Below are 53,432 nucleotides of genomic sequence, written 5' to 3'. Positions count from 1 at the left end.
CCAGTAGGTCCAGAAGGTCCTGGGGGTCCACCAGAAGGTCCTGTCGCTCCGGTTATTCCGGTAGGTCCAGTAGGTCCAGTAGGTCCAGAAGGTCCACCAGAAGGTCCTGTTGCTCCAGTTATTCCGGTAGGTCCCGTAGGCCCTGGAGGTCCACCAGAAGGCCCAGTTGCTCCGGTTATTCCGGTAGGTCCAGTAGGTCCTGGAGGTCCACCAGAAGGCCCAGTTGCTCCGGTTATTCCGGTAGGTCCAGTAGGCCCAGTTATTCCAGTAGGCCCTATTTGAGGTAAAGGAAAGGGTATGTGACAACAATGCTTTTTAAATTTACTCATTTTTACACCTCCCTTATAAATTAACTATCAATTTATATTTATACTTTAACAACTTATGAGTAAACAGACACACTGGTGTAAGGAAAAAACCTATGAAAATTACATAATAGGTTTTAAGAGCAAGCCTCTATTTCACATTGCATACCAAAAAGAGCACCATATATAAGTGCTCTTCTGACCAAGAATCTTAATGTAAAAGAGTACATGGTATCATATGTAATTTTTTCATTGGGTAAAGTATTTGAACAAAAATGCTATTTGGCACAACAAAGCAGCTAGCTGAAGTAGCTAACTGCTCTGTCGTACAATTTTAGAAGTACAACTATTATAAACAAATATCAAAATAATATGCATGAAAGAAAACTAAACAAAAATTTCATTTTGTAGAAATAAAAAAGGCGATTGTCGCCAAATCGCCTTTTGATAAAACAGAGCACTTTCAAACATAAGGTATTCGGTGTTTAATGATATGTGCAAATAAAAGAGCAGCTAGCAAAAGCTAACTGCTCTCCGAAAAAAACGTTTAGAAGGAAGTTCAGAATACAAGTGTATTTATAGTATGGACAAAGCTTATGGAATTATTCAAGGAGGAATGGATATGAGGAAGGTTAAAGAGTTTACAGGAAAAGTCGGTGCGGAATTTATGAGTTTTCTTCTTGAAGACGATACATTGCACAGTGCCTATTATTCGCATGTTGAGGTTGTTATGGATAATGGCAAGAAAAAGATGTTGTGCATTAAGGATGACGCTGGATTAAAAGGCATAGCTGAAGGTCAAACAAGGGCAGAGGCTATTAAGAAAGTGAAAAATTTCCTAAAGAGACAGGAAGAAAAACAAAAAGCAGTTAGCAAAAGCTAACTGCCTGGCCCCAATATTAAAAAATGATGCTAAGTGTAAGGTTGATTCGTGACGAATGGAGCCTATGTCTATTATTAACGAAACACTAAATTTTATTCAAGGAGGAACGGATATGAAATACTTTGAGTTTAATAAGCATGAATATTATGCGTTAATTGCAGTGGATGGAGATGCAGATAAAGCAATTGAAGTATATGTAGAAAATGTTGCAGGTGATAGTGTAGAACAAGTTAAAGAAGAAGGAATTCCTTCAGAAATCGCTAGAGAACAAGCTCTTGAGATATTTATAAACACACTAAATGCAATATGTTCAATTGAGAAAAAACATAAATGGGAAGAAGAATTTAATGAATATAAAGATGCTCCGATTATAATTGACGGTTCATTAATGTAAAAGAGCAGCTAGCAAAAGCTAACTGCTCACCCAAGAAAAACAGAGGAAAGATAACCATGTGTCTATAGTATTTACGGAATATTGAGTTTTATTTAGGGAGTGGAGAGGAATGAGTAATTTTAGTTTGATACTATTTGATCTTGATCTGCAACATCAGCATCGAATGTGTTTGTTGCACTAACGCCGTTAAACGTATTAGCAATAAATGAAACATTGGATGCACCTGAACCGTTATAAGATTTTGTGTTTTCCTTTGGAGAAACGTTATAAAAATCACCTAAGTTGAAAGAACCGTTACTGGTTTGTACGACAAGGTTTCCAAGAATAGCTGGCATAGTTTTCACCTACTTTTTAGGAAGTATTTAAATTAGTATATGGTGTATGTGTCTAGAGGTTCATTTAAGTTTGAAAATTTAAAGATATAGTTGATGCCAATTTAATAAAATAATTCTTTGAAAGGAAGGAGGATCTAATACTATGAAACCCGTAAAAGCGAAATGTGAAGTATGTGAGCACGTGTTTCGTGTCCAGATGCTCACAGCACGAATATCAAACCGCGTGGACAAGCACTATTTCATTTGTCCAAGTTGTAAAACGGAATTTGTAAGTTATTATTCGAACCGTGAAATGAGACAGCTGCAGAAAGAAATTTCGAAATTATACAACGGTTTCCGTAAATGTTATACAAAGGACCAGGCAAAAGTGATTCAGGCAAAAATCGATAAAAAAGATTTAGAGTTTAAGTGGCTACGAGATAAATTACGAACGGAAATTGAAAATAATTTACCAAATTAAAGGGGGATGAAGTTATATGGATATACCTAAACAATTGATGATTGGTAGTGTACCGTACGATGTGGAAGTCGTAAAAGGATGGCTTGAAGAAAGAGAAAACGGAGAAGTAAGAATTGCTGAAGTAACGTATCACGAACAACAAATCAAGATTTCGGACAATGTAGCGAAACATGATCGGCAAATGAAAAACGTACTTCATGAAGCCATCCACGCAATGCTTTATGAATATGGACTTGATCGTTTAAATAAAGAAGCAAACGTAAACGCATTAACTACAGTCTTTTTTGACTTTATTAAAAATAATATTCGTGGAGGTGTCTCCAGCTTTGTAGGCGCTAGTAATTACATCGAGATTAAGCCGGTACTGAAAACAAATGTAGAATTTTATGACTCTAATGCGGAGCCCGCCGATCTAATATAAAAAAAAGAAACAGATGAACTTTCATTTATCAATACCGCAGCAGAACTTGTGGAAGTGGGTGTATCAGCATTAGGCGCTGCAATGGCAAATGCGGAAGTTCGTAAGGCTGTGGATCTAGGTGTTACACATGAACAGATTCAAGAATCAGTTATTAAGATGACCACGGATAAGCAGACTCGTAAACTGCCAATCGTAGAAGTCAATCGTAGCTCGTTTCCTATGGAAGAGATAGCAAAAATCACGAAAAAAGAAGAAACGGATCCGATTCATTGGAAAACAGGTATTAAATATGACGATGAGGGTTCACCGAGATATCGTACACGTTACGAGTGCTGCATGTGCGGGAATCGCGGAAATCAATACGAATATGAAGGAAATAAATTCACGAAATGTCATAAATGTAATGCGAAACTCAAGATAGTACAGGCAACGAAAAATGGATTCCCTGAACGCGATGCATTCGGTAATTTTTACGTAGCTAATGATGAATACAGCATTATTTTGGATGGTGAGTAAAGATGAAGAATATATCTACAAAAAACTTAAGTGAAGAGCTAGAAACACGTGAAGGTGTCACAACAGTGCAAGTAAGTCCCCATGAAAAGATTGAAGTAGCTGGTATTACGGTTGAGGGTCCGGCTGTGATTCTTATTAATAAAGACTAGGAGTGACTGGGTGGAACTTATATACGAATATCCGATTTGGACAACGTGGTTTATCTGCGTAATATTCTTTGGTTTAGCTAGCGTTATAGAAACTATTAAGAAGTAAGGAAAAGGAGATGGAAGATATGAGAGCGGTAATTAAAACGGTTGACGGTTCTGTACACACTGTAGAGGAAGCCGATTTTATTTTTGAAGGATACAAAAAGCTAGAAGGGGAGTTATTTGCGGAAGGAAATGCGATAGATACTTACGATGATAACGGTCGTATTACGGGAATTGTGAATATGCAGCATGTTTCTGCGATCAAGTTCGAATATGAGAAAGATAAGGGAGCTGAAGGGAAATGAAATCAACAGGTATTATTCGTAACATTGATTCATTAGGACGAATTGTGGTTCCAATGGAATTACGCCGTACATTAGGTATCCAGGTAAAGGATCCGATGGAGATTTTCGTAGATGGTGAATCTATTATTCTACAAAAATATAACCCTAATAACTCTTGCCAAATTACAGGAGAGGTTTCAGAAGAAAATATTGAACTAGCTGGCGGGAAACTCGTACTGAGTCCAGAGGGGATTGACCAAGTGTTAGCGGAAATTGAAGCATATTTGAAGGGGCGATAAGATGAGCGAACCTAATAAACAATATACAAATATCGAGCTGGAAATGATTTTGGATAACTTTGTAAAGGCGTTACCGATGCAAATGCGTATGCAGCGTGAGATGTCTAAAGTATATAAGGCGCGTTTTGATGCACTTGTTTCGGAAGGTTTTACGGAGCAACAAGCACTGGAAATCGTAAAATCACGTGGTATAGAGTGAAAGGTTCGGAAGCCATCTTACGAGCGATGCACCAGGCAGGAGGAGAAATCCCAGCTACGCAGTTGGATACGTGGCTGGGACAACTCTCTCAGTTAGGTCTACTGGAGCAAGTCACAAAAGATGATAAGCATGTTTACTATTACCGACTTACGGATACCGCAAGACAGTTTTTAGCAAAGAAGGGTGTGGAGTAAAGGTGAAAATACATGTATGGACCTTAGTAATGAATTTGTTTGAAATAGGAAAAAAATACAAGATTATCATTTTAGATGAGGATAATGGACAGGTTGTATATAAATGCACAGTCAAGGCAAAGGACGGCGGTAATTTACTAATTGATGTTTATGAGACAGATGGGGAAGAAGATTACGGAGAAACGTGGATAAAATGGCGCTGGATGCTTGAGGTGGAACAGCTGGATGGGAATGTAAGAACACTGGAGGTTCCTAAATAATGAAAAAAGAAACACCGATTAAAACGTTAAAAGTTAACGGGGAGAAAATTATGTGTGACTGCCCTGTATTACACGAACCGTCAGCAGCTACGTTTATACCGAGAAAAGGCATTTTCCAAAAACAGGACCACACTTGGTACATCGATTTCATCACATATGCTCGTAAGGATTTCTTTGATTCTTTAGAAAATCGTGAGTCTGTCTTAATAGAAATTACAGAGGAAAACGGCAATACACGTCAGGGACGTGCCGTATTTACATGTATTGATTCTACTTTGGATGAGCCAATTGTATATCGAATGGAAGGTATGACGGAATTAGAACCTGTAAAAACTCAACCGATTCCAGAGGTACCTGAGTTCCATATGAAAGATCTTCACGGTAAACAAGTCACGCTTTACTACAGTTCTGATACTTCTACTACAGGTGATTATATGGTTGAGACACTTATGGCGTTAGAGAATGCAGGTAGTAATAAAGTGGGAATATATGTTCTTAGTAGCAATGTAAAGGAGAAACACAAGTGAATTATATAGATCGTATCACGGAATTAGCCCCACAAGTACCGGCGGACGTTTTAGAAGATGTGATGAACCGGATTAAGGATTGGATCGTAAGTGGCGGGAAAGAAGATGACCCGTATATTGAACAACAACTGAGATTCGTGGAACGTGTGGCCGCAAGGAGTAAGGAACATGACGTCTGAAGAAATCCGTAACTTACAAATCGATGGAATAGATGTTCCGTTTTACGATGGATATGTGACGGTACAAGAAGGAGTTGTTACGGGTAAGCTCACATGGAGTCTCCATGTTGTGGATTATGGGGTAAGTGAATTTGTGGCCACGAACCAGTTACGTGACGTGAATATCGAGACAGAGCAGAGCAATGTATATGCTGGAGAAGGACTGATTACGAAAGTGACTGAGGAACAGTTTCGCTTAGCTGGAAAGTCGGTGCTACGTGGGTATGAGACAACAGCGGCGTGGCACGTGTTTCGAGATTCGGAGAGTCACAGCTGTTAACACGAGAATAAAAATATATAAAAGAAAAGTTTTTAGGAGGGGGTCTAATACACTACAGTACTTAAAAAAGAAAAACAAAATAAAAAAGAACCCCCCCTTAAAAAAATATACCTTATATATATAATATAAATATAAAACTAATAATTATATATTATATATAGTATTGTTTATTAATAGTTATATAGTATGTAATACTATTAATGGTTTAAGGTTTTCGTTTTAGGGGTTTGATTTTCTGAGTCAGGAGGTTCGGAGATGACCAGAATTGATGGCTATGTTTCGAAGAAGACAATACAACTATGGCTGGAGAATTACGAATCACTAGCTGTAGGTGATCGGTTCCCTGATGCACCGCCTAGCTTTACTGGACCTGGTGCACTGGATGGGAAAGGTGATGGACGGTTGAATAAGATTGTGCTGGATCAGGCGATTAAACAATTACCGAAGAACATGAAATATATAGTGCTTGCTCGGTATGTGTACAAGATTCCTAGAAGGAATACGTTACGGACTATGAATATTACTGCGAAAGTATATTACACACGCTGTAGACAAGCCGTGGATTTATTACACATGAGTATTAACGGTGACATGGTTGGCATAAGAAGTTTAATAAAAAAGTTGTACGAGGCTTGACAAGATGTGGTCATAGTAGGTACAATTTATGTTAGGATGGTGAAGTTGTGTCCTACTCCAGTACTAAATAATACGCATAGCCATGAGGCCCGTCATTGGGGTATCATGGCTATTTTTATGTCCGTTGGATTGGACTGGTTGTGGGATATATAGTAGGTAGAAACTAAGGTGACTACTGTAGTAGTTATCTAACTGTCGGCAACACGAAAGGTGAAACCGATGGGTGTTTTTATCAGCCGAGCTCGCTGAGAGAGAAGGGTCTTTGAAACTCAGGGGGTCATAATCATTCATATCGGTTTCATAACTTAAAAGGTTTTGACAACGTTTTGACGATGTGATAGTATCAATGTATCAAACGGTGTCATAACTTAGATTCATTAGTTAGCGCCGAAATGGAGCTGATACGAATGAAATACGGATACGCAAGGGTAAGTACAGTTCATCAGGACTTAGAAGCACAGATTCAAATGCTAGAGAAGGAAAGTTGCGATACAATTTATTCAGAGAAGTTCACCGGTACTAAAGCTGATCGGCCTAAGTTTAAGGAATTGCTATTGAAGCTGGAGTCAGGTGATACGTTGGTAGTTACTAAGCTGGATCGCTTCGCACGTTCAACTGTCGATGCGATACATACTGTACGAGAACTATTTGAAAAAGGTGTAAAGGTTCACGTGCTAAACATGGGGCTGATAGAGGATACACCGACAGGACGTTTAGTATTCAATGTCATGAGTGCGTTCGCTGAATTTGAACGTGACATGATTGTTGAACGAACGCAAGAAGGTAAAGCTATCGCTAAACAACGTGCAGACTTCAGAGAAGGTAGACCGAATAAATATAGTAAAAAGCAAATTGAACACGCATTAGGCTTACTAGATAAGCATTCATATACGCAAGTAGAAGAAATGACTGGAATTAGTAAAAGTACACTAATACGAGCAAAAAAGAAAAAAGAGTCGGAAAAATAATTTCGGCTTTTTCTTTTTGTTCGAGAAAATATTCAATCCCCCCGGGGGAGGTCAAATCTGGTAAGGGGCTGGCAGGCGTTCGTAACGTTCCGCCAGATTTTTTAAACTCGGGGGGCTACACAAAATATACGAATTTCAAGGCAATCGATACTAAATCGGTTGCCTTTTTCTATTTCACGAAGAAAGGGGAGCGAAATGATGGCGAAGTTAGACGAGTTAAAACAGAAACTTACAGCTAAACAAATTCAAGCGGCGTACCTGCTTGTAGAAAACGAGTTGATGGAATCGAACAACGAGGAAAAAAGGACTCAGGACGAAATGGCCAACGAGTTAGGCATAAATCGGACAACGCTTTGGGAGTGGCGAACTAAGAACCAGGACTTCATCGCATTCAAGAGTGAAGTGGCCGATAGTTTTCTAGCAGAGAAGCGCGAGCAGGTGTACAGCAAGTTAATGCAGTTAATTTTAGGACCACAACCGAGTGTAAAAGCTATGCAATTGTATATGCAGCGATTCGGTTTACTGACTGATAAGAAAGTAATCGAGGGTGATCTAGGAAATGCGACCCGTACAAATGCGGAAATTGAAGAGCAGCTTCAGAAATTAAAAAAATTGACAGGCGAGTAAAAGGAGGGCGGGCTACATGGCGTATATAGACGGTAAATGGTTAGCCCGTCAAGAACGTCAGGAACGTATCAATCTTGTAGCAGAAAGAGCGAAGAAATTACAAGAGTTGTACGAAACTGGTGAGGCTACAGAATATTACATGGATACACTACTTGCTGACATCGATGAGTTAGAAAAGTTAAAAAGGGTGCATCGTGGAGAACATGACATGCTGTACTTCATGTATGAGTATTTCTCTGAAGAAGGAAATCCAGGGAATCCAGATAACTTAATCCCTGCCGGAGTAACGATGGATGATGCTGCAGAGTTTCACCAAACGTTATGTGAGCTATTAGATGACATCACAACGGGTAGGGAGAAAAAGAAAAAAGTAGCATGGAGTGTAGGACGTGGTCACGCGAAAACTGCTTATCTGAGTAACGGTTATTTGTGTCATCAAGTCGTGTATCGATTAAAGCAGTACATTGTTTTGATATCCGAGACCTCCGATGTAGCCGGTGACTTTATATCCTGGGCACGTGATCAGTTAAAGTATAACGAAAAATTACGCGAGGATTTCGGAATCTTACTTCATGAGCAAAAAAGCCGAAATGAAGTAGATAACGACAAAGAATTTGTGACTTTAACAAACACGAAAGTCGAAGCAAAAGGTATAGGGACACAGGTACGTGGTTTACGTCACGGTTCAAAAAGGGTTCAGCTCTACATTTTGGATGATTTGGAGAGTAAAGAAAATACCGCGACGGTTGACTTGATTGCCAAAAACAAACGCTGGTTCAAGGAAGAATTGCTTCCAGGTTTAAGTCGTCAAGAAGGTGCCTGTATCTATATGGGTACCATCGTTTGTTACGACAGTTTATTGCATCACGTGATTAAAAACCGTCGTGATTTCGTATCGAGATCATTTCCGGCAATCCTGAAATGGTCAGAGCGAGAAGATTTATGGCAAAAATGGCGTGAGATTCGTCAGGTAGATGAAGAGGGCGCTTCTGATAAAGCTCGTGAATTTTACGAACAAAACAAAGAAGAAATGCTTCGGGGAACAAAAACGTTATGGCCATCACATTTCCCTTACATTGATTTGATGGAAATTAGGGAAGATGACGGAACAAAAGCGTTTAACCAGGAGTATTTATGTAACCCGACTGACGAGGAAAGACAGATATTTAAACCAAAATATTTCACGTACTGTACTGAAGATGATTTAAAAGATAAAAAACTTCTGTATTACGGTGCGGTTGATTTCGCGATGGGTAAAGAAAAAGGTGACTATAGTGTAGTAGTCACACTTGCGAAAAACGTTGAAACAGGAACTTGTTACGTTATCGATATTTTTATGGAGCGTGTGCATCCAAATACGTTGTTAGAAAAGGCTGTAGAATACACGCTAGAATATCAATACGAAGCAATTGCGGTAGAGGCACAACAAGCACAGGAGTGGTTTGCTGAGAAAGTTGGGGAAGCGTTGCAGAAGAAAGGGTATCCGTCATCGACTCGCTTAAAACAAATTAAGCAACGTACGCGAAAGGCATTACGTATTGAGTCATTATTACCAGATATACAGAGCGGTAAATTACGTTTTATGAAACATTTACGTGCTTTATTGGAGCAATTTGAAATGTATCCGATGCATCCGCATGATGATGGTCCGGATGCAGTTCAAATGGCTTTTTCTATTGCATATAAACGTGCAAGACGTAAAGCGGGAACTACAGGAAATTCAAGATATTGAGAAAGGAGGGGCTTGAATGAGAGTACAGGGTGATCGTAATTTTATGAATCCGGTGGAAATTGTAATGCCAGTTCGTACCGCGCTTGGTGATTCTGAGTGGGCACGAATGATGGCCGAGGTTCGTTTGTATGAGCGTTATGAAGGAGACTTAAACGTATGGTCTGATTATAAAAAACCAGACAATCTCGACTACGAACCTACGAAAATACAACTTGATTATCCTCAAAAAATTGTAAACATGATTGCAGCGTGGCAATTTGAAAAAGAACCGAAAGTCACAGTTCCTCCGGATGTGATAGACGATCCAGCTCTTATGATTCAATCAGGATATGAGCCTAGTGAAGAGCAACAACGCGAAAACAGTAGGGCGAAGGCAAAGGAACGGTTATTAACATGGGTTTGGGATGACAACCGAATGCATGAGAAGTTATTAGCAGCAGCGAAAGACCGTGCTATTTCAAAAACTGGTGTGTATGCCCGTCTTCACTACGATAAACGTCGTGGTGAATTTAAGGTTATTTGGCATCCATCGACGGAAGTTATTGCGAAGTATAGCGACTGGGATATAGATCAGCTGGAAGAAATTCATTTTATCGCATGGCTTGACGAGGAACAAACGAAAATGTGGAAGTTATCGTATTACTTAGTTTGGCGTAAAGAAACTGGTGAGTACGACTGTGAAATTGAAGAGGCGATATACAACGGTGACTTAGAAAAACAAGAGGATAGGGTTGAGCGTTCATCAATGGGTATTGATTTTATTCCTGTAGTACCAGTACCGACTGAAAAACTAAGTAAACGTACTACGGGTTATAGTGAACTTGAAAAAACAATAAAGTTGTCTGAGGAAATTGATAAAAAAATGTCTGATTACTCGGATGCATTACGTTTTGAAATGTTTGCTATTACCTTGCTGACGAACGTAGATGAGGATCCGAAGAATCCACTTCAAGTAGCACCAGGTGCGAAATGGGATTTAGGTGACGGCGCTGAAGATGCAGGTGAACCAAGCGCTAAAAAGCTGGAAAGTGGATTCCGATTTAAAGAAACCATTGAAGCGTATCTGGACCGATTGCAAAAACGCCTACATGAAAAAGCAGAAGTACCAATGGTGAATACGGCTGATATGAATACAGGTGGTATAAATGACATGGCCGTGCAGCTTTTATTCAGTAATATCATTTCAAAAACACAACGCTCATGGGTTATATGGCAATCACGCCTCCAAACCTTAAATGAGTATATTTTGCGTTATATGAAAGCAAGAAAGGATGATCCAAAATTCAAATACGATAAAGCGATGTTAGCAAAAGTAGATAACTTTTATGCTAGCAAGATTATTTTCGGTTTACCGTTACCACAAGACCAAAAAGCACTTATCGAACAGTTGGGGGATGAAATTTCTAACGAAATCGAATCAATTAAAGGTGCGATTACGAGAAGTGGTAAAGAAAATGCGGAACAGAAATTCATGGAGATTATGCAAGAACGAATGTTGAAACGACAGTCTCAGGATCCGTATAACGAAAAGTAATACTTGCCTTACGAAATGGCGCTATAAACTTTCGGAAATTATAGCCGACAGGCTCAAAATGGAGGATTTGCAAATGGAATACGCAAAACAAGCTACAGCATTAAAATTTTTTGTAGAACAAGTACAAAAAACACCTAATTTCCCACTTCGATTAGACTTACAGTTTTTCTCTGATGGTGGTAATCCTGAGGATAATCCTGAAAACAACCCTGGTGATCCTATTAATCTACCTAAATCACAAGAAGAATTAGATGAACTTGTAAAGAAACGCTTAGAACGTGAACGTAAAAAGTCAGCTGAAAAATACGGCGACTACGATGACGTTAAAGCAAAATTAGCAGAATACGAAAAAGCTGAAGAAGAGCGTAAAAAGAAAGAAATGACGGAAATCGAACGTTTGCAGGCTGAAAAAGAAGAAGCAGACAAAAAGGCACTAGAAGCTTCCGAAGCAGCACAAAAAGCGCAGGAAAAAGCAAATGCTCGTATTTTGAACACTGAAATTAAGAGTATTGCACGTGCTTTAGATGCGAATGATCCAGGTGACGTATTGGCGCTTTTAGATAAGTCGACTATTCAACTGGATGAGAGTGGTAATTATCAAGGAGTTGAAGAGGCTGTTACTGCGTTAAAAGAAAGTAAACCTTGGATGTTCAAGAAAGTTGTGGGGGCAGATGCAGCTGGTGGCGCGAATCCAGGAACAAATCTGAGAGCGAATGAAATTCTTGCTTTAGAAAAAGAGTTGGAAGAAGCGAAAACAAAAGCGTTAAAAGATTCAAAGTATGCGGGCGAGGTAACACGTATTTATAACAAGTTGTTAGAAGCAAAATCGAAGAAATAACGGATCGTTGATTAAAAGTCAGCGGTTTTTTAATTTAAAAAATTTGAGGGGGCTACAAATATGCCAGTACCAACTACGTACGAATTTCAACAACAAGTAAGACAAATGCAAGCGAATGTGGATTTAATTCTCACGAAAGCACCTGTTCTTTTCGGGTTAATTGGTGTAGGGGACACTTTAACACAAACTAAATTTGAATGGCAGAACGACTATTTAAACTCTGATACAGGTATTGTAAAAACTGCCGCAGCTGTTGGGGATACGGACCTAGTTTTAGAAAAAGGCGAGGCTCGTAAATTCACTGAAAATGCTCTAGTACAAAACGGCTTAGAAGTGCTACGTGTAGTAAGTGTCGATGAAAACGCCGATAAAATCACTGTGCAACGTGGTTACGATAGTACGAAAGCGGAGGCAATTACAGCTGGTGGTGAATTAAAAGTCATCGCAAGACCGAGACCAGAAGGTGAAGATGCTTTCCGTAAGAATGAGATCAATGACCGTTTAGTGTCATATAACTTCTCACAAATCTTTTCAAGATACGCATCTGTTTCACGTACACAACAACAAGTGAACACATACGGCGTATCAAACGAATTAGATTATCAAGTAAATCTGCGTTTACAAGAGATGATTCGTGAAGCGAACACGTCTTTAATTTATGGCCGTAGAAATAGCGGTTCTCCGACACAACCGCGTACTACAGGTGGTTTATTTGCATTTACAGGTATTGAAGGTTCTCATAAGCAAGATTTTAAAGGGAACGAAATCGCGGCTAAACCACTGAATGACGCTGTAGAGCAAGTGTTTACGCGAGGCGGTTCAGCAAACACAATTTTATGTGGACCAAATATCGCGCGACAAATTACAAAGCTTGGTGGGGATACAATTCGTACTACACGCCAAGATACCGCAGCAGGTTACCAAATCTTATCATTTGTTTCCGACTTACCTGGTGGAGCGATTTCTAGTGTTGTAGTTGATTTAAATATGCCTAAAGATCGTGCGTTACTTCTTGATACAGAAAAAGTAAAGGCACGTTACTTAACTCCAATTTATGATCAAGATGCTACACCAAATGGTGCTGACTACTTCTCTCGTGTCATTCGTGGGGAATTTGGATTTGAAGTTAAGAATGCGAAAGAGTCTATCGCTGTTCTTGAAAATATCTCTAAAACAATGGCTTAAAAGGTAGCGTGTATGCTACCTTTTTTGTATTTTGAAAGGAGTTTTATGCATGTCTATTTCTGAAAATCAAGCACAACGTTTAAACAGATCGATGCCGATTGCGAAAGACACATCACTTGGCAATATTATTAAAGGTCTTGAAGAAAAAGTAGCTCTAATACCCAAAAAGGTTGATAAACAACCAGATAGTACAGCGACTGACGTAGCGGGTGTAGTGAAAGACTTAAATGCACTTATTGCAAAATTAAAAGCTGCAGGAATCATGATACCTTAACAAAATACAGTGACGGAGGTGACGCCAAATGAAGGTGTCGGAAAGGCTGGAGAGTCGGTTAGCAAAAGTTCCAAAAGTAACTCCGGAAGACATTGGAAATTGGCTAGCTGAAGCCGAAGCTGAGTCAGAGTTAACTGAAAAAGTAAATGCAAATGCTATTTTTTATCTTGCGCTATCATTTGCCTATGAATCGATTGCAGCAGACGCAGCACGTTATTTTTCGTATACGGATGGTGAGGAGTCAGTTGATAAATCGATGGTCTTTGCTAACTATAAGAAATTATCAGCAGATGCGCTTAAAAAATATAGAAAATATAGACGTGGAAAAGGTACTCACCAAACATTTGCCAAACGGGCAGATGGGAGATGATTACATGAGCGATTCTCAACAAGAGATGGATGCGGCGCTCGATACCATTTCCGAAGAATTTAAAGAGGAGCATGAAAAACAAGTTTCTGATACTGTAAAGGCCATTATCCTAATACGTTTGTTTTTAGTTGATTTATTGAATGACTATCAAAAGGATGGAATCGTGAAGCGTAGTAGATTAAATGCGTTATTACGAGACCTTACTTTATACGAAAAAGAATTCCGTAAACAAGCAGAGCGGTCATTCCATACATTGATTGAAAACACGTCGAAATGGACCACATCAAAATTATCAGAAGCAGGTTTGGACGTGAAATCTATAACTGCAGTAAATAAGCAAATTATTCAAGGGGTTATAAAAAGACCTGGTGAAGATGGCTTAGTTCTGTCTGATCGTGTATGGAATTTATCTGGAGATATGAGAGATCGATTAAGTAGTGTCATTCGTCCATCTGTATTAAGGGGCGAGAGCATTACAATGATTTCTCAAAAGATAAAGGAAGTACACGACAATGAGAGATGGAAGGTTGAGCGCGTAGCAATTTCTGAGAGTACTAACACATACCGAGCAGCTACTATACAGAATGGGTTAGAAAGTGAAATTGTGGCAGGTTATCAAATTATTGATAATGGTCACCGTCACAGATATCATTCAAAGCACATGTGTTACAAGCTAGCCAGACGCGATGCGTATGGTTTAGGAGCTGGGAAGTATCCGAAAAATATTCCGGAAAGTCTTATGAATCAATTAATAAGCCCACATCCACAATGTTCGTCACGGCTGAACTACTTAATAAGCGAGGAGGTGTAGCAATTGCTTACTGAAGATGATATTAAAGAGATTCGCGAAAATCGTGAAATGATTGAGCAGGGACGTAGAGAACCGGTGATTTTATACATTAAAGGGGTTTCTGAAAAGGATCAAATTACAGGAGAAGAAATCCAAGGTGACCCCCGAAAAGAAACTGTTCAATTAGTTTGGAAGAAATTCACGTCAGTGGAAAAGACGAAGTTCGCTGATCTTGATGTTAAAAAAGGAGAGGCGCTTGTTACATTTCCTCTTAATGTGGACTTAGAGAACATTGAAAAAATTGAACGTAAAGGTGTTTTTTACGTTATCGAACTTATCGATGAACGAGGGCTTGGTGGCGTAAACCGTCGTGAGGTCATTGTAAAGAGGGTGATTTGATGAGAATCAGAGTTGTTGTTAAAGGAAAATCAAATGTGTTAAAAGCACATAATCCCAATAGATACAAAACACCAATTGAGCAAACGGTAGAAAAACATACACGCTTACAAGCTAATCAAGCCTCTAATCGAGCACCGATATTACACGGTCCTTTATCTGAAAGTATTCCTGCAAGTGTAAAGATGGTAGTCGGTGCGAGAATTATTGGTACGTATGGATCTCCTCTTATTTACGCGGCGGTACAAGAATTTACGCACAAAACAAAAAAAGGTTTTATGCGTAAAACAGCTTTTGAAGGTGAGCAACCATTTGTTGAGGATATAAACAAAACTGTTCAACGTGTAGCGAAGGGGCATTAATTATGTTGAATGATGTAATGTATTCATTAAAAAAATTGCTGGATGTTTTTGCGCCTACTACATGGATATACGATGGTGTTTCTGTATCAGGAAAAGACAAACCCTTCATTACCATTGAGGATTTGTCTGGAACAATTAGCAGGTATTCAAAGGAGAATTTCTCACGTAATCATCTGATACAAGTAGGTGTGTATGCAGATAAAATTTTTGATAAGAACGATTTGCAAGATAGAATAATTAACCGATTCGAAAAGGGTTCAATTGACTTGTACGATACAAGTAAAAAGAATCCAGAACGAATCGGTTTTTTTAATGCAAAAGTAAAGGATTTTGAACCACTGTCTCAAAAAGACGTTGAGATTTTAACAGCGAAACATTTGAGTTTTATTACTATAACAATCAGAAATTAGAGGGGGACTAAAAATGGCAGAAGTGAAAAAAAGTAATGCACCTGAGTTTAAAGGTGCCGAAACGCTTTACTTGATTGACATTCCGCAACCTGATGGGAAAACTACAAAAACAGTTCGATTTTTTAACCAAACGTCAGGTTCACGGTCAATTGAGGCTGGAGAAATCGAGTTGAAAACGAAAGATAAGAGTGGATCTGATTACGGTGACGTAACACAATCCGCTAGTATTGAAGGGATTTGTACTGAAGGTGACGAGGGACTTGATTATGTAGAAGAAGCAATTCTTAATAAAGTTTTAGTAAGAATTCATGAAGTTAACCTACGTAGTGCAACCGCTTCTGAGTTTAAAGTTAAATCAGGAACATACATGTTGAATAGTTTGGAACTTTCTCATGAAAATGAGGAGTACTCAAAGTATTCTATCGGCTTAAAATTAAATGGAAAGATTTCTAAAGGGACGCTTAATAAAGTACCTAATGGCGCGCCAACTGGTGACGTAGCTACACCAGGAACTGAATAAGGATGTTTTGAGGAGGATGAGAGATGGAATCTATAACAGAAATAATTGCTGATTTTGAAAAAAGAATTAACGATCTACAAAGAGATAATGAAGGTTTAATTCAAACGTTAAATTGTGTTTCAGCAAGTGTAGAAGGATTAAGTCGAAAGGTTAATATGTTAGAAAAGGGATTAGCAACGAAAGCGGATATAACTCATGTTCAATCAATCGATAAACAATCTGAAATAATTAAGAAGATTAACGATAGTAAATCGGTAGGAATGGATTGTAAAGTTAGGGTTTCATTAGATGGAAGAGTTGTAGCGAAATCTATTGTCGAACATACGGCTGATTCAATTCAAGGTCGTGTAATTAAAGGGAGTGAGCTAAATGAAACTAGATAAACAAGAACAAGCGGTTGCAATTGGTACTTTCATTTCGATGTTGGGACAAGATCTTGTGAATGAACGCATCGATAAACAAAAATTAGAAAGGGTACTTCCTATCTTTAATGAAATGCAAGATAATACAACACCAAAGCAAAAGAGAGAAGCCATGATTAGCTTATTGGATAAGACTATTAACGAATTTACGGAAAATAAATAACAGGAATTTGGATGAGCGTTCATATAGACGCTTTTTTATTTTGAAAAAAATAATTGGAGGTAATTATTATGGCTGAAAAATCATATACGCGTTTCGTAATTAATGGTAAAGAACAAGAACTGAAATTTTGTTTACAAGCACTGAGGTTATTAGATGAAAACGGTGGACCGATGCAATTCGTTTCTCAAACTATGCAAGGCGGAATTACTAATTTCACAGATGTGGTCTATTATGCACTGATTCATACAAATGAGGGAATCACGTATGAAGCTGTACAGAAAGAGATTGAAAATATGTTTAATGCAGAAAAACTAGACCTTGATGAAATTCTAAAGTACAACAAAGCAGTTGTGCTAAATAGTTTTTTCTTCCAGAAGACAGTGAAGAAACTTCTAGGGACAATGACAGCGGAACAACAGAAATCGTTCGAGAACCTGTACGCATAAATATTGATGAATTGCAAGGTGAGTGTTTTCGTTTTTTTTATATGACCACCTTGCAATCTTGGCGTATTAGTCTCAAGGAATATCACCTTATGTTGAACGGATATAAGGAACAACTACTTGATAAGTACGAGTTTGCAAGTGTACAAGCTTTGTTTAATCGAAATGCTCAAAGTGACAAAATCAAGTCATTAGCAGATATATATACACGTCCAGAAAGTGTTCGTGATATTGAAAAACAAGCAAATGAACGGAAGGAAGTAGTTGAAAAAATTCAAAGGAACGAATCGTTCTTTGATCAAATAGAATCGATGATTAGAAGTCAAATACAAGAAGAGGAAGGGTAGGTGAGGTGAATGAGCCAGAACAAGGTAGAAACTCAGGTGATTGCGGATATATCCAATTTAATAAGTAGCCTTGGACAAGCTACACAAGCATGGAATACATTTTTTCAGCAGATTAGTAGACCACCTCCTATCCCACCGACTCCACAACCGCCGTCACCTCCACCATTACCGCCAGCGCCACCAGCACCACCGCCTCCTGATTATTCAGGGTGGCGTGCTAGATTTCAAGAAGTAGGTAATCAAGCAATTGAAATGGGTCGACGTGTACAGCAAACAGGGCAAACAATGCAAAATGCATTTGGTCCGGCAGCTGCAGCGTCGGCTTTTGCTTTAGGGAGTATGATTCAAAAGTCACGAGAATTTGAATCACAAACTCGTAAAGCGGCAGTTTTAACTGCAGGCGACTATGGTCAAGTAAAGAAAGCGATTCTTGATATGGCAAAGAATTCTGTGTATTCAACAGGGCAGGTAGCAGCGGCTTTTGCTGAAATGGGTGCGAAAGGTTTCGATTCGGCTCAAGCAACGTCCGCATTACCTGGTGTGTTGAGTGCAGCGGCTGCGTCAGGCGAAGACCTGGGAATGGTTGCTGATACGATTACGTCAGCTTTAAACTCATTTGGTATGGAGGCAAGTCAAAGTACACATGTTGCTGATGTTTTAGCAACAGCCGCAAACGCAACGGCTGCAGGTGTAGGGGATATGCAATACGCTTTTAAATATGCGGCGGGTCCTGCAGCTCAATTAGGCATATCGATGGAAGAATTAGCGGCTTCTGTTGGTATTATGTCAAATAGCGGTATTAAAGGGGAGACAGCTGGTACAGCATTACGTGCATCTTTACTACGTTTAGTTAAACCGCCAAAAGCAGCGGCGAATGAGTTAAAACGACTTGGCGTATCTATTACGGATCAACAAGGTAATATGAAACCATTGTCTCAAATTATTGGTGAGTTGAAATCAGGAATGGAAGGTATGACAAGTGCACAAAAAGGTGCGGCGTTAGCAACAATATTTGGTACAGAAGCTGTATCAGGTATGATGGCACTTGTAGCAGCAGGACCTGAAAAGATCGATGCTTTAACACAATCTTTAGTGAACTCGGACGGTGCTTCTAAAAAAGCTGCGGACTCCATGCTTGAAGGATGGGCCGGAGCACTGACGAAAATGGAATCCTCTCTTGATGCTGCGGCACGTGCATTTACTGATGCATTAGCTCCTGCATTAATGGCTGTAGCTGGAGTAGTTGAAACCTTGGCAAACGCGTTTATGAAATTACCAGCTCCCGTGCAGACGGTGATTGCTTCCGTAGTAGCTTTTACTACGGCTTTTTTAATTATAGCAACGGTAATTGGTATGGTAGCAAATGCTGTAGGTACAACGATGATTCTATTTGGTAAATTAGCTAATTATATAAGTAAAAGTTCAGCTGTAGCTTTTATTGCTAGAAATGCCATGATAGCACTGCGTGCAGCTTTTGTGTTTCTAACAGGACCAATCGGAGCAACGATTGCAATTCTAAGCTTGGTAGGTGTAGCACTAGTTCAACTATACAAACATAATGAGACTTTTCGAAATGCCGTTAATAATGCGTGGCAATCAATAAAAAGTGGGACAGTAGCGGCAGTTGAAGCTATGAAATCTGCTATTGATTCTTTAGGTTCTTATCTTGGGACAATACCGGAAAAATTTTCAGCAATGGGTACAGCAATCGGCGCAGCATTAGAGGCAGGGTTAATTAAAGCGGGTCAAGTGTTTTCTGGTTTTGCAACAGCTGTAGAGATTTCGCTAGCTGTAATAAAATCGAAATTTAGTGAATTTGGTCAGGGGATAAGTGGTGCGTTTAGTTCAGCAATATCAGGACTTGGTTCAGCATTTGCTGGAATTGGATCAGCTCTTTCTCCAGTAATTGATTTTATAAAAATGTCCTTCTCTTCAATAGGGAATACGATAGCTACTTTAACACCATTAATTGTACGTTTAGGCTTATCGTTTTTAGGTGTTTCAGGCCCCGTAGGATGGGTAATCGCTATTGTAGCTTCTTTAGGTGCTACGATATTTAAATTGATAAATACAAATGATCAAGTGAAGTCTGCTTTTATGTCGGCTTGGCAGTCTATACAATCAATTTTTAGTTCTGTGATGTCTGCGATTTTGCCGGTTGTTCAGTCGATAGCTCAAGGGATTACACAAGCATTTGCACCACTTGCTCCTGAATTTGCGAAAACGGGACAAGTTATAGCAGAAAGCTTCGCTACACTTGGACCTGCTCTTTCTGAGCTAGGTACGGCTTTTGGTGAGTTAGGTGCTACAATAGCTAGTTTGTTTAGTGAAGTAGTACAAGCTGTAGTACCGATAGCACTCGACTTATTCCGTTTGTTTGGAGAAACAATCCAAGCCGTAGTACCTTTAGCGTCTGATTTATTTAAACTTTTTGGGCAAGTAATACAAGAAGTAATGCCTATGATTACTGAATTAATTCAGATGTTTGCTGATACGACAATAGAAATTATGCCATTGATAACAGAAGCTATACAACAAGTAGCTCAAATTTTTACTGAGTTAGCATCTACAGTTTTACCGATATTCGCTCAAGCTTTTCAAACGGCATTCCCTATTATTTTACAAGTAATCCAGACGGTGTTTAGTATAGCAGGAATGCTGATTCAAGGATTTGGAGAGGTCCTATCTATCATAGCGACATCAGTAATTCCGATTATTCTCCAGGCGGTACAAGCGGTCTTCCCAGTAATAGCTGGGATTATTGCTGCTGCGATTTCCGTTGCGATTCCGATTATTCAATTATTAGGTCAGGTAATCTCTATCATAGCGACTACGGTTATTCCTTTAATTTTGCAAATAGTCCAGGCGGTTTTCCCGGTGATAGTTTCGATAATTCAAGCGGCGATTCCCGTAGCGACTGCGATACTTGAAGGTCTAGCGACAATAATAAAAGGCGTAGTGATCCCGGCGATTCAATTTATTTTGTCGATTGTTCAGGCAGTTTTTCCAGCTATTATGGGCGTAATAACCTCTGCTATTGGGATAATCACTAACATAATAAAGCTTTTCACTTCAGTTTTAAAAGGAGATTGGAGTGGAGCGTGGAACGCGGTGAAAGGCATTACGTCGAGTGTAATGTCATTAATCGGAAATATCATCCAAGGGGCAATAAATTTAATTTCTGCGGTCGTGACTGGTGGGCTAAATTTAGTGAAATCTATTTTTTCTAGTGTTTTATCAGCGATAGGTTCTCTAGTAAGTTCAATTTTTTCAGGTATAGGTTCAGTCATTTCATCTGTTATGAATGCAGCAGGTAGCATCATTTCCTCAATTTGGAATGCGGCTAAGTCAGCGACATCTAACATCCTAAATTCTATCTATAACACAGTGACTCAAATTTTTGGCAATGTAAAGTCATTCCTAAGCGGAATCGATTTAGGAAGCATAGGAAAAAATATGATGCAGGGGCTTTTAAACGGAATAAGCTCTATGGCTGGGGCTATTTGGGACAAAATTACGGACATCGGAAATGGAATTAAAGATAAAATTTCAGGACTTTTATCGATTCACTCACCGAGTCGTTGGTTCAGGGATTTCATTGGTGTCAATATGATGAAAGGGTGGATTAATGGTATTGATGCAATGAAAGGCGCTGTACAAAGAACAACCGAACAAATGACTGAATGGATGAAACCGGAAGCTTTACAAGTAGAGACTGTATACGGAATGCCAAGAGGACTTGGTGCGTACCAGACAGCTAAACCACAAGCAAGCTCAGGAAATGCGGATTCCGGAACTGCTTCAAATTCTACAGCTAGTGAAAGACAACCTGCGTATATTAATATACAGCTTGGTAGACAAGAGTTTAATAGGTTCGTTGATGATATTACTGGAGAGCAAGAGGCTGTGAAAAAACGGAAAGAAGTATTTTAAAGGAGGGCGGTAGATTGTTAGTTTTTAATGGAATTAATTTAGAAGAATACTTCGCGCAAAAATACGAAAAAGGATTTTTTATGGTTAACGATATAAGAGGTCGCGGGATTTTAAGTGACGAAATTAACGAGTTAACGGTACCTCACCGCCCAGGTTCATATTTTTTAAGTAAAAGGACTCCCAAGAGAGTATTAGAAGTAGATTTCTCTCTTAAGGGGGTCTCTCTTTTTGAACTAAGGAAACGGATAGATGAATTAAATGGTTTATTAGATACAGAAGAACCTGTAAAAATTACCTTCACCGACGAGCCAGATATTGTGTATTACGGGATTAAGGAATCTGTAGCGGAGACTTTAGAAAAATCTAATATTCATCAAGCAACTATTACACTAATATGTCCAATGCCATATAAGTTAGGAAAAGAGCAAACCGTTGAATTTAAAAAAGACGTTAACGGGTTAGTTGCTAATATCCAAAATAAAGGAACAGTTCATTCTAATCCTATCATTGAAATTGATATTACAAAGCCAAACACTTTTTTAGATGTATGGTTCGGCGGGGTATCCTTAAGTGATCGAGATTATTTTCGTATTGGTATGCCACTAAAAACTGTGGAAAAGCCCGTAGAAAGGAATCAACGTATAGTATGGGATGAAATGGCTACTACGGTCGGATGGAGTAAAGTCAGCTCAATGGAAGATGGGGAACCGGTTGGTGAAATGAAATCAGATAAATATCAATTTTATTGTTCCGATTTTGGGGCTGGAACGGGAAAAGGATGGCACGGTGCAGCTGTTAAAAAAAGTATCCCTGGTGGCCCAGTACAAGATTTTATTATGCAAGCCTATGTTACATGTAAGAGTAAAAAGATTAACGAAATGGGACGGGTTGAGATAGCGATACTCGATGAAAATAGCAAAGTTATCTCGAAAATTGCTATGAATGATCTTTATTGGCAGGCTGAACAAAATTTTGGAACGATGGTAATTGGATATGATAATAAGCCAGGAAAAACAGGCTTGATCTATGAGAGTGGCGATTACCCGAATACATGGAATCAGTATTTTGGTAGGTTGTGGATCGCTAGAACCGGTAATGATTGGGAGGCTTATATTTCAAAATTTCTTCCTGGAACAGAAAAAGATGATTCAGAGCGCTTTGCAAGATGGACCGATAAAGACAATAAACATATGGAAAAAGCAGCTCAAATACAGATTAGTATCATGCAGTGGCAAGATGTTCCGCCAGTAGAAGCGATGTCAGTTTCTGATTTGAAATTTTGGAAAGTGAATTTAAATAATCAAAATACACCGCCTTATATATTCGATGTTGGTGACAAAGTCGTGATTGATACAGAAAGCAGTCATGTCAGTATTGAAGGGAAAAACGCTATTAACATAAAAGATATTTTTAGTAATTTCCCTGTTATCAATAAAGGTATTAATACACTTGAAATTATGCCATCTGATATCGGAACAGCAAAAGTTAAATATAGGGAGCGATTTAGATGAGAACACCAAGCGGATTACTTCATGTTGTTGATTTTAAAACAGATCAAATTCTATCCGCTATTCAACCAAAGGACTACTGGGAAGATAAACGTCATTGGGAAATCAAGAATAATATTGATATGCTAGAGTTCAAAACTTTTGACGGCACTCCACATGCAGTTACATTACAGCAGCAGAACTTAGTTTTAAAGGAAGTGCGTGATGGTCGCATTGTTCCATATGTTATCAATAATGAAGTAGAAAAAGACTCTGATGATAGATCGCTCACTATACATGCTTCTGGTGCCTGGGTTCAAATAGCTAAAGATGGGATTATTAAACCTCAACGGATAGAGAGCGAAACAGTTAATACGTTTATTGATATCGCTCTTGCCGATTCAAAATGGCAACGTGGAATAACTGATTATTCTTCATTCCACACGATGACGATCGATGAATTCATCGATCCCCTCACTTTTTTAAAGAAAATTGCGGCTTTGTTTGAGTTGGAAATACAATATCGTGTTGAAGTATCTGGTTCTCGAATTACTGGATGGTACGTTGATATGATAAAGAAACGAGGAAGAGAAACAGGGAAGGAAATAACTCTGGGAAAAGACTTAGTAGGCGTTAGACGTATTGAACATTCCAGAGATATTTGTACGGCCTTAGTCGGATTTGTACGGGGCGAAGGTGACAAACTTATCACAATTGAGAGCATCAATAAAGGACTTCTTTATATTACAGATAGTGATGCCTTTCAACGCTGGAATGCGCATGGTAAACATAAATTTGGTTTCTACACTCCAGAAACAGAAGACCAAAATATGACATCACAACGATTACTGACTTTGATGAAAACGGAATTAAAGAAGCGTGTCAATACTTCAGTTTCTTATGAAGTAGAAGCACAATCGATTGGACGTATTTTTGGTCTAGCACATGAACTAATTAATGAGGGCGATACAATCCGAATCAAGGATACAGGCTTCACGCCTAAGTTATACCTTGAAGCACGTGTGATTGCTGGTGATGAATCTTTTACAGATCCTACACAAGATAAATATGTGTTTGGTGATTATTGTGAAATTACTGATCCAAATGAAGAACTACGAAAGATATACAATCGTATTCTTAGTTCACTGGGAAGTAAGCAAGAACTGATAGATCAGTTAGATAAATTAGTGAAAGATGCAAATGAAACAGCTAGTGATGCTAAGAAAGAATCCGAAGCAGCGAAAACATTGGCTGAAAAAGTGCAAGAGAATCTTAAAAATAACACGGTAGAAATCATTGAAGCTAAAAATCCACCAACAACAGGACTTAAACCTTATAAAACACTTTGGCGTGATATTAGTAATGGGAAGCCTGGTATTTTAAAAATATGGACAGGTGCAGCGTGGGAATCGGTTGTTCCTGATCCAGAAACTATCAAGGAAGAAACACTAGCGCAGGTTAATAAGGATATCGAATCTACAAAAACAGAATTAAACAAAAAGGTTCAAGAAGCACAAAATCAAGCTACAGGACAATTCAACGAAGTACAGGAAGGGTTACAAGGTGTCAGTCGTACAATTTCTAATATTGAAAATAAACAAGGTGAAATTGATAAGAAAGTAACTCAGTTTGAACAGGATTCTAATGGATTTAAAACTTCTATTGAATCGTTAACAAAAAAAGATAATGATATCAGCAATAAATTAAATACAGTCGAACAAACTGTAGAAGGTACAAAGAAGACTATTTCTGATGTGCAGCAAACAACAAGTGAGCTTAAGAAAACAACTACTGAAATAGAAGAAAAAGCTGGGAAAATCAGTGAGAAGTTAACGAGTGTAGAAACAAAGGTTAATAGTGATAAATCTGGTGGACGTAACCTTGTATTAAAATCAAATGTTAAATATGAAAAAACAGACTATCTAATCAATCAATATTCTCTAACTGAAAATTTCGTTGCGGGTGAGGAATATACCTTTGTAATTAAAGGGAGTGTCCCACAGGGGCAGAAATTTGGAATTTGGCAGAATGGCGGGTCTAGCAATGTTGGATATGCAACAAGTGTTTACGCGAATGGAATAACGTATGTAACCTTCAAAGCAGTTGCAACTACAAGTGGAAATGAACGAAAGTTAAGCTTATATAACTATCCGAGTGGTACTACGAAATCTATTGTGGAATGGGTTGCCTTGTATAAAGGGAATAAGCCGCAAGATTGGACAGCACCGCCTGAAGAACAGGTAACAACGGATGAGTTCACTCAGAAAACAACTGAAATCGCAAAAAGCGTGGATGGAATTAAAGAAACAATTACAAAAGTAGAAAACAATCAAAGTGGATTTGATAAGCGTGTTGCTACTGTAGAAAAAGATGCAACTACCATTAAACAAAATGTCTCTTTAATACAAAATACACAGACAGAACAAGGAAGACAATTACAAGAGGCGAAAGCTGGATGGGAAAATACTGCGAAAGCACTGGAAGGTAAAGTTGAGCTTAAACAAGTAGAGGATTATGTTGCTGGGTTTAAGATTCCAGAGTTGAAGCAAACAGTTAATCAGAATAAACAAGATTTATTAGATGAATTGGCTAACAAACTTGCAACTGAACAATTTAACCAGAAGATGACTTTAATTGATAACCGTTTCACTATCAATGAACTGGGCATCAATGCTGCAGCAAAAAAGACAGAAGTATATACAATAGAACAAGCAAATGGACAATTTGCAAAAGATTCTTATGTAAGAGATATGGAAACCCGTCTTCAGTTAACTGAAAAGGGCGTTAGTATATCTGTAAAAGAAAATGATGTAATCGCAGCATTTAATATGAGTAAAGAAAACATTACTTTGAATGCGAACAGAATTAACTTAAAAGGTTTTATTACAGCAAGTCATATTAAAGGACAAGTTTTAGAAGGGGTAACACTTAAAACGAGTGGAAATAGATTTGTTGAAATAAATAAGCAAGACATGAAAATTTTTGATTTAGATAGACCGCGTGGCTATATAGGATTTATGGAAACAACTGATGGAAGTATCCAACCGTCATTCGTACTTGGCTCTGATAATAGAAAATTCGCTGGCGCAGGTTCGTTCTATATTTATCAAACGACTCCACGAATTAATGGCGTTGAAGAACCATCTAAAGCTTGGGCTACACTTGGAATATCTAAAGGAAACAATGCGGAAGGGAATAGTAGATGGTCATCATTTATCCAAATGCAAAATGATGGTGGACATCTGTATGCATATGCAGACGGAAGATTATATTTTGATAATTTGAATGACATTGTTTTTAACTCAGTGGGATGGGCGCGGGGATACGGAAAGTTTATAGTGACGACCACAGAGCCACATTATTTTAAAAATGACTATGGTGAGTTTCATTTTGATAGAAAAAGTACTGGTAACAGTATATACTTTGCCAATGGCGTTAATGATCATGATTTAAACATGGGAAGATTAATGCTAAGAGCAAGTCTCGTATCAGGCTATGATATGAGTTTACAAATTAAAGATGTGTATGGTAATGGATGGCGAGATATAGAGTTAAGAACACTGCGAGCTAAAGAAAATATATCTGCTTCAGGGCGTATGTGGGCGCAAGAATTTATCCCTAATTCTTCTCGTACGCTTAAAACGGACATAGAAGACCTTCCATTCTCCGCTTTAGATAAAATAAACTCTGTAAACATCAAACAGTATCACTTTATAAGAGATGTCGAACGCTTCGAGTCAGGGGAGTCTATTACACTTCCAATTTATTACGGTATGATTGGAGAGGACTCTGACGATGTATTCACCACACCAGAGAAAGACGCTGTACTACTTTATAGCTCGGTTGCAATTTCTATTCAAGCAATACAAGAAGTTGACTTTAAAGTTAAAAATCTTCAATTTGACCACGGTATGTGGAAGCAGGAAGTTGACACTCTTAAAGAACAACTTGAAGCAGAAAAACTTGAGAAAGTTTCAATGAAAGCTGAAATTGATGAATTAAAGGTATTAGTACAAAAATTAATAAATGAAAAGCCAGAGCAGCCATAAGCTGGTCTTTTTTTATTTTGCACAAAGTACGGCCTTGATAAAAAATGACTTTCATATATTCACAGTGAGAAGGGTTGTCTCATAGTATGTAGAGATTGCTTTATATAGATTCTAGAGGGATGTGAATATATGGAAGATGTTTATGCAAAGATTGATAGACTTAAATCAGAACAGAAAGAAATTATGCGTGATATTCGTAATATAGAAACTCGTACAACCATTAATGAAAAAGACATTTCAACAATTAATAAACAATTAGAAAAAATTAGCACAAATACAACTTGGATCTTAAGAATTGTGATTAGTGCAATAGTGATGGCAGTTCTAGGGTTAATATTAAAAGGCGGTATTTAGACTGTTTGTTTAAATGCACTTATGAAAGAGGGACAAGAGTCTCTCTTTTTATTTTGAAATGGGGTGGTCAAAATGGAAGGGTTACAAGATGTAAGAAACGATGTTCAAGAAATTAAACAAGAGATCAAGGACATTCGTTTAGAGATTAAAGGGTTAGAAATACGAACAACAGGTAACGAGAAAGATATTGATAATATCAACAAGCAGTTAGATAAAATCAGCGCCAATACTACCTGGATTTTACGACTTATTGTCGGTGGAATTGTTGGAGCAGCTCTCACTTTCTTTTTGAAAGGAGGTGGTATGTAATGTTTGAAATTACTGTAATGATTGGAATTGTAGTAGGTCTTTCACAGATTGGAAAAACAATTGGATTACAAACAAAATATGTTCCGTTACTAAATTTAACGCTTGGCATTATGCTAGGCGTTTTATTTATGGGCGGAGATATCAAAACAAATGTATTCCAGGGAATCATCATTGGACTATCAGCAAGTGGATTATTTGACCATACAAAAATTATGAAAAAGGATGTTGATGCTAAATGAAAAAGACAATGAAACATATTACCTCGTTACTTATGATTCTAGTACTTGCTGGTTCTTTTGCTACAAGTGCTTTTGCTGATAGAACGCTTATTATTCCTGATTTACCGAAACAACCATACCGTTATGGTGTAGGTGCTTATGAGGGGGTTGTAGCACATTCTACAGCAACTCCAGAAGCTCCAGCTATTAATATTCAAAAATATGAGTCTCGAACATGGAGAAATGCATTTGTTCACTATGCAGTCGATTGGGACGAAACAATCCAAATTGCTGATACAAAATACATTGCTTATGGTGGCGGTCCTGCTGCTAATAAACGATTTGTACATGTAGAGTTATGCGAAACAGCGGATTATACAAAATTTAACCGCAGCTATGACAAATATGTTAAGTTACTAGCTAAAATCTTACGTGACCGTGGGCTATCTGTAGAAAAAGGATTATGGACACATAGTGATGTAACTCATTACCTTGGTGGTACAGATCATGAAGATCCAATTGATTACTTAAAGTCTCATGGCGTTTCAGAAGCTCAATTTAGAGCAGACGTACAACGAGCATACAATAATTCTAGCGTGGATGTTTCTGTCCCTGAAAAGCCATATAAACCAGCAGAAGTACCCACAGCAGTAACAGACGGTATCGCCTATATTGAAGGTTACAACGTTAACTTACGTAAAGGACCAGGTACAAGCTATTCTAAAATTCGTCAACTAAACAAACCAGAATCTTATATTGTGTGGGCGGAAAAGGATGGCTGGTTAAATCTTGGTGGAGATCAGTGGATTAAAAATGATTCATCTTATGTGAAGTTTAATAAGAAAAGCACAGTAGATTCTTCTATTGTTGGAAAGCGCGTTGTTTCAAAAGTTAACAATCTACGTTTCTATAACGCTCCATCTTGGCAGGATAAAGATGTTGCTGGCTCTGTAGATGCTGGATTAGGATTTACAATTGATGCAAAAATAAATGTAAATGGTTCACCGCAATATAAAGTGCATAATTCACGTGGACAAGTATTCTATATTACAGCTAGTCCAATATATGTGAAAGTAAGCTAAAAGTAGGCTCCTATATAGGAGCCTACTTTTTTATTTTGGGAATATTTTGTGATATGATTTTATTTGTATATAAAAAGATGGTAGCGATGGATTTGAGGGGGATACCGTGAATAAAATACAGATTGAACAATTTACAGAACTAATTTCTACACACAACACAGGATTAATTATAGGTAATGGATTTAGTATGAATTTTGACAGCTGTTTTAGAGGGATTTATGATTCTTTAAAAGAAGGTAACATTGCTTTGAATAAGTTAGGGGAATTTACAATTTCCCCCACAGCTTACTTAGATACAAGAATAATAATTACTCAGAATTATAAAAATGTAGTGAAGTATGTCCGTAATTTTAACCAAAAACAACTAGAGAAAATTTTTGAAGATGCTGTGGATTTTGCAGGATTTATTACTACGAATTCTAAGATTAATAATTTTCTAGAACATAATAGACATTTGAATAAATCTAAAGTGGCACCGAATATGTTAGAGGTAACGAAAGGGATATACGAAATTGGCAGTAAAAAAGGATTCAAATCTGTTAATGTCGAGAATTGGCCAACGCTTATATGGTTGTACCATCTTATAGAAAATTTACCTGAATTTAAAAAATACAAACAAAAAAGTAATCGTTTCATAAAGCTACTGAGAAAAGGATGGGAGAAAAGCGTAATGCCTCATGGGCAAGAGACGAACGTGATGTATAAAACAAGGTATAATGGTTTTTCTATATATTATCGCCTACTTATGATTACAATTATCTTTGGGAATGGAAAAGCTATTGATATTAATAAATTAGAAAAAATAAATGACATTGACCAAGATTCTATAAAGCAATGGCTGGCAGGGTTTAAAGAACTATTTAGTTTGAATTATGATTTAATTCTGGAACAAACTACTAATCGATCTGTTACATATTTACACGGACATTTTCAAAATAAGTTACAAGGTTTTACATATCATCAGTCATACGCTTTAAAACATGGTAATGATAAGTACTATACAAATGACATAATATTAGGTGACTATACTACCACAAAAATGTTAGACGGTATTATGCATTCAATTGTATTGGGAAAACAAGCGTTAACTCAGCCGAGGGTTGATGCTTTAGAAATACTATCTTATAAAATGCGGTGCTCTGAAATTAGTCATATTGTTTTCTTTGGAGTTCATCCGGAGAATGACTATCATATTTTGAGTGGGTTATATTACCACTTTTTAAATACGAATGTAGATAATCCAGCAATAACCTACTGTTACTATAATGAAAACGAAATAGAAGATTTTACGAATACTTTATACCATGTTGTAAATTCAATTTATAGGGACAAAGATTTTATTAATTCTATTTCTTTATCGTTTGTAGATTCAAAAGAGATTGTTAATAAGTATTTCTATATAAATAACCCGTCCATTAATCCAGCATCAACCTCTATAAGATAAAAGCAGACCTTACTTTAGGTCTGCTTTTATCTTTGCCTAGTTAAGACGTATTATTTAGTTTGTTTTTCTATTTTTCTTGTAATAATTACTTTAACTCCTAAGTATTTTTCATATACTTCACTAAATAAATCTTCTTTTTTCTCTGTTCCATAATATTCATTCCGAACATATAAAACGGATTTTTTCTTTCTCAAAATAACTCCACCCTTTCATCATTAAACTACTTGTTATATGCAGGATGTTCCCAATAATCTTTTACGACGCTAGGGATATTATTATGATCAAAGTTTTTAAAGTTAATTTTGTCTAAGCTCTCGCGATCTATGTTCATTTTCATTACAGGATCGCTCTTTTTATTTCCATATGTATCTGTTAGCTCAGTTTTCCATACAAAAATAACCTTTTGGATTTCTTTTTCTTTAGATAACTTTTTTAATATATTGGTAGTCCCGTTCCATGTAAGAACTTTATCGTTAGCGTTTTTTAAGTTAAGTAATACCACTTTATTGTTTGGATCTGGTAAATCGAAGTTTTTAGTTACTTCAACTGATTCTACGTCGTCTATTCCAATGGTCTTTTTAACAATTTTTTTGATATTTTTGTTAAATTCTTTCTCTTTATTTTCTTCCTTTATTTTTTCTTTTTCCTGAGCTTTTTGTTCTTTTTCTTGTTGCTTTCTCTGTTTCTCAGTTTCTTTTTCCGCTTGCTTTTTAGCTTTTTCCTCGTCCTTTTGTGTTGCCTCTAGAGAAGCCACTTCGTTATTTTGTGGCGTACAGCCAGAAGCGAATAATAACGATGTTCCAAAAAACACTACCCCTAATGTATTGAACCAATTAATTCTCATTTTCTCCCTCCTATGATAGTGTATTGCAAGGTTATTGTATCAAATAACAATAAGAATTTATTTATTTATTTAATATTTGTAAGAAAAAAAGACGCTAATTATGCGTCTTTTTCATGTTTTATAACATCTTTAATACCATAAACTTTTTCTATTCCTTGATCAGTCGCTAACTTATTTAATGTATCAAGTATTGCTTGTAATGTATCTATACGTATAGAACTAACATTACCGTTTACTAAATCACTAATTGTATTATGGCGGATTTTTGCTTCTACAGCTAATTTATTTTTAGTTACACCTATCTCATGTAACGTCTGTCCCAATGTAAATATCATATGTATTCTCCTCCGATACACAACCATCTTATCTCGTATTCTAACACAATTACACAAAAAATAGTAAACTTTTCTAGGTTACCTATTGACGTTCAACTAATCGAGTTATATATTTAACTTAATTAGTTGAACTTTTTAGGTTGAAAGGGGACGGAAATGAAAACTCTTAATAACTATTTCGGTTTAGAAACAAAATCTGATTGTATTTGGTTTTATGGTTTTTATACTGTGGCTTCGGTTTTATTCGTTATTAATATGCTTATAGCTCACGTGCTATAAGCTCTTTCTTTAACTAAATATCGGACAACCTCCAGCCTCGTGAATATTCTTATTCGAAAAAACAGATATACACGAGGTCTAGTTTCTTATTGTCTTTTTTAGGTAACTAAGAGGAGGATCCACACGAGGAATGACCTAACACTCGTTAAACTTGAACAGGTTAGCTAAGCCAACGTCAGAAAGTTAAGCGTCCTAACGAATAACGTTTCCTTGTTTGCGTTGTTAGGAGTCTAGGCGAGTACGGCCATTAACGGTACGGCGGTTGCTTGGCGTGTTACGGCACGGGTAGCAGCTGATAATGAAAGAATTATAGGTTACGAGTAATGAAGGATACGCCAGTAGTGCATTTTCTTTCCTGATTCTTTCTGCAGATAGGACAAGCTTTATCTGTAAAAAGTCAGCTGTGTAAGAGATTACAGCGTTTAAACAGGGTGTTACTATACGGATTCCTTAACCCGATAGACCATGATTGACAGAACGTCTACTTTACGACGCTTTTTATTTTTGAAGCGTTGTAAGGTAGTCATTCTCTGCCCTAGCCGTTGTCCTGTACCCTCATCCCATGATTGCCCGTCGAAAGCAAAAGTCAAGTGTAAAAAGAAAAATAAAGATAAAGATTTATTAAGGCTGGAGGGGGAGGAATTACTCCTCGATGGTCCAGATCTCCTCAATTGGTTTACCTAATACCTTTGCGATTCGAGCAGCTACAGGCAGTGTAGGTAATCCACCTTTTATGAGATTCGTCATAGCAGCATTACTTATACCTACTTGTTTTGCAATAAAACCGTATTTGATACCGTTACTATCTAATATTTCCTTCAAATGACTCTGCATAAATACAACTCCTTATAAAAAATTCTACTTGTACTTTTTATATTTTTAATGTGGACTTGCAAAATCCTTCTTTCTAGGTCATATACCTATACCAATGCCACATTAATACCACGAGGAATACCAAGTGGAAAAAAGGACATCAAGAAGGGAAAGGTGAGGAACAATGAGACCTGGATATAAGTATTTAAATCGCATGCAACTGTATCCGTCACAAACACTTTACAACATGTACGCAGATGCAAATGACTATGGTGAAGTACGATGTTTGTACAATCACATTGCAAATCACAATATGTTACAAAATCCAAACTACGTTGATATCGTTGACTTATTAGGAGAAGAAGAGCCTTATGGTCCGTATAACGAAATAGGGATTCAGAAAAGGATTGATGCATACTTAGAGGACTGTAAACAGTGGAGGGATGAGCGATGAGGTGGCAATATGATTACTTGAATGACACGCCGTATCTGTATCCTTCTAAAGAACTGAGAAGCATGTATAAAGAGTCCAGGGGTAAAGGTGAAGTAAACTCTATTCTAAAACATATGGAAAGACACGAGGTATCTAACAACAAAGAGTACCGCGGTTACTACAGCTTATCTAACGATATTATGGAAAATCTATACGGGGAAGAGGAAGAAATTCTTGAATGGGATGAAATGGTTAATCAGTATCAACCGATTCTCACGTCAAAAGGATTACAACTAAAAAGAAAGAGGGAATCGATATGACACTTGCTGGGGAAGTTGTAGTAATTTGGACAGCGACAGGGGTGTCTGTAGTGGCACTGAAGGTAGCTGAGAAAATGGGGATGAGTGTTCCACATTGGCTTCCACGTATGACGACGTATACAACTCTTACCGGCTCGTTTTTGTATCTTCTACGTTATGTGCTAATGGTGTTTCTTTGAAGGAATGGAACCTGGAATCATGGGGCACCTTGTTATATAAGAAAAACAACTTGTATGTAAATCTTCCAGTAAAGAGCAACTATATCCTTTAAGGATATATAAGGAGTGAACCCCTATGCTTGAATTGTTATTAATACCTGCAGTTTCGCTCGGGTACGCTTTGCTAAATGATAGTTTAAAAGGTAAAGAGGATGATAGAAAGAAGATACAAGTATTCTTTGAAGTAAGTGGAATTGCAATTAGGAAGGATGAAAAATTACATTATCCGGTTTTTCTCGAAAGAAAAGAAGATGATCGTAGTACGACTTATGTATATAAACTCCCGTTAGGGATGCCATCTAAATTAATACAAAAGGTTGAGGATGTTGTAAGTGAAGGATTAAATAAGCCTGTACGTATCAAATACGATAACTACAAGATAATGATTCGGGTATTCAGTAAACGTATCCCACAAAAGTGGTGTTGGGATGAGGGGCTAGTAAAAAAAGGTGAATGGCAAGTACCGATGGGGCAAAGCCTCGAGAAGTTAATTTATCATGACTTCGATAAAACTCCTCATATGGTACTAGGTGGTCTTACACGAATGGGGAAAACAGTATTTATGAAAGTACTACTTACTACTTTGATTGAGGCGAACCCTGAAAATGCTCACGTATATTTAATTGATTTAAAGGAAAAGGGATTAGAATTTAGTGAGTTTAGCGGCTTAAAGCAGGTGGTGGAAGTGGCTGACTCTGTAGAAAAAGCACATCAAGTACTAAAACAAATAATGAAAAAAATCGAAGAGCGTGGAAAATTCATGAAGGAAAATGGTTACAAAAATATTGTTGAAACAAAAGAAAAAGATCGGTATTTCGTTATTGTTGATGAGGGTGCCGTACTTGCTCCGGCCAAAGGATTACCACGTCCCATTAATAAAATTAGAGAAGAGTGTCAGTACATACTTAGTTATATAGCGACTGTATCGGGCGGCTTAGGATTTCGTTTGATTTTAGCTACACAGTATCCTACAGTCACATCAATTCCATCAGTAGTAAAGCAGATGTCTGATGCGAAGTTAGGTTTTCGGCTACCAACATATAAGGCATCTGAGGTTGTTCTTGATGAATCGGGACTAGAAACATTGCCGTCCTTACCTGGTAGAGCTATTTATAAAACTGATCGACTAACTGAGCTGCAGGTACCGTTTATTAGCGATGAAATGATGTGGGAACATCTAAAACAATACGAGGTGAAAAAAGATGAACATCCAGACACATATCAAAATAAACCGTCAGATGACGATTCTGACCTCGATTAGAAAGCTGAAATTCGCAACACGTAGGCATCTAATGGCGGTGCACGATATGGGAGGGGTTCGTAACGCGAATCGTATTTTAAAAGACCTCAGTCCTTATGTAAATAACACAGTGTACCAAAAAGAGTACGTGTATTATTTAAATAAAAAGGGCCGTGAACTGTTCGACGATACTGAGAAGATTGTACCAAATAGTCGACTAGCACACAGCTTAATGAGAAATGAAGCGTGGCTCTATCTGTTTTGTCCCGACGACTGGCAGATAGAAACACCTATACGTTATAAAATAGATGATAAAAAGAAGACAATTATTCCTGATGTGAAGTTCAGGGATGGAGAAGGTACACTAAATGCTGTTGAAATAGATCGTACGCAAATGATGATTGTGAACGCTGAAAAGATGATCAGGTATAGGGAATTTTCGTTATACTACAAAAACAAATACAACGGAAAAATACCTCTCATTCATTTCTTTACTATGACAGAATACAGACAAAAAAAGCTGGAGCAACTTGCAGCTAAATACGATGTGTATGCGAAAGTTTATGTGGTTCCAGGTGTTTCATGATGAAAAATTACTGGACTCGTGTAAACATTTTAGGGTGTAATAACCGGTTGTGGATTAACGGCGAAAGTGGTGCGGTTTATCAAAGTAAAAGAGACAGTAAACGATGGATGTGGCGAAACAATATTATCGATGCACCGGATCTGGATAGTGCTGAAAAGGTTATAAGGTTACTGGATTTACAGCCTGAAACGCACAGAAAGTTGTTTAGTGGTCTAATTACAAGGAAGAGGTGATTCACCTATGAATTTATTACCACCTCCACAAATCAATCCAATCAATAAGGATGCTGTAATTGATGACTTGAAAAGACGATTAGCAGCAACTGAATTCCAGCGCGATCACTATGAACATTTATACTGGGAATTAAATAGGGAAGCTTATAAATATTGGTGCGAATTGAATTCTAAAAAAGCATTGGATTCAAAGTAGAAATGAGGAGGGGAATTATATGACTTCTATCAAAGTTAACGGTGAATATATAGCTCCAAAAGGAAGCACGATTTGCGAATGGTGTAAACGTACACTAAAAAAAGGAGAATGGGTAAAAAATAATTTTGAATACGGTATCTTTCATGAAGAATGTCACGATGAGTACATGGCGAACGAATTTCCATATGATTACGGTAGATGGGGAAATGATATTACAGAGGAAGATGTAGACTAAAACCTTAGAACCCTAACAGTAATAATACTTATATATTATTACTAATAATATACTCTATATATAATATATATTTATAAGTTATATATTTATATTATATATATAAGGTATATTTTTTATAGAGGGGGTTCTTTTTTGTTTTTGTTTTTACTAGATGTTGTTGTGTATTGTTTACCCCCTCCTAAATTTTTGAGATTTATATATTTTTATTTTGACGACTGTAGAAAGTCGTCTTTTTACATTGGTAATAGATTGCCAGTATATCCGGAGGGCTATATACTGTAGTCATAAGAATTTAGTAAGAGGATGAGGTGTGTACGAATTGAAATATGCTGTATATGTACGTGTATCAACGGATAGAGACGAACAAGTTTCATCGATTGAGAATCAAATTGATATTTGTAGATACTGGATCGAAAAAAACGGGTATGAGTGGGATGAAAATTCAATTTATAAAGACGAAGCTGTATCTGGAACGGCGTGGTTAGAAAGACATGCGATGCAGTTGATTTTAGAGAAGGTTCGAAGAAAAGAATTAGATACGGTTGTTTTTAAGTCTATCCACCGATTAGGGCGGGATTTAAGAGATGCATTAGAAATTAAGGAGATACTTTTAGGACATGGTGTTCGTTTAGTGACAATTGAAGAAGGTTACGACAGTTATTATGAGGGGAAAAACGACTTAAAATTTGAGATGTATGCCATGTTCGCATCCCAATTACCTAAGACAGTATCCGTATCCGTATCAGCAGCGTTAGCTGCTAAAGTAAGAAGAGGTGAGTATACCGGGGGGATAGTGCCATATGGATATAAAATTGTAGATCAAAAATATACGATTAATGAGGAAGAAGCTGAACTTGTTAGGAAGATGTACGAATTATACGACAATGGATTAGGTTACATGAAGATTGCAGACGCAATAAACGATATGGGGGTACCATCAAGAACTGGAAAGTTGTGGGCCTATCCAAGTATACGAGCGATAATTACAAATGCTGCATATAAAGGTGATTATATAATGCAGAAGTATGCAGAAGTAAAAGTAGATGGAAGAAAAAAGATGATTATAAATCCTAAAGAAAAATGGGTAGTATTTGAAAATCATCATCCGGCTATAATTACGCGGGATCTATGGGATAGAGTAAATAATTCAAAAACAGATAAAAAAACAAAACGTCGTGTAGCAATAAAAAACGAATTAAGAGGGCTAGCCTGTTGTGCTCATTGTAGGACACCGTTAGCCTTACAACAAAGAATGTATAAAAATAAAGAAGGGGAGACACGTTATTATTGTTATTTAATATGCGGTAGGTATAAGAGAATGGGGGCGCGTGGATGTGTCAAACACTCTGGACTACAGTATAGTGATTTACGCTTGTTTGTACTACAAAAATTAAAAGAAAAAGAAAATGACTTGGAAAAGGTATTTAACTTAAATGACACAGATAAACATCAAGAAAAGCAGAAGAAATTAAGAAAAGAAAAGAAAGAACTAGAGATAAAAAGGGAACGCTTATTAGATTTGTATTTAGACGGTGGACCGATTGATAAAGAAACCTTTACTAAACGAGATAAAAATTTTGAAAAAATTATAAAAGAAAAAGAGTTAGAAATATTAAAATTAGATGATGTTAAGACCTTAGTAGTTGAGCAGCAGAAAGTGAAAGAAGCATTCGAATTGCTGGAGAAGTCCGAAGACCTGTATTCAACTTTTAAAAAATTGATTACAAGAATAGAAGTAAGTCAAGATGGTGTGATAAACATCGTATATAGATTTGAAGAATAATATTTTTATCCTTATTGACATATGAGGAAGTGGGTATAGTGGGAAGAAAGGACAAAATTTAAATCCGTACGGTCCGATCACATTCGATACTTCAGGATCAAGTTCAGGATCTGCTACAGTAGTTGCGGCAGATTTTGCACCGCTTGCAATCGGAACAGAAACGACGGGATCGATTGTTGCACCCGCGGCGCAGCAATCAGTAGTTGGGTTACGTCCATCTTTAGGTATGGTAAGCAGAACAGGAATTATTCCGTTAGCTGAAACTCTTGATACAGCAGGACCTATGGCAAGAACGGTAAAAGATGCAGCAACGTTATTTAATGCAATGATAGGTTATGACGAAAAAGATGTTATGACAGAAAAAATGAAAGATAAAGAAAGAATTGATTATACAAAGGATTTATCAATAGATGGATTAAAAGGGAAAAAGATAGGACTTCTTTTTTCTGTAGACCAACAAGATGAAAATAGAAAAGCAGTAGCAGAAAAAATTAGAAAAGACCTTCAAGATGCAGGTGCGATATTAACTGATAATATCCAGTTAAGTGCTGAGGGTGTAGATAATTTGCAAACATTAGAATATGAGTTCAAGCATAATGTAAACGACTATCTTTCACAGCAAAAGAATGTACCGGTAAAATCGTTAGAAGAGATTATAGCGTTTAATAAAAAGGATAGTAAAAGACGAATAAAATACGGACAAACATTAATTGAGGGGTCTGAAAAATCTGCTATAACGAAAGAAGAGTTTGAAAACGTAGTGCAAACGAGTCAAGAAAATGCAAGAAAAGAGCTAGATAGGTATTTAGTAGAAAAAGGTTTGGATGCTCTAGTTATGATTAATAACGATGAAGTTCTTCTATCAGCTGTAGCTGGTTATCCGGAATTAGCGGTTCCTGCTGGATATGATAAAAATGGAGAACCAATCGGTGTAGTGTTTGTAGGGAAACAGTTTGGTGAAAGAGAGCTTTTCAATATTGGATATGCGTATGAACAGCAGTCTAAAAATAGAAAATCGCCTAGTTTATAAAAGATTATATGAAAAATAACTGGAATCCACCGAAATTATGTTGGTGGATTCCAGTTAAACGAATCTAACAATATGAAAAGAAAAAAAGGATTCTTCTCAATTAGTAAGAAAGATTGTCTATAGGAGTTCATAAAATGTAATATATTCAATTTCCATCCATTGAAGGGGGAGGTTAATTCTTAATGAATGAAGTAAAGAGTTTTTTTCGAAGTAGAGGGTTTCAACGGTTTCTCGTTTTAATAATAGTAGCGCTTGTATTATACGCATTAAAAAGTATGATTAATTTAATATTAATTACGTTTATACTGACGTTTTTAATGGATCGATTTCAACGTTTTATTTCAAGAAAATTGAAAGTAAACCGGAAAATTGTTATTGCATGTTTATATATAATACTAGTTTCCTTTATAGGCACAACGTTATATAAATATTTACCTGTGCTGACGATACAAATTTCACAATTAATTTATCAATTTAAACTATTTTTTCAAAATCCACCTGATAATGAAATCGTTAAATATGCACTTTCGACAATTAATGGGATGGAAGTATCAAAATATATAGAACAAGGTGTAGACGTCATATATCAATCAATAGCAAATATAGGGAAGGTAAGTTTACAAATATTATTATCTCTAATTTTAAGCTTATTTTTCTTATTAGAAAAAGAGCGTATTATTACATTTACATCTAAGTTTAAAGATAGTAAGTTAAAAATCTTTTATGAGGAAATTGCATATTTTGGTGAAAGATTTGCAAGATCGTTCGGAAAAGTAATTGAAGCTCAGTTTTTAATTGCCGTTGTAAATTGTATTCTTACTGTCATTGCATTAATTGTTTTAGGATTTCCACAGCTACTCGTATTAGCTGTTATGGTTTTCTTACTAGGGTTGATTCCTGTTGCAGGTGTGATTATTTCTTTGTTTCCACTTTGTATCATTGCTTACAACGTAGGCGGAGTTATGTACGTAGTATACATACTCGTGTTCATAACAGTAATCCATGCTCTTGAAAGTTATTTTTTAAATCCGAAGTTTATGTCTGCAAAAACAAATTTACCAATCTTTTATACATTTATGATTCTTATCTTCTCAGAGCATTTCCTTGGAATATGGGGGCTTATTATCGGGATACCAATCTTTATCTTTTTATTAGATGTACTTGATATAAATAATGAGGATGCGACTAAAAAATAAGAAATGATAGAAAATCATTAAAAAGTCATAGGAGATAATGAAAATAAAAAGCAATCCAAAATAAATTGGATTGCTTTTATCTTAATTAAAGAACAGGAGCCATTGTTTCTTTCAATACTTGAACAGAGTGATCAAATTTTAATTCTTCTTCTTCACTTAATTCAACCTCTAAAATTTCACGAACACCGCCGCGATTTAAAACAGCAGGTACCCCGATATAAACATCTTTTTGACCATATTGACCTTCTAAGTAAGCTGATACAGTTAATACACTATTTTCGTCGTTTAAAATTGCTTTTGTAACACGTAGAAGTGACATACCGATACCATAATAAGTTGCGCCTTTACGCTCAATAATATGGTAAGCTGCATCACGGACGTTTATGAAAATTTTGTCTAAATCTTCTTGATTATACGTGTTGTCTTTTTCAAGCAGTGTTTGTAGTTTTTGGATACCAACGGAAACATGACTCCAAACAGGAAGTTCAGTATCGCCGTGTTCTCCGATAATATAAGCGTGAATGTTGTGTGGACCAATATTGAAGTACTCACCTAACATATAGCGGAAACGAGCAGAATCAAGCGTTGTACCAGAACCGATTACACGTTCTTTCGGTAAACCAGATTCTTTCCAAGTTACGTAAGTTAAAATATCTACAGGGTTTGTTGCGATTAAGAAGATGCCATCAAATCCGCTATCCATAATACTGCGAACGATTTGTTTAAAGATTTTAGCGTTTTTCTCAACTAAATCTAAACGTGTTTCGCCTGGCTTTTGTGGTAATCCAGCTGTAATAACTACAAGGTCAGCATCTTTACAGTCTTCGTAGCTACCTTTCCATACTCTGGTTGGAGCTGGTGCGAATGGAACAGCATGACTTAAATCCATTGCTTCTCCTTCAGCTTTTGCCTCATTTACATCGACTAAAACAAATTCTTCAGCTACGGCTTGGTTAATCATGCAGTAAGCATAACTACATCCAACTGCTCCTGTTCCTACTAATACAACACGGTTAATACCTTTTTTCATTTCAAAATTCCTCGCAATTTCATTGGTTTTGTTATGTAAGATAATACGTCTTACTTCTATAGAATCATATCTAGTTTATTACATTTTATAAAAGATATTCAAGTATTTGAAAATGTATCCGTGTAATTCCTTGCCCAAAACATAGGAATGAAGGTAACTGAATATAATTCAGTAAAATCCTTTGTAAAAGGGGAAATGGCATGGGGAACCCATTAACAATGGAAGAGATGCTTCATATTATTCATGCAGGGCTTGTTAAAAAGAATAACCCAAAACGGATTACGATTGCCGGTGCAGGGATTTCTGGATTAGTTGCAGGTTCTTTATTAAAAGAGGCTGGGCACGAAGTAACGATTATAGAAGCAAATAACAGAATAGGTGGCAGGGTGTATACGATTCGGGAACCATTTAGTGTGGGTTTATATTTTAATGCGGGACCGATGAGAATCCCTGATACCCATAAGTTAACCTTAGCGTATATTTATAAATTTAAACTGCCTTTAAACCTTTTTATAAATAAAACTTTTGCAGATATCATTTACACGAATAACATTCAAACGAGATTGAATGTGTTTGAAAATGATCCAAGTGTACTTGAATATCCGGTTTTGGATAAAGAAAGAGGAAAAACGGCAGAAGAGTTAATGATTGAGGTATTAGAACCAATACTAAATTATATTAAGAAGGAACCGGATAAAAACTGGCTTATCGTTGAAAAAAAGTATAAAACGTATTCGCTTGGTTCATTTTTAATGGAGTATTATTCAGATGGTGCAATAGATATGATCGGGGTACTTCTTGATATGGAAGCTTATATGGGAATGTCCTTAATTGAAGTATTACGTGAAATGATCTTTTTTACTTCAACAACGAAATATTATGAAATAACTGGTGGAATGGATAAGTTATCGAATGCATTCTTACCACAATTAAGGGAGCATATTTTAATGCCGTATAAGATTGATAAAATCATACAAGAAGATAATAAAGTAATGTTACAAGGAAATCATGAGCAAACGTTAGAGCAATTTACAATAACAAGTGATTTTGCTATTATTACAATTCCATTTTCAGCGTTAAGATTTGTAGAAGTTCAGCCATACTATTTATTCTCTTATTTTAAAAGAAGAGCAATTCGTGAATTAAATTATATTGCTGCAACTAAAATTGCAATAGAGTTTAAAAGTAGATTTTGGGAGAAAGCGGGACAGTGTGGTGGAAAATCTATTACTGATTTACCGATACGGTTTACATACTATCCGAGTTATGGCATTCATACTCCAGGACCAGCTATCGTTATAGCAAGTTATACGTGGGCAGATGAGGCGTTAACATGGGATAGTCTCCCGCAAAGAGATCGTATTCGTTACGCATTAAAAAATTTAGCGGAAATATACGGTGACATCGTCTATAGTGAGTTTGTCACTGGAACATCTTTTAGCTGGAGTAAAAATCCGTATTCTTGCGGTGCATTTACAGCTTTCGAACCAGGCCAAGAGCTCGAGTTATTTCCGTATATTACACCATCATCTGGAAAAGTACACTTTGCAGGAGAGCATACGACATTAACACATGGATGGATGCAAGGGGCAATTGAGTCTGGAGTTAGAGTTGCATATGAAGTAAATGAACAGTGAATCTCTTATATTTACAAATGGTCATTCTTTTAATAAAATGATAAATATAAATCGTAATTATTACGCTTTGAATACATTTGAAGTAAAGAAATGGATGGTCGGTTGAATGAATAAAGTGGAGATTCATATATTAGGTGGTTTTTTAGGTAGTGGAAAATCAACATTATTACAAAATTTATTGTTAGCAGAGAAACAGAAGAATAGAAAAGTTGCAGTATTAATGAATGAAATTGGTGAATACTCGGTAGATACAGATATTATTGGAAAAGAGAATGTTTTAAGAGAACTTCTTAAAGGTTGTATTTGTTGTACGTTAAAAGAAGAGCTTGAAATACAATTACATTCGTTATATCAACAAGAAAGACCAGATGTAATTTATATAGAAACGACAGGTGTTGCGCATCCAATTGAAGTGTTAGACGCGTGTGTCTCGCCAATTTTAGCACCTTTCCTGGAAGTGAAATCAATTGTAGTCGTTTTAGATGCCGTAAGATGGTTAAACCGAAGTATATTAAGTGCAAATGTACAACAGCTACTGCATGAGCAACTGAAATTTGGTAGTCATATTCTTGTTAATAAAGCAGATTTACTAACAGATGAAGACAAGAACATAGTGCTTGAAGAAGTAAAGGCAATAAATGATCATGCGAAATTGTATGAAACAAAATATTGTAATATATCTTTAAAAGATATTGAAGAAGCTGAATTTACAAATGATGAGGAACATGAGACACTACATGTCAAACAGCATTTACATATACAAACGATGACATATCAATTTACGAAACCGATTGATCAAGACAAATTATATGAATGGCTTTCGAATTTACCAGATAGTATTTATCGTGTGAAAGGTTTTGTGAAATTTCATGGAGATAAATACCCTCACCTATTCCAATATTCGTTCGGAGTACCAACTTTATTGGAACAAGATTTCGGTTTCCCAACAAACTTGGTAGTAATAGGAGAAGGACTAGATAAGAAACGATTGGCTGAAGGATTAGAGAAAGTAGAACTTAACTCTAATTAAGGTGAAAAGACTAACTTAAAAAAATAAGTTAGTCTTTTTGTATGGTCATTACTGAAATGAAACAGTATTTTCAATTGGATTGCAGAATATATATTGATTGTATGTCCGTTTCCATTACATAGGAAGGTGATTATATATTTGTGCCGAATGTAGAGGGTACTACAAGAGTTTTCCATTATCTATCGAATTAGTTAGTCATGATTACGGACAGGGGATTTTGGCGTGTTTGATTCTATCAGAAAGTAAAGTATGGGGAGGATCACAATGTCGATGAAAAAACGTAAGTGGCTAAAGACAATGTTTACTGGCTGTGTTTTAGGTTCGTTATTAATAACGGCAGCTTGTTCAGGAAAGAAAACAAGTACAGAGGATGAAAAAACGATTAAGGTAGGAGTCCTTGCTTCTTTAACAGGACCGCTAGAATCGTATGGAAAACAAACAGTGAACGGATTTGAATTAGGGTTAGACTATGCAACTGGTGGAACTGGGAAAGTAGATGGGAAAAAGATTAAGTTTGTTGTAGAAGATACAGAAACGAAAGCGGATGTAGCAGTGAAGAAAGCTACGAAGTTATTAGAAGAAGAGAAAGTTGATTTTTTAGTTGGATCGTCTAGTTCAAGTGATACGTTAGCGGTTTTACCACTGGCTGAAGAATATGAAAAGATTATGGTTGTAGAACCAGCAGTTGCGGATAGTATTACCGGGAAGAACTGGAATAAATATATTTTTAGAACTGGAAGAAGTTCCTCACAAGATGCGATTGCAGGAGCAGCAGCAATTGCGAAAAAAGGTGTAAAGATTGCGACATTTGCCCCAGATAACGCTTTTGGTCGTGAAGGGATTGCTGCATTTAAAGCGGGTGCAAAAAAATTAGGTGCGAACATTGTGAATGAGCAATACGCGGATACAAATTCAACAGATTTTACAGCGAATATTCAAAATATCATTAGTTCAAAACCAGATTATTTATTTATCGTTTGGGCAGGGGCAAATTCACCTTGGAAACAGTTGAAAGATATGAATGTGGAAGCGCAAGGTATTAAAATTTCTACAGGTGCCCCAGATATACCAGCATTAAAAACAATGGATGCATTAGTAGGTATGCAAGGTTTTTCTGTATATTATCACACACTTCCAAAAAATAAAGTGAATGATTGGCTAGTTGAAGAGCATAAAAAACGTTTTAATGGTGTAGTGCCAGATTTGTTTACAGCGGGAGGAATGTCAGCAGCAATTTCTATTGTAGAAGCTTTAAAGAAAACAAAAGGTGATACAGATGTAGATACATTGATTAAGAAAATGGAAGGAATGGAATTTGATACACCGAAAGGAAAGATGAAGTTTAGAGAGAAGGACCACCAAGCGATGCAGACGCTGTATTCTATCACATTGAAAAAGCAAGATGGTGTTGATTATCCAGTGCCAGTGTTAGAGCGAGAATTAACGATGAAAGAAACAGAACCACCAGTTCAAAATAAATAGACTGAATTTTCTGTTGTTTTTGTATAAAGAGGGGGGACCCTCTTTATACATATTTCTTTCATACTCACGGCTTTAAAGGGAGGGATTTCGTGACACATTTGCTAGAGACGAAAAATCTTAGTGTATCTTTTGGTGAACATCAAGTTATTAAAGATGTAAATTTAACTGTCCAAAAAGGAAAGCTCATTTCTATTATCGGGCCAAATGGTGCGGGGAAGACAACATTATTTAATTTACTAAGTGGACAGATTTCACCCACAACAGGTGAAGTGTATTTTAAAGGGCAAGATATTACAAAACTATCGATTTCAGATCGAACACGCTTAGGAATCGGTCGCTCTTTTCAGCTTACAAACATATTCCCAGAATTAACGGTACTTGAAAATGTCCGTTTAAGTGTTCAATCATTCGTACAAGATTACTATAGTTTTTTCCCGAGTCCAGCAAAATTAAAGCAACAAGTTGGAGAGGCGAGACGTTTCTTAAAAACAGTATTACTTCACGAGAAAGAGAACGTATTAGCGAAAGATTTGGCACATGGAGAGAAAAGAAAGCTAGAACTTGCGATGTTATTAGCTTTAAAAACGGATGTGTTATTACTTGATGAGCCGACGGCAGGTATTTCGGTTGAGGAAGTCCCTGCTATATTACAAGTGATTGAAAATATTAAGAAACATCCAGAGAGCACAATTGTACTTATCGAACACAAAATGGATATGATACTAGGTTTGTCAGATCATCTTATCGTTTTATTTCATGGAGAGTTATTGGCTGAAGGATTGCCAGAAGAAATTATGAAAGATGAGCGTGTACAAAGTGCTTATTTAGGGGGATTATATAGTGGCACTATTACAAGTAAATAATATAGAAACGTATTTAGATCAGTTTCATATTTTGCAAGGAGTATCTCTTGGTGTTGAGAAAGGGACGATTACTGTACTGTTTGGTAGAAACGGGGCAGGGAAAACAACGACATTACGTTCAGTTATGGGGTTTCACCGGATTGCAGATGGTGAAATTTATTATGATAGTGCAAAAGTAAGTGGATTACCTACACATTTAATTTCAAGGAAAGGAATAGGGTATGTACCAGAAAATCAAGGTATTTTTCATGATTTGACAGTAGAAGAAACATTCGCCCTTGCTAGGGGAAAAGGTGAAGAAGTAGAAGTGAAAATAGAGTGGATGCTGGAACTATTTCCGGATTTAAAGCAGTTTTGGAATAAGAAAAGTGGGCTCTTGAGCGGAGGGCAAAAGCAAATGTTGGCTATTTCAAGAGCGTTTATTAATAGTGATGGATTATTACTTATTGATGAACCGAGCAAAGGGCTATCCCCGATAATGGTGGAGAAATTAATGGTAGCTATTTTGAAGATGAAAGAGAAAACAACAGTTTTACTTGTTGAGCAAAATTTTATGATGGCTAGTCAAATTGGCGATTATTTTTACATTATGGATAACGGACGAATTGTTCATAACGGTTTTATGAATGAATTAAAAAAGGATAAGGAAATGTGTCATAAATATTTAGGAATCTCTTAACATGAATCCGAGGTGAAAAGGATGGATGTGTTAATCAATTTATTTGTAAATGGGATTTCAACAGGGATGCTCATTTTTTTGTTAGCATCAGGTCTTTCACTTATTTTCGGTCTAATGAGCGTTTTAAACTTTGCACACGGTGGTTTATTTGCGTGGGGAGCATTTACAGGTGTTTGGTTATTTAATATGACAGGAAGTTATATATTAGCTTTAGTTGGAGCAGTAGCTATGGGAATGTTCCTAGGATTTATTTTAGAAAGGTTTCTTATTAGACCAGTATATGGAAATCATGTTCGACAGCTGCTCGTTACGCTTGGGGGAATGCTCGTTCTTAGTGAGTGTATTAAAATATTTTGGGGGCCAAACCCTATTAGTGCAAAATTACCGTTATGGTTACAAGGAAGTTTTACATCCGGAGGTATTATATTAATTAAATATCGTCTATTTGTTATTTTGATTGGGGTAATTATTTACATTGCACTACTATTATTACTCAAAAAGACGAAGATAGGTCTTATGATCCGTGCAGGTGTAATGGATAAAGAAATGGTTCAAGCGCTTGGTATTAATGTAAAAGCGATATTTTCTTTCGTCTTTTTATTAGGAGCAGGGATGGCAGCTTTGGGAGGTTTTTTATTAGCACCGTATTCGGGCGTTATTTTCGCCGAGATGGGCATGCAGTATGCAATTTTAGCTTTTATAGTAGTAATTATCGGAGGATTAGGAAGCGTACAAGGTTCAGCTATTGCTTCTTTAATTGTCGGATTAGCTGGTGCTTTTACAGCGTATTTTATACCAGATTTATCACTTGCAATTAATATGTTAATGTTACTATTTTTCTTAATAGTAAAGCCAACTGGGCTTGTTGGTGAAAAGGGGTGAAATGGTGAACAACACATTGGACCGAATTAAAGTATACTTCGGAGTATGTATGCTCATTTGTTTAAGTGTATTTCCGTTCGTAAATGATTCACGGAGCCTGTTAATTTTGTTCACTCAAATCTTCATCTTTGCTATTTTTGCAATGAGTTTTGATGTATTGCTTGGGTATACAGGAATTGTATCGTTCGGTCATTGTATGTTCTTTGGGATAGGAGCATATGGGGTAGCGCTTTTATTTGATCGGCAAGGCGTATCAATAACGAATTTTTTAATAGGAATAGTAGCTGCAATTATCGTTTCAGCAATCGTTAGTTATATAATTGGTTTGCTTTCTTTGCGGTTGAAAAGTCATTTTTATGCAATGTTAACACTTGCTATTTCACAGTTGTTTTTCGTACTTGCTGAAAAATGGCGTGGGCTTACTCACGGAGGAGATGGTTTTACATTTGGGGTACCAGAAATATTCCGTGATCGTTTTACTTTTTATTATGTATCACTTGTATGTTTATTCTTCATTTTTATTCTATTACGTCTTTTTACAAAGTCTTCTATTGGGAAAGTATTAAAGGCAATTTCACAAAATGAACAACGTGTTGAAGCACTTGGATATAAAGTCCTCCATTATAAAATAATCGCAAGTGTAGTCGCAGGAATAGTAGCTGCAATTAGCGGTGGTTTATTTGTTATTACATTACGTTTTGTCAATACGACTGTATTTTCAATTGAAATGACACTAAATGCACTATTGATGACAATGATTGGAGGAGTCGGAACTTTAATTGGAGCTATTGCTGGATCTGGCATTATTGAATCACTAAAATATTATTTATCAGAACTAGCTACAGAGTATCCGATCTTTGAACGATGGACGATTATTCTTGGTTTATTGTACATTATCGTATTGCTAGTTTTCCCGAAAGGATTAGTTGGCACGGTTAAGGGACTGAAGAATATGAAACGGAATAAGAAGGAGAAAAGTGCAGAAGTGGAGCAAAACGTGTGAAAAATCAATTGTATAGAATATGAAAATCCCTCTTTTAGATTCATAAAGGAGGGATTTTTATTAACCAAATAGTTCATCAGGGATTTGTTTGAAAGAGTTTTGATTTGTAAAAAAATGAACAGCTAATTTCTCAACTGGAACATCTTCAATTGGTACCAATTTATCATTTTTAATCGGCAAAAAGGCTATCCCTTTTCCGTCATGAATAAACTCTTCCATAAGCGAATAAGAATCTAATTGTTGAAGTTGGCGCTGAGATAAATTATTTTCTTTTAGGAATTGTATTGTCTTATTCCTAAAAGGGCACTTCTTGTCATTGCTAACGAAGAAAATTTCTTTTGAATAATCAATGGTACATTTTTCTTTCGCTTTTAATAAGCCTACAGAAATTGAGGTTGTGAACACTTTTTTAAACGATGCGTCAGGATAATCCTCATAAGTTATGACCATATCAACTTTTTGTTGCTGAAGTAATTTTTGCAAATGACTACTACTTTCTACATATATTTGATAATTTCTGAAATTTACTTTAATACGCTTACTTAAATAATTTGTCAAAATAGATTGTGACGTCGCTATTATATAAGAAGAACCACTCGTTTTAATTTCATTTTTTACTTCTTCTAATAGAGTTAATATTTTATTCGTGTAATCTAATAAAATGTCACCAGCAGGTAACAAGGAAACACCTTTGTTATCTCTATGTAGTAAAGGCGTTTCTAATTCTTGTTCTAATTTTTTGATTCGCTCAGTTACGTTCGGTTGAACATATCCTAACTCTTTAGCAGCTTTACTAATAGAACCCTCACTGGCTACAGTTTTGAATATAATAAGATCATTTATTTCCATGTATCTCAGCCCCTTATGCACTATCATTATAAATGATATCAAACATAATTTATACCTATTTTACGTTAGCCACTTATCGATTTATCATAATGTATATAAGATTGAAAGCGAGTGATAAACATGATTGGAATGCAATATAAGGTCATTCTTCCAAAGGATTATGACATGGAGATTATTAAGAAAAGGGTAAAGGATAATGGCTATAAAACTGATGGTTTCCAAGAACTAAATTTTAAAGCTTATTTAATTACGGAAACGGAGAAAGACGGGAATTTTTATAACTGCTATGCACCTTTATATATTTGGAATGGTCATGAAGGGATGAATAAATTTATCTTTGAAGGGTATTACGATAATATTTTACAATCGTTTGGTTGGCAACAAATACATATAGGTGTTCCGTTAGTTGTTAATCTAAGTGATGGATTTAAGAAAAGTAGATATGTTGTTGAATATGCAAGAAGTATTTCTCAAAGTAAAACGTTGATTGGGACTAAATTAAACACGATAAATGAAAATGTACAAAACAATGAAAAGTGTTTAGGGAATGTAATCGTTTATAATCCGGATAAATGGGGATACAGTGGGTTTGAGTTTTATGAAGAGAAGCCTGAAATGGTAGCAAATAAAGGTGTTACAGTATATGAGATTTTGCACATTTCACGATGAAAACTTGTTGAAGTTAAATTAAGAAAAAGGAATGAAAATGTATGCCTTTTGTGAACGTTTATTATCATGAAAATATATTAAATATAGAAGAGTTGAAAAAGATAGGTGAATGTATTCATCTGTCATTAATTGAACATTTTAACATCCCTAAAAATGATTTTTTTCAAATGTTTTTACCTTATCAACAAAATCACTTTTTATATAATCCATATTATTTATTAGAAAGAGGAGAAAAGAGAACAGAGAATATGATTTATGTTTCTATTACATGTGGACCGGGAAGAACGGTGCAACAGAAAAAAGATTTGTATCAATCGGTATCCTTGAAAATTACGGAATATTCCGACGTTAAAACTGCGGATATTTTTATTACACTAAATGAGACAGCTGCTGAAAACTGGTCATTTGGTCAAGGAATAGCACAAATGGTGAAAATAAAGGAAGAAAAAAATGAAAAATGAACTTATTGAAGTACATATTAAAAAGAAAATGAGAGAAATGGCACCTGCATTTGCTCATTATAGTGAAAAGATATTGTTTGAGGAAGTGTGGCGGGATGCCACTTTAACATTAAGAGAAAGAAGTTTGTGTACTGTGTCAGCACTAATCAGTCTCGGTAATACAGAACAATTACCATTTCATCTGAAGCTAGCTAAACAAAATGGGGTTATGGAGAATGAATTGGTTGCATTAATAACACATATGGCTTTTTACGTTGGTTGGCCAAAAGCTATGGCAGCTTTAAATATAGTAATGAATGAAATGAAAAGTTAAGAATAATGATAAGTAAGAATTCATGTTTATATGAATTCTTACTTATCATTATTTATGCAATACTCTATCGCTATATTTATTACATTTTCTCTTGCTTTTTTATCACTTGCGTAGTAAAGTGATAGTAAGATGAACGCTAGGAAGTGATGAAACATGCGTGATAATACGATAGGATCATTAATATGGTTACGTTTAATACGATTTACGAATCAAAGTAATCAAATGTCAAATGAGTTTTTAAAACGTTTTGATTTAACGACAGCTCAATTTGATGTGCTTTTGCAAATACGTACGTATCAACCACTAACACAAATGGAGTTAGCTGAAAAGGTAACTGTTACACAAGGTGGCATTTCTCGAATGTTAACTCGTCTTGAAAAAGAAGGATATATTGTACGAAAACAAGATTGGAAAACGAAAACAATTAGTCTTACAGAGCAAGGAGAAGCAGCTTTAGAGAGAGCCTTGCCAGAGCAACTTGCATTTCAATCTTCGTTTTTTGATGATGTATTAAATGAAGAAGAGCAGAAAATATTATACGAGCTGATGACGAAAGTTCATAAACATAGTGAAAAAAAAGAATTACCGCAAGAGTAATTTTTTTTACATTATCAATTGACTAGTCAATTGAAGAGATAGGTAATACGAAGATATGCTTGACTTACCAACGTTTTTAGAAGAAAAACTAATACTACTTTATTAAAGGGGAGAGTAACTATGGAAAAATACCGTATAGATACAAGAAAAGGAATTGAGTTTGGGTTATATTCAATTGGCGATCATGTTTTAAATCCACATAATGGGGAGAAAATTACGCCAGAGAAAAGAATTAACGAACTAATTGAAACAGCTAAGTTAGCAGATGAGGCAGGGCTTGATGTGTTTGCTGTAGGCGAAAGTCATCAAACGCATTTTACAACGCAAGCTCATACAGTTATTTTAGGTGCGGTCGCGCAAGTTACGAAAAATATAAAAATTGCAAGTTCCGCAACGATATTAAGTACATCTGACCCAGTTCGAGTATATGAGGATTTCGCTACCATTGACTTGATTTCTAATGGTCGTGCTGAAATCGTAGCTGGTCGTGGATCTCGTATTGGAGGATATAGTTTACTTGGTTACGATGTAAATGATTATGAAGAGTTATTTGAAGAGAAGATGGATCTTTTATTAAAAATTAATAAAGAGGAACATGTAACATGGAATGGGCAGTTCAGAGCACCACTTGAGTATGCTTCAGTTATCCCTAGAGCTAAAAATAATAACCTGCCAATTTGGCGTGCGGTTGGTGGACCGCCAGCTAGTGCAATTAAAGCAGGACGTGCAGGTGTGCCAATGATGATAACAACACTTGGTGGCCCAGCAATTAACTTTAAAGTGTCAGTAGATGCTTATCGCGAGGCTGCTCAGCAAAGTGGATTTGATCCAGCTAGTTTACCAGTTGCGACAACGAGTTTATTTTATACGGCAAAAAATTCACAAGATGCACTTAGTGAATATTACCCTCACATTAATGCTGGTATGCTTACACTGCGCGGTGGTGGGTATCCGAAACAGCAATTTACAAATGCAATAGATTGCCGTGATGCTTTAATGGTTGGTAGCCCACAACAAATCATTGAGAAAATGCTTTACCAATATGAATTGTTTGGCCAACAACGCTTTATGGCACAAATTGATTTTGGCGGTGTACCATTTGATAAAATTGAGAAAAATATTGAATTAATTGCTACTGAAATTTTACCAGCCGTTAGAAAACATACAGCAAAATAAATAAAAAAACTGGGAGTCTAATTGAAGTGAACCCCGAAAACGGGACACCAATCAAAACACCTAAACCACTTGTTCCCTAAATTCTTTAGGGGATAGGTGGTTTAATTTTTCTTGAATTCGCACACAATTGTAGTAATGAATGTATTCTAGCACAATCTTTCGCACAGTTGTGTTGGATACTTTTGTTATCTTTTGTGAATAGAAAGCTTCACTTTTTAAATGACCAAAGAAGCTTTCCATGACGGCATTATCATGGCAATTTCCTCTCCGGGACATGCTGGTGATCATGCCGTTTTCTTTGGCATACGCTTGAAATTCTTTTGCTGTATAAATACTTCCTTGATCCGAGTGAAGAAGGACA

General features: G+C 36.5%; 68 protein-coding genes and 3 pseudogenes. 62 read left to right on the top strand and 9 right to left on the bottom strand.

The window, feature by feature from the left end; translation table 11 throughout:
• Nucleotides 1–329, bottom strand: a pseudogene (locus C4S65_RS35460) (collagen-like protein); the annotation flags it as partial.
• 592 nt (nt 330–921) lie between these two features.
• On the opposite strand from C4S65_RS35460, the gene C4S65_RS29020 reads away from it, so the two are divergent.
• Together C4S65_RS29020 and C4S65_RS29015 are read left to right on the top strand one after the other, a co-directional pair.
• Nucleotides 922–1,188 (top strand): hypothetical protein, encoded by a 267-nt coding sequence (locus tag C4S65_RS29020; RefSeq protein ID WP_103945729.1) that lies wholly within the window; start codon nt 922–924, stop codon nt 1,186–1,188.
• Nucleotides 1,189–1,300: 112 nt separating this feature from the next.
• Nucleotides 1,301–1,582, top strand: coding sequence for a hypothetical protein (locus C4S65_RS29015; RefSeq protein ID WP_000873134.1), 282 nt, complete (start codon nt 1,301–1,303; stop codon nt 1,580–1,582).
• Nucleotides 1,583–1,701: 119 nt separating this feature from the next.
• On the opposite strand, the gene C4S65_RS29010 is transcribed toward C4S65_RS29015, so the two are convergent.
• Entirely contained in the window at nt 1,702–1,917 is a 216-nt protein-coding gene (locus tag C4S65_RS29010; protein ID WP_001110935.1) for a spore germination protein, read from the bottom strand.
• Nucleotides 1,918–2,059: 142 nt separating this feature from the next.
• On the opposite strand from C4S65_RS29010, the gene C4S65_RS29005 reads away from it, so the two are divergent.
• The 37 genes and pseudogenes from C4S65_RS29005 (at nt 2,060) to C4S65_RS28820 (ending at nt 30,659) form a co-directional block, all read left to right on the top strand.
• Nucleotides 2,060–2,377, top strand: a complete 318-nt coding sequence (locus C4S65_RS29005) for a transglycosylase (protein WP_103945725.1) — start codon at nt 2,060–2,062, stop codon at nt 2,375–2,377.
• Between the two features lie 16 nt (nt 2,378–2,393).
• Nucleotides 2,394–3,314 (top strand): annotated as a pseudogene (locus C4S65_RS29000) (hypothetical protein).
• A gap of 2 nt (nt 3,315–3,316) precedes the next feature.
• Entirely contained in the window at nt 3,317–3,463 is a 147-nt protein-coding gene (locus C4S65_RS28995) for a BC1881 family protein (protein ID WP_103945724.1), read from the top strand.
• A gap of 125 nt (nt 3,464–3,588) precedes the next feature.
• Nucleotides 3,589–3,810 carry a hypothetical protein gene (locus tag C4S65_RS28990; protein WP_078993300.1) on the top strand — a complete coding sequence of 74 codons (222 nt, stop codon included), beginning with the start codon at nt 3,589–3,591 and terminating at the stop codon, nt 3,808–3,810.
• Complete coding sequence (locus C4S65_RS28985) at nt 3,807–4,088, top strand: AbrB/MazE/SpoVT family DNA-binding domain-containing protein (RefSeq protein WP_103945723.1); 282 nt, start codon at nt 3,807–3,809, stop codon at nt 4,086–4,088. Before C4S65_RS28990 ends, C4S65_RS28985 begins: the two co-directional genes overlap by 4 nt.
• Nucleotide 4,089: 1 nt before the next feature.
• A complete protein-coding gene (locus C4S65_RS28980; protein ID WP_001294615.1) occupies nt 4,090–4,287 on the top strand; it encodes a hypothetical protein in 198 nt (65 codons plus the stop codon).
• A 26-nt stretch (nt 4,288–4,313) separates the two neighbouring features.
• Nucleotides 4,314–4,481: a hypothetical protein gene (locus C4S65_RS34945; protein ID WP_103945728.1), complete on the top strand. Its 168-nt coding sequence runs from the start codon at nt 4,314–4,316 to the stop codon at nt 4,479–4,481.
• A gap of 2 nt (nt 4,482–4,483) precedes the next feature.
• Nucleotides 4,484–4,741, top strand: a complete 258-nt coding sequence (locus C4S65_RS28970; RefSeq protein ID WP_258043896.1) for a hypothetical protein — start codon at nt 4,484–4,486, stop codon at nt 4,739–4,741.
• Nucleotides 4,741–5,268 carry a hypothetical protein gene (locus tag C4S65_RS28965; protein WP_103945722.1) on the top strand — a complete coding sequence of 176 codons (528 nt, stop codon included), beginning with the start codon at nt 4,741–4,743 and terminating at the stop codon, nt 5,266–5,268. Before C4S65_RS28970 ends, C4S65_RS28965 begins: the two co-directional genes overlap by 1 nt.
• Entirely contained in the window at nt 5,265–5,447 is a 183-nt protein-coding gene (locus C4S65_RS28960; RefSeq protein WP_103945721.1) for a DUF6877 family protein, read from the top strand. The genes C4S65_RS28965 and C4S65_RS28960 overlap by 4 nt, the downstream gene beginning before the upstream one ends.
• On the top strand, nt 5,437–5,766 hold the full coding sequence (locus C4S65_RS28955; protein ID WP_103945720.1) for a hypothetical protein: 330 nt from the start codon (nt 5,437–5,439) through the stop codon (nt 5,764–5,766). The genes C4S65_RS28960 and C4S65_RS28955 overlap by 11 nt, the downstream gene beginning before the upstream one ends.
• A 255-nt stretch (nt 5,767–6,021) precedes the next feature.
• Nucleotides 6,022–6,402, top strand: a complete 381-nt coding sequence (locus C4S65_RS28950; RefSeq protein WP_000196739.1) for a hypothetical protein — start codon at nt 6,022–6,024, stop codon at nt 6,400–6,402.
• A 407-nt stretch (nt 6,403–6,809) separates the two neighbouring features.
• Nucleotides 6,810–7,370, top strand: coding sequence for a recombinase family protein (locus C4S65_RS28945; protein ID WP_098902251.1), 561 nt, complete (start codon nt 6,810–6,812; stop codon nt 7,368–7,370).
• A gap of 198 nt (nt 7,371–7,568) precedes the next feature.
• Nucleotides 7,569–7,997, top strand: coding sequence for a phBC6A51 family helix-turn-helix protein (locus tag C4S65_RS28940; RefSeq protein WP_001086032.1), 429 nt, complete (start codon nt 7,569–7,571; stop codon nt 7,995–7,997).
• A gap of 16 nt (nt 7,998–8,013) precedes the next feature.
• Nucleotides 8,014–9,729 (top strand): phage terminase large subunit, encoded by a 1,716-nt coding sequence (terL, locus tag C4S65_RS28935; RefSeq protein WP_103945719.1) that lies wholly within the window; start codon nt 8,014–8,016, stop codon nt 9,727–9,729.
• Between the two features lie 16 nt (nt 9,730–9,745).
• On the top strand, nt 9,746–11,263 hold the full coding sequence (locus tag C4S65_RS28930) for a phage portal protein (protein ID WP_103945718.1): 1,518 nt from the start codon (nt 9,746–9,748) through the stop codon (nt 11,261–11,263).
• Between the two features lie 73 nt (nt 11,264–11,336).
• Nucleotides 11,337–12,101, top strand: coding sequence for a phage scaffolding protein (locus tag C4S65_RS28925; RefSeq protein ID WP_258043895.1), 765 nt, complete (start codon nt 11,337–11,339; stop codon nt 12,099–12,101).
• Between the two features lie 60 nt (nt 12,102–12,161).
• Complete coding sequence (locus tag C4S65_RS28920; protein ID WP_103945716.1) at nt 12,162–13,286, top strand: DUF5309 family protein; 1,125 nt, start codon at nt 12,162–12,164, stop codon at nt 13,284–13,286.
• 49 nt (nt 13,287–13,335) lie between these two features.
• On the top strand, nt 13,336–13,560 hold the full coding sequence (locus C4S65_RS28915) for a head fiber protein (protein WP_103945715.1): 225 nt from the start codon (nt 13,336–13,338) through the stop codon (nt 13,558–13,560).
• A 28-nt stretch (nt 13,561–13,588) separates the two neighbouring features.
• The gene (locus C4S65_RS28910; protein WP_061684691.1) at nt 13,589–13,930 is read left to right on the top strand and encodes a hypothetical protein; all 342 of its coding nucleotides are present in this window, start codon (nt 13,589–13,591) and stop codon (nt 13,928–13,930) included.
• Between the two features lie 4 nt (nt 13,931–13,934).
• The gene (locus tag C4S65_RS28905) at nt 13,935–14,741 is read left to right on the top strand and encodes a hypothetical protein (RefSeq protein WP_103945714.1); all 807 of its coding nucleotides are present in this window, start codon (nt 13,935–13,937) and stop codon (nt 14,739–14,741) included.
• Nucleotides 14,742–14,744: 3 nt separating this feature from the next.
• Entirely contained in the window at nt 14,745–15,119 is a 375-nt protein-coding gene (locus C4S65_RS28900) for a hypothetical protein (RefSeq protein ID WP_103945713.1), read from the top strand.
• Nucleotides 15,119–15,478, top strand: a complete 360-nt coding sequence (locus tag C4S65_RS28895; RefSeq protein ID WP_025118136.1) for a hypothetical protein — start codon at nt 15,119–15,121, stop codon at nt 15,476–15,478. The genes C4S65_RS28900 and C4S65_RS28895 overlap by 1 nt, the downstream gene beginning before the upstream one ends.
• A 2-nt stretch (nt 15,479–15,480) precedes the next feature.
• Nucleotides 15,481–15,888 (top strand): hypothetical protein, encoded by a 408-nt coding sequence (locus C4S65_RS28890; RefSeq protein ID WP_103945712.1) that lies wholly within the window; start codon nt 15,481–15,483, stop codon nt 15,886–15,888.
• Between the two features lie 13 nt (nt 15,889–15,901).
• Nucleotides 15,902–16,408 carry a phage major tail protein, TP901-1 family gene (locus C4S65_RS28885; protein WP_086387444.1) on the top strand — a complete coding sequence of 169 codons (507 nt, stop codon included), beginning with the start codon at nt 15,902–15,904 and terminating at the stop codon, nt 16,406–16,408.
• Nucleotides 16,409–16,431: 23 nt separating this feature from the next.
• Nucleotides 16,432–16,791, top strand: coding sequence for a hypothetical protein (locus tag C4S65_RS28880; protein WP_103945711.1), 360 nt, complete (start codon nt 16,432–16,434; stop codon nt 16,789–16,791).
• The gene (locus tag C4S65_RS28875; protein ID WP_103945710.1) at nt 16,778–16,993 is read left to right on the top strand and encodes a hypothetical protein; all 216 of its coding nucleotides are present in this window, start codon (nt 16,778–16,780) and stop codon (nt 16,991–16,993) included. The genes C4S65_RS28880 and C4S65_RS28875 overlap by 14 nt, the downstream gene beginning before the upstream one ends.
• A gap of 68 nt (nt 16,994–17,061) precedes the next feature.
• A complete protein-coding gene (locus C4S65_RS28870; RefSeq protein ID WP_000818630.1) occupies nt 17,062–17,439 on the top strand; it encodes a tail assembly chaperone in 378 nt (125 codons plus the stop codon).
• An 89-nt stretch (nt 17,440–17,528) separates the two neighbouring features.
• Entirely contained in the window at nt 17,529–17,783 is a 255-nt protein-coding gene (locus C4S65_RS28865) for a hypothetical protein (protein WP_000931847.1), read from the top strand.
• Nucleotides 17,784–17,792: 9 nt separating this feature from the next.
• Nucleotides 17,793–21,716, top strand: coding sequence for a phage tail tape measure protein (locus C4S65_RS28855; protein WP_258043894.1), 3,924 nt, complete (start codon nt 17,793–17,795; stop codon nt 21,714–21,716).
• Between the two features lie 14 nt (nt 21,717–21,730).
• Nucleotides 21,731–23,227, top strand: coding sequence for a distal tail protein Dit (locus C4S65_RS28850; RefSeq protein WP_103945709.1), 1,497 nt, complete (start codon nt 21,731–21,733; stop codon nt 23,225–23,227).
• Nucleotides 23,224–27,252, top strand: coding sequence for a phage tail spike protein (locus C4S65_RS28845; RefSeq protein ID WP_103945708.1), 4,029 nt, complete (start codon nt 23,224–23,226; stop codon nt 27,250–27,252). Before C4S65_RS28850 ends, C4S65_RS28845 begins: the two co-directional genes overlap by 4 nt.
• A 129-nt stretch (nt 27,253–27,381) precedes the next feature.
• On the top strand, nt 27,382–27,606 hold the full coding sequence (locus C4S65_RS28840) for a hemolysin XhlA family protein (RefSeq protein ID WP_000390459.1): 225 nt from the start codon (nt 27,382–27,384) through the stop codon (nt 27,604–27,606).
• 72 nt (nt 27,607–27,678) lie between these two features.
• Nucleotides 27,679–27,915, top strand: a complete 237-nt coding sequence (locus tag C4S65_RS28835) for a hemolysin XhlA family protein (protein WP_000398730.1) — start codon at nt 27,679–27,681, stop codon at nt 27,913–27,915.
• Nucleotides 27,915–28,154, top strand: a complete 240-nt coding sequence (locus C4S65_RS28830) for a hypothetical protein (RefSeq protein ID WP_000461723.1) — start codon at nt 27,915–27,917, stop codon at nt 28,152–28,154. The genes C4S65_RS28835 and C4S65_RS28830 overlap by 1 nt, the downstream gene beginning before the upstream one ends.
• Nucleotides 28,151–29,215 carry an N-acetylmuramoyl-L-alanine amidase gene (locus C4S65_RS28825; protein ID WP_103945707.1) on the top strand — a complete coding sequence of 355 codons (1,065 nt, stop codon included), beginning with the start codon at nt 28,151–28,153 and terminating at the stop codon, nt 29,213–29,215. The genes C4S65_RS28830 and C4S65_RS28825 overlap by 4 nt, the downstream gene beginning before the upstream one ends.
• Before the next feature lie 106 nt (nt 29,216–29,321).
• Complete coding sequence (locus C4S65_RS28820; protein ID WP_103945706.1) at nt 29,322–30,659, top strand: hypothetical protein; 1,338 nt, start codon at nt 29,322–29,324, stop codon at nt 30,657–30,659.
• Between the two features lie 50 nt (nt 30,660–30,709).
• On the opposite strand, the gene C4S65_RS34710 is transcribed toward C4S65_RS28820, so the two are convergent.
• From C4S65_RS34710 to C4S65_RS28810, 3 genes are all read right to left on the bottom strand, one after another.
• Nucleotides 30,710–30,853: a hypothetical protein gene (locus C4S65_RS34710; protein WP_165365630.1), complete on the bottom strand. Its 144-nt coding sequence runs from the start codon at nt 30,851–30,853 to the stop codon at nt 30,710–30,712.
• A 26-nt stretch (nt 30,854–30,879) separates the two neighbouring features.
• The gene (locus C4S65_RS28815; protein WP_103945705.1) at nt 30,880–31,503 is read right to left on the bottom strand and encodes a hypothetical protein; all 624 of its coding nucleotides are present in this window, start codon (nt 31,501–31,503) and stop codon (nt 30,880–30,882) included.
• A gap of 98 nt (nt 31,504–31,601) precedes the next feature.
• Nucleotides 31,602–31,838, bottom strand: a complete 237-nt coding sequence (locus tag C4S65_RS28810) for a helix-turn-helix transcriptional regulator (RefSeq protein ID WP_033697010.1) — start codon at nt 31,836–31,838, stop codon at nt 31,602–31,604.
• Nucleotides 31,839–31,994: 156 nt separating this feature from the next.
• Here C4S65_RS28810 and C4S65_RS34125 point away from each other — a divergent pair, with 156 nt between their 5' ends.
• A complete protein-coding gene (locus C4S65_RS34125) occupies nt 31,995–32,117 on the top strand; it encodes a DUF3961 domain-containing protein (protein ID WP_129542594.1) in 123 nt (40 codons plus the stop codon).
• A gap of 642 nt (nt 32,118–32,759) precedes the next feature.
• On the opposite strand, the gene C4S65_RS28805 is transcribed toward C4S65_RS34125, so the two are convergent.
• A complete protein-coding gene (locus C4S65_RS28805) occupies nt 32,760–32,951 on the bottom strand; it encodes a helix-turn-helix transcriptional regulator (RefSeq protein WP_044797551.1) in 192 nt (63 codons plus the stop codon).
• Nucleotides 32,952–33,114: 163 nt separating this feature from the next.
• Here C4S65_RS28805 and C4S65_RS28800 point away from each other — a divergent pair, with 163 nt between their 5' ends.
• The 10 genes and pseudogenes from C4S65_RS28800 to C4S65_RS28750 all read left to right on the top strand — a co-directional run bounded on the left by C4S65_RS28800 (nt 33,115) and on the right by C4S65_RS28750 (nt 40,400).
• Nucleotides 33,115–33,384: a hypothetical protein gene (locus C4S65_RS28800; RefSeq protein ID WP_030025229.1), complete on the top strand. Its 270-nt coding sequence runs from the start codon at nt 33,115–33,117 to the stop codon at nt 33,382–33,384.
• On the top strand, nt 33,381–33,683 hold the full coding sequence (locus tag C4S65_RS28795; RefSeq protein ID WP_103945704.1) for a hypothetical protein: 303 nt from the start codon (nt 33,381–33,383) through the stop codon (nt 33,681–33,683). The genes C4S65_RS28800 and C4S65_RS28795 overlap by 4 nt, the downstream gene beginning before the upstream one ends.
• The gene (locus C4S65_RS28790) at nt 33,680–33,862 is read left to right on the top strand and encodes a hypothetical protein (RefSeq protein WP_103945703.1); all 183 of its coding nucleotides are present in this window, start codon (nt 33,680–33,682) and stop codon (nt 33,860–33,862) included. Before C4S65_RS28795 ends, C4S65_RS28790 begins: the two co-directional genes overlap by 4 nt.
• A 115-nt stretch (nt 33,863–33,977) precedes the next feature.
• Nucleotides 33,978–35,162, top strand: a complete 1,185-nt coding sequence (locus tag C4S65_RS28785; protein WP_103945702.1) for an FtsK/SpoIIIE domain-containing protein — start codon at nt 33,978–33,980, stop codon at nt 35,160–35,162.
• Nucleotides 35,104–35,727, top strand: coding sequence for a replication-relaxation family protein (locus tag C4S65_RS28780; protein ID WP_103945701.1), 624 nt, complete (start codon nt 35,104–35,106; stop codon nt 35,725–35,727). Before C4S65_RS28785 ends, C4S65_RS28780 begins: the two co-directional genes overlap by 59 nt.
• A 240-nt stretch (nt 35,728–35,967) precedes the next feature.
• Nucleotides 35,968–36,156: a hypothetical protein gene (locus C4S65_RS28770; protein WP_103945700.1), complete on the top strand. Its 189-nt coding sequence runs from the start codon at nt 35,968–35,970 to the stop codon at nt 36,154–36,156.
• Between the two features lie 19 nt (nt 36,157–36,175).
• A complete protein-coding gene (locus C4S65_RS28765; RefSeq protein ID WP_000200736.1) occupies nt 36,176–36,391 on the top strand; it encodes a hypothetical protein in 216 nt (71 codons plus the stop codon).
• Nucleotides 36,392–36,701: 310 nt separating this feature from the next.
• Nucleotides 36,702–38,174 carry a recombinase family protein gene (locus C4S65_RS28760; protein WP_000273126.1) on the top strand — a complete coding sequence of 491 codons (1,473 nt, stop codon included), beginning with the start codon at nt 36,702–36,704 and terminating at the stop codon, nt 38,172–38,174.
• A gap of 28 nt (nt 38,175–38,202) precedes the next feature.
• Nucleotides 38,203–39,204 (top strand): annotated as a pseudogene (locus C4S65_RS28755) (amidase family protein); the annotation flags it as partial.
• A gap of 182 nt (nt 39,205–39,386) precedes the next feature.
• A complete protein-coding gene (locus C4S65_RS28750; RefSeq protein WP_001006600.1) occupies nt 39,387–40,400 on the top strand; it encodes an AI-2E family transporter in 1,014 nt (337 codons plus the stop codon).
• Between the two features lie 85 nt (nt 40,401–40,485).
• Here the strand turns inward: C4S65_RS28750 and C4S65_RS28745 are convergent, their stop codons facing one another.
• On the bottom strand, nt 40,486–41,430 hold the full coding sequence (locus tag C4S65_RS28745) for an L-lactate dehydrogenase (RefSeq protein ID WP_000715327.1): 945 nt from the start codon (nt 41,428–41,430) through the stop codon (nt 40,486–40,488).
• 200 nt (nt 41,431–41,630) lie between these two features.
• On the opposite strand from C4S65_RS28745, the gene C4S65_RS28740 reads away from it, so the two are divergent.
• From C4S65_RS28740 to C4S65_RS28705, 7 genes are all read left to right on the top strand, one after another.
• The gene (locus C4S65_RS28740; protein WP_000528026.1) at nt 41,631–43,067 is read left to right on the top strand and encodes a flavin monoamine oxidase family protein; all 1,437 of its coding nucleotides are present in this window, start codon (nt 41,631–41,633) and stop codon (nt 43,065–43,067) included.
• Nucleotides 43,068–43,173: 106 nt separating this feature from the next.
• Nucleotides 43,174–44,097, top strand: a complete 924-nt coding sequence (locus C4S65_RS28730; RefSeq protein WP_061667429.1) for a GTP-binding protein — start codon at nt 43,174–43,176, stop codon at nt 44,095–44,097.
• 264 nt (nt 44,098–44,361) lie between these two features.
• A complete protein-coding gene (locus C4S65_RS28725; protein ID WP_000061999.1) occupies nt 44,362–45,579 on the top strand; it encodes a substrate-binding domain-containing protein in 1,218 nt (405 codons plus the stop codon).
• Nucleotides 45,580–45,668: 89 nt separating this feature from the next.
• Nucleotides 45,669–46,442 (top strand): ABC transporter ATP-binding protein, encoded by a 774-nt coding sequence (locus C4S65_RS28720; RefSeq protein ID WP_098838337.1) that lies wholly within the window; start codon nt 45,669–45,671, stop codon nt 46,440–46,442.
• Complete coding sequence (locus tag C4S65_RS28715; RefSeq protein WP_098838338.1) at nt 46,420–47,121, top strand: ABC transporter ATP-binding protein; 702 nt, start codon at nt 46,420–46,422, stop codon at nt 47,119–47,121. Before C4S65_RS28720 ends, C4S65_RS28715 begins: the two co-directional genes overlap by 23 nt.
• A 21-nt stretch (nt 47,122–47,142) precedes the next feature.
• Nucleotides 47,143–48,003 carry a branched-chain amino acid ABC transporter permease gene (locus C4S65_RS28710; protein ID WP_089170816.1) on the top strand — a complete coding sequence of 287 codons (861 nt, stop codon included), beginning with the start codon at nt 47,143–47,145 and terminating at the stop codon, nt 48,001–48,003.
• Nucleotides 48,004–48,052: 49 nt separating this feature from the next.
• Entirely contained in the window at nt 48,053–49,006 is a 954-nt protein-coding gene (locus C4S65_RS28705; protein WP_141551084.1) for a branched-chain amino acid ABC transporter permease, read from the top strand.
• A 60-nt stretch (nt 49,007–49,066) separates the two neighbouring features.
• On the opposite strand, the gene C4S65_RS28700 is transcribed toward C4S65_RS28705, so the two are convergent.
• Nucleotides 49,067–49,855: a LysR family transcriptional regulator gene (locus C4S65_RS28700; protein WP_061667433.1), complete on the bottom strand. Its 789-nt coding sequence runs from the start codon at nt 49,853–49,855 to the stop codon at nt 49,067–49,069.
• Between the two features lie 120 nt (nt 49,856–49,975).
• Between C4S65_RS28700 and C4S65_RS28695 the strand changes: the two genes are divergently transcribed.
• The 5 genes from C4S65_RS28695 to C4S65_RS28675 all read left to right on the top strand — a co-directional run bounded on the left by C4S65_RS28695 (nt 49,976) and on the right by C4S65_RS28675 (nt 53,071).
• Nucleotides 49,976–50,524 carry a DUF4865 family protein gene (locus tag C4S65_RS28695; protein ID WP_061667434.1) on the top strand — a complete coding sequence of 183 codons (549 nt, stop codon included), beginning with the start codon at nt 49,976–49,978 and terminating at the stop codon, nt 50,522–50,524.
• Between the two features lie 41 nt (nt 50,525–50,565).
• Nucleotides 50,566–50,985, top strand: coding sequence for a tautomerase family protein (locus tag C4S65_RS28690; protein ID WP_001117251.1), 420 nt, complete (start codon nt 50,566–50,568; stop codon nt 50,983–50,985).
• Nucleotides 50,975–51,298, top strand: coding sequence for a carboxymuconolactone decarboxylase family protein (locus C4S65_RS28685; RefSeq protein ID WP_098838341.1), 324 nt, complete (start codon nt 50,975–50,977; stop codon nt 51,296–51,298). The genes C4S65_RS28690 and C4S65_RS28685 overlap by 11 nt, the downstream gene beginning before the upstream one ends.
• A gap of 153 nt (nt 51,299–51,451) precedes the next feature.
• A complete protein-coding gene (locus C4S65_RS28680; RefSeq protein WP_001205523.1) occupies nt 51,452–51,895 on the top strand; it encodes a MarR family transcriptional regulator in 444 nt (147 codons plus the stop codon).
• 120 nt (nt 51,896–52,015) lie between these two features.
• Nucleotides 52,016–53,071, top strand: coding sequence for an LLM class flavin-dependent oxidoreductase (locus C4S65_RS28675; RefSeq protein ID WP_098838342.1), 1,056 nt, complete (start codon nt 52,016–52,018; stop codon nt 53,069–53,071).
• A 60-nt stretch (nt 53,072–53,131) separates the two neighbouring features.
• Here C4S65_RS28675 and C4S65_RS28670 read toward each other — a convergent pair.
• Nucleotides 53,132–53,432 (bottom strand): IS3 family transposase (locus C4S65_RS28670; RefSeq protein WP_142391558.1); only part of this gene is annotated, 301 nt, incomplete at its 5' end.

The sequence above is a fragment of the Bacillus sp. ok061 genome, from assembly GCF_900108285.1.
Classification (GTDB): Bacteria; Bacillota; Bacilli; order Bacillales; family Bacillaceae_G; genus Bacillus_A; species Bacillus_A thuringiensis_S.
Note: the sequence above shows the minus strand (reverse complement) of the source record. Positions and strands in the feature narration are given on the sequence as shown.

Excerpts from the sequence above, each read along its gene's own strand:
- C4S65_RS29020 (WP_103945729.1), top strand. The coding sequence starts at position 922 with ATGGATATGAGGAAGGTTAAAGAGTTTACAGGAAAAGTCGGTGCGGAA.
- C4S65_RS29015 (WP_000873134.1), top strand. The coding sequence starts at position 1,301 with ATGAAATACTTTGAGTTTAATAAGCATGAATATTATGCGTTAATTGCA.
- C4S65_RS29010 (WP_001110935.1), bottom strand. The coding sequence starts at position 1,917 with ATGCCAGCTATTCTTGGAAACCTTGTCGTACAAACCAGTAACGGTTCT.
- C4S65_RS29005 (WP_103945725.1), top strand. The coding sequence starts at position 2,060 with ATGAAACCCGTAAAAGCGAAATGTGAAGTATGTGAGCACGTGTTTCGT.
- C4S65_RS28995 (WP_103945724.1), top strand. The coding sequence starts at position 3,317 with ATGAAGAATATATCTACAAAAAACTTAAGTGAAGAGCTAGAAACACGT.
- C4S65_RS28990 (WP_078993300.1), top strand. The coding sequence starts at position 3,589 with ATGAGAGCGGTAATTAAAACGGTTGACGGTTCTGTACACACTGTAGAG.
- C4S65_RS28985 (WP_103945723.1), top strand. The coding sequence starts at position 3,807 with ATGAAATCAACAGGTATTATTCGTAACATTGATTCATTAGGACGAATT.
- C4S65_RS28980 (WP_001294615.1), top strand. The coding sequence starts at position 4,090 with ATGAGCGAACCTAATAAACAATATACAAATATCGAGCTGGAAATGATT.
- C4S65_RS34945 (WP_103945728.1), top strand. The coding sequence starts at position 4,314 with ATGCACCAGGCAGGAGGAGAAATCCCAGCTACGCAGTTGGATACGTGG.
- C4S65_RS28965 (WP_103945722.1), top strand. The coding sequence starts at position 4,741 with ATGAAAAAAGAAACACCGATTAAAACGTTAAAAGTTAACGGGGAGAAA.
- C4S65_RS28955 (WP_103945720.1), top strand. The coding sequence starts at position 5,437 with ATGACGTCTGAAGAAATCCGTAACTTACAAATCGATGGAATAGATGTT.
- C4S65_RS28950 (WP_000196739.1), top strand. The coding sequence starts at position 6,022 with ATGACCAGAATTGATGGCTATGTTTCGAAGAAGACAATACAACTATGG.
- C4S65_RS28945 (WP_098902251.1), top strand. The coding sequence starts at position 6,810 with ATGAAATACGGATACGCAAGGGTAAGTACAGTTCATCAGGACTTAGAA.
- C4S65_RS28940 (WP_001086032.1), top strand. The coding sequence starts at position 7,569 with ATGGCGAAGTTAGACGAGTTAAAACAGAAACTTACAGCTAAACAAATT.
- terL (WP_103945719.1), top strand. The coding sequence starts at position 8,014 with ATGGCGTATATAGACGGTAAATGGTTAGCCCGTCAAGAACGTCAGGAA.
- C4S65_RS28930 (WP_103945718.1), top strand. The coding sequence starts at position 9,746 with ATGAGAGTACAGGGTGATCGTAATTTTATGAATCCGGTGGAAATTGTA.
- C4S65_RS28925 (WP_258043895.1), top strand. The coding sequence starts at position 11,337 with ATGGAATACGCAAAACAAGCTACAGCATTAAAATTTTTTGTAGAACAA.
- C4S65_RS28920 (WP_103945716.1), top strand. The coding sequence starts at position 12,162 with ATGCCAGTACCAACTACGTACGAATTTCAACAACAAGTAAGACAAATG.
- C4S65_RS28915 (WP_103945715.1), top strand. The coding sequence starts at position 13,336 with ATGTCTATTTCTGAAAATCAAGCACAACGTTTAAACAGATCGATGCCG.
- C4S65_RS28910 (WP_061684691.1), top strand. The coding sequence starts at position 13,589 with ATGAAGGTGTCGGAAAGGCTGGAGAGTCGGTTAGCAAAAGTTCCAAAA.
- C4S65_RS28905 (WP_103945714.1), top strand. The coding sequence starts at position 13,935 with ATGAGCGATTCTCAACAAGAGATGGATGCGGCGCTCGATACCATTTCC.
- C4S65_RS28895 (WP_025118136.1), top strand. The coding sequence starts at position 15,119 with ATGAGAATCAGAGTTGTTGTTAAAGGAAAATCAAATGTGTTAAAAGCA.
- C4S65_RS28890 (WP_103945712.1), top strand. The coding sequence starts at position 15,481 with ATGTTGAATGATGTAATGTATTCATTAAAAAAATTGCTGGATGTTTTT.
- C4S65_RS28885 (WP_086387444.1), top strand. The coding sequence starts at position 15,902 with ATGGCAGAAGTGAAAAAAAGTAATGCACCTGAGTTTAAAGGTGCCGAA.
- C4S65_RS28880 (WP_103945711.1), top strand. The coding sequence starts at position 16,432 with ATGGAATCTATAACAGAAATAATTGCTGATTTTGAAAAAAGAATTAAC.
- C4S65_RS28875 (WP_103945710.1), top strand. The coding sequence starts at position 16,778 with ATGAAACTAGATAAACAAGAACAAGCGGTTGCAATTGGTACTTTCATT.
- C4S65_RS28870 (WP_000818630.1), top strand. The coding sequence starts at position 17,062 with ATGGCTGAAAAATCATATACGCGTTTCGTAATTAATGGTAAAGAACAA.
- C4S65_RS28865 (WP_000931847.1), top strand. The coding sequence starts at position 17,529 with ATGTTGAACGGATATAAGGAACAACTACTTGATAAGTACGAGTTTGCA.
- C4S65_RS28855 (WP_258043894.1), top strand. The coding sequence starts at position 17,793 with ATGAGCCAGAACAAGGTAGAAACTCAGGTGATTGCGGATATATCCAAT.
- C4S65_RS28845 (WP_103945708.1), top strand. The coding sequence starts at position 23,224 with ATGAGAACACCAAGCGGATTACTTCATGTTGTTGATTTTAAAACAGAT.
- C4S65_RS28840 (WP_000390459.1), top strand. The coding sequence starts at position 27,382 with ATGGAAGATGTTTATGCAAAGATTGATAGACTTAAATCAGAACAGAAA.
- C4S65_RS28835 (WP_000398730.1), top strand. The coding sequence starts at position 27,679 with ATGGAAGGGTTACAAGATGTAAGAAACGATGTTCAAGAAATTAAACAA.
- C4S65_RS28830 (WP_000461723.1), top strand. The coding sequence starts at position 27,915 with ATGTTTGAAATTACTGTAATGATTGGAATTGTAGTAGGTCTTTCACAG.
- C4S65_RS28825 (WP_103945707.1), top strand. The coding sequence starts at position 28,151 with ATGAAAAAGACAATGAAACATATTACCTCGTTACTTATGATTCTAGTA.
- C4S65_RS28815 (WP_103945705.1), bottom strand. The coding sequence starts at position 31,503 with ATGAGAATTAATTGGTTCAATACATTAGGGGTAGTGTTTTTTGGAACA.
- C4S65_RS28810 (WP_033697010.1), bottom strand. The coding sequence starts at position 31,838 with ATGATATTTACATTGGGACAGACGTTACATGAGATAGGTGTAACTAAA.
- C4S65_RS34125 (WP_129542594.1), top strand. The coding sequence starts at position 31,995 with ATGAAAACTCTTAATAACTATTTCGGTTTAGAAACAAAATCTGATTGT.
- C4S65_RS28805 (WP_044797551.1), bottom strand. The coding sequence starts at position 32,951 with ATGCAGAGTCATTTGAAGGAAATATTAGATAGTAACGGTATCAAATAC.
- C4S65_RS28800 (WP_030025229.1), top strand. The coding sequence starts at position 33,115 with ATGAGACCTGGATATAAGTATTTAAATCGCATGCAACTGTATCCGTCA.
- C4S65_RS28795 (WP_103945704.1), top strand. The coding sequence starts at position 33,381 with ATGAGGTGGCAATATGATTACTTGAATGACACGCCGTATCTGTATCCT.
- C4S65_RS28790 (WP_103945703.1), top strand. The coding sequence starts at position 33,680 with ATGACACTTGCTGGGGAAGTTGTAGTAATTTGGACAGCGACAGGGGTG.
- C4S65_RS28785 (WP_103945702.1), top strand. The coding sequence starts at position 33,978 with ATGCTTGAATTGTTATTAATACCTGCAGTTTCGCTCGGGTACGCTTTG.
- C4S65_RS28780 (WP_103945701.1), top strand. The coding sequence starts at position 35,104 with ATGAACATCCAGACACATATCAAAATAAACCGTCAGATGACGATTCTG.
- C4S65_RS28770 (WP_103945700.1), top strand. The coding sequence starts at position 35,968 with ATGAATTTATTACCACCTCCACAAATCAATCCAATCAATAAGGATGCT.
- C4S65_RS28765 (WP_000200736.1), top strand. The coding sequence starts at position 36,176 with ATGACTTCTATCAAAGTTAACGGTGAATATATAGCTCCAAAAGGAAGC.
- C4S65_RS28750 (WP_001006600.1), top strand. The coding sequence starts at position 39,387 with ATGAATGAAGTAAAGAGTTTTTTTCGAAGTAGAGGGTTTCAACGGTTT.
- C4S65_RS28745 (WP_000715327.1), bottom strand. The coding sequence starts at position 41,430 with ATGAAAAAAGGTATTAACCGTGTTGTATTAGTAGGAACAGGAGCAGTT.
- C4S65_RS28740 (WP_000528026.1), top strand. The coding sequence starts at position 41,631 with ATGGGGAACCCATTAACAATGGAAGAGATGCTTCATATTATTCATGCA.
- C4S65_RS28730 (WP_061667429.1), top strand. The coding sequence starts at position 43,174 with ATGAATAAAGTGGAGATTCATATATTAGGTGGTTTTTTAGGTAGTGGA.
- C4S65_RS28725 (WP_000061999.1), top strand. The coding sequence starts at position 44,362 with ATGTCGATGAAAAAACGTAAGTGGCTAAAGACAATGTTTACTGGCTGT.
- C4S65_RS28710 (WP_089170816.1), top strand. The coding sequence starts at position 47,143 with ATGGATGTGTTAATCAATTTATTTGTAAATGGGATTTCAACAGGGATG.
- C4S65_RS28705 (WP_141551084.1), top strand. The coding sequence starts at position 48,053 with ATGCTCATTTGTTTAAGTGTATTTCCGTTCGTAAATGATTCACGGAGC.
- C4S65_RS28700 (WP_061667433.1), bottom strand. The coding sequence starts at position 49,855 with ATGGAAATAAATGATCTTATTATATTCAAAACTGTAGCCAGTGAGGGT.
- C4S65_RS28695 (WP_061667434.1), top strand. The coding sequence starts at position 49,976 with ATGATTGGAATGCAATATAAGGTCATTCTTCCAAAGGATTATGACATG.
- C4S65_RS28690 (WP_001117251.1), top strand. The coding sequence starts at position 50,566 with ATGCCTTTTGTGAACGTTTATTATCATGAAAATATATTAAATATAGAA.
- C4S65_RS28685 (WP_098838341.1), top strand. The coding sequence starts at position 50,975 with ATGAAAAATGAACTTATTGAAGTACATATTAAAAAGAAAATGAGAGAA.
- C4S65_RS28680 (WP_001205523.1), top strand. The coding sequence starts at position 51,452 with ATGCGTGATAATACGATAGGATCATTAATATGGTTACGTTTAATACGA.
- C4S65_RS28675 (WP_098838342.1), top strand. The coding sequence starts at position 52,016 with ATGGAAAAATACCGTATAGATACAAGAAAAGGAATTGAGTTTGGGTTA.